Source organism: Polaribacter glomeratus, from assembly GCF_002954665.1.
Classification (GTDB): domain Bacteria; phylum Bacteroidota; class Bacteroidia; order Flavobacteriales; family Flavobacteriaceae; genus Polaribacter; species Polaribacter glomeratus.
In genome coordinates this window covers 402,438-460,108 of sequence record NZ_MSCM01000002.1, presented here as the reverse complement: position 1 = coordinate 460,108, position 57,671 = coordinate 402,438, and the positions used below count along the sequence as shown (strand labels likewise).

The window sequence follows — 57,671 nt, the reverse complement described above, 5'->3', positions numbered from 1 at the left end:
TGGTTTGATGATGGCGGAATTGTAGAAAGATATACTTATGATGCAATTAATCACTTTACAAATATTAATGTAGGCGAAGTAGATTATTATAAAGATGTTGCAAGAAGCGCTTTAGCAATTGATGCATCCGCAGTAACTGATAGAGGTAAATTTGCCAAAGCGAACACAGATTTTAAAGGAAAAAATGACACCTATAATGTTATATTAAAAACGTTGGCAGAGTTTGACGGTGAATGTTCATATCGTTTTTTAGTAAATGATGTTGTGGTTGGTACGTATACAAATCCGTCAGTTAGTCAAGATAAGGACTATCAACATCAAGAGGTTATTTTTGAAGGTGTAAAGATTAATAAAGGTGATATTATTGCCGTTGAATCTAATTCGCACACAAATGGAATAATTTCTGAAGGAACAGGAACAGCTTGGGCACGAGGAAGATGGAAAAGTGTTGCCATGGTACCAACTGTTTACCAAGGAAGAGTTGCAGTTGTTGCAGATGGAAATTATAGAGATTCTGACGATATTGCAGGAACACCAATTTCATTAGCAATTTTAAAAGCGTTGGGTTTAGAAAACCAATTGGTACATTATTCGCATTCTTGTGATTTAGTTCCTGGAGCAAATGATCCTGGAGGTGCTTTTCGTGAAGCAGAAATGCAAACGAGTTGCGACGGAACAGCATTAAGGTTTGGTGGTTTTGATCATATTACTTTTTTCAACTGTCAATTGCAAAAAGCAGCAGCAATAAAGGATTTAAAAGATAAAATTAACGACTCGTCAAAATCAAATCCTCTATGGATTATAGAAGCAGGTGAACCAGATATTATTTGGGAGGCTGTAAATGCTGCAGAAGTATCAAAAAGAGCATTTATATTTGTAATTACACATCATCCTGCAAATGATGTTGGTGATACATATGATTTAAGTGATGTAATGTCGTTGGGAATTCCAACAACAAATTTAAAATCAATTCCGGATCAAAATATTTTATTAAAAAAGCCTTTAAGCGATTGGTATTGGGCAAGAGATCATACAGATTCTAGAATAAATTGGCTTTGGGATAGAGGCTTTGTAGCCCAAACAACAGCAATGAATTACCCAGCAATTGTTGGTAAATTTGATTGTTCTGATGCTGGTATGATCTATTATTGGGCGACTATTAAATCGGGCGGTGATTTTTCTTGTGATGTTCTAAAATTAAAAGAATTGTTTTTAGAATATATTCCTGTAATTCCACCAGATGCAGAGTTTCTTAATCCAAAAAATGAAAAAATTTTTGAAACGGGTTCAACCATAGAAGTAGAAGCAGCGCCAAATATAGATGCATCACAAATACAAAGTATTGAACTTTTTATAGATGATGTTTCTGTAAGTATTTTAAATCAAGCACCTTATACTTGGGGTTTTAATGGTCAATCTAATACACAATTAGAAAATATGGACGAAGGATCCTATGTTTTACTCTTAAAAACTACAAATACTTCCGCAAAAATTTCTACAGCAACAATTATTGTTTATGTAAAAACGCCCGTTGTGCACGAACCTTATGGGGGAGTTATACATAATATTCCTGGTATTATACAGATTGAAGATTATGATGAAGGCGGAGAAGGAGTAGCTTTTCATGATACAACTGACGGGAATTCAGGTGGTGTATATAGAACAAAAGAAGGCGAAAATGTAGATATAGGTACTGGAGGTTCTGGGTTTGTTACTGAATCACTTTCAGGAGGAGAATTTACAAGGTATAGTGTAAATGTTGAAGAGGATGGAGTTTATCAAATACTTGTAAATTACTTTACATATTCGGTAACTTCAAAACCATTAGAAGCATATATATTGCCAATTGATTTGACTAGTTCAACCCAGTTATTTGCAGCACTTGGAGGCTCGTCAACAACAGGAATTAAAAAAATAGTAAATGAAAATGATGAAGTGATTTTTGGAGATTATACTTCATCAAATTTTAATCTAACTAAAGGAAATTGGATTTTAGAGTTTAGAATTCCTAATGGTGGCGCAGGGCCAAGATATGATTATATCACCTTAAATAAAGTAGAAACCCTAGGTTTAAATTACCTAAATAATGAAAAAGAAATATTAAATATATATCCTGTTCCTAGTAATTATGGCATATTTAATTTAAGTACTTCTCAAACTTGGATAGTTTATTCAACTTTAGGAAAACAAATTTTAAAAGGAGAGGGCAATCTTGTTAATATATCAAAATTTTCGAAAGGTGTTTACATTTTAAAAACTAAAAACGGAATTAAGAAAAGATTACTTTATAATTAAATTTCACATCAATATTGAACAGTTATATGTTAAAGTTAAACACTTTACAGCATAGTACAGGATGCTTTTTTTAAGATGTAGCTTTAAATTTGTTAAAAACAATCATTAATTAAATAAAAAACTTTATGAAGACAAAATTACACAAAGCACTATTTATTGGTGCATTAGCACTTTTAGGAGCGCAAACGTCACAAGCACAAGGGGATAATGTCTATTTAGGAGAGCCATTTGGAGGTACCGCTATAAAAATTGGTGCAACAGGCGTTGTTGGATCTGTGACTAGAATGGAATTAGAAAATTTTGATTCTTTACCTGGTTTTCCTGATAGTTTTAATATTGGGGCAAATATGTCTAGTGAAGCTTTTGGTACTTATTGGGATAAATCAGTAGCCGCAGGAGCAGTACCAGGAAACAATTCTGGTAATGATGTTGCAGGTACATATAGGCCAGCTGGAGATGTTGATGTTGCAGAAATAACTTACGAAGATACTAGCACGGGTTATGTAATTACAGGTAATCAAGGAGGCGAATACACATTACAGACGGTAGAGGTTGTAACAGCTGGTACCTATCATTTAAACCTTAACTTTAAAAGCTTTGGTGCTGGTAAAAGGTATGAAATTACTTTGTATTCTCCAGCAACTTTAACACCTGTTAAGCAGTTATTTGTAGCTACTAGTGCTGATGCAATTGATGGAACATTACTTTCAACAAATATTGCAGATGATGGTGGTTATATCTATAGAGACTCACAAAACTCTAAGCCGTTTACGCTAGAAGTAGGAACTTGGATCGTTTATGCTAGAACATTAGATGGTGGACCAACTTTTGATTATATAAAATTTACCTTTGATAGTACCGCAACAGCGAGTGTTGATGATGAGCAAGTTTTAGGAAGTAAATTATCTGCGTATCCAAATCCATCTGCTGGAGGAGTGTTTAATTTAAACAAGGAAAGTAACTGGGAAGTTTATAATGTACTTGGAGTTAAAGTTTTAAGAGGAGAAGGAACTTCGGTTAATCTTTCGCAATTTGCTAAAGGAGTTTATATTTTAAAAACACCACATGCAACTAAAAGGTTGATTACAAATTAAGAGAATAGTATTAGAATAATATTAAATAAGGGCTATCTAATTATTTTTTAGATAGCTTTTTTAGTTATCACTATTTTAAAATAAAATTTGTTAAGATATACAGTATAGTGCAGGATGGTTTTGTATAATCTGTCGGTTAAATTTACATAATAAGAAACAAAATAAATAAATATTAAAATGAAAAAAATCACTTACATATTGTTATTATGTGTTGTAGTATTTTCTTGTAAAAAAGACGTTGAAGACGAGATAATAGGAGGAGGGGTCTCAGGAGAAGGAGACAATTGGTTTGCAGGCCTAGATTTGCCTTTGGCAGATAAAACAGGATATCCTTATGAATCAGCAAAAATGACAACGGCAACACTAAGTATCAATTCATCTAATACAATTGCAGCTAATAACCTTTTACTAGGTGCAAATTTTGGAGGATTTTCAACCAATGACGAAAAAGAAATTGTACGTTTTTTAAAACCCGTTACTGTTCGTTTTCCAAGTGGAGTTTGGGCTAATTGGTACAATTGGGAAAAAGATATGTCTGAATATGATGCTACAGACCCTTATGATATTGGTGAATTTCATAGAGGCGTAATGGATACTTGGGCTAATAATAATACAAAAGCTGGTTTTCCTGGTTTAACAGATTTACATGCAGAAATGGGTTTTAATACTATTTTTACTTATAATGTAAATTATGATAATGCAGCAAAATCTGTAGCACGTTTAAAAGATAGTGAGGCAAAAGGTTTTGATGTAAAATATATAGAATTAGGAAATGAACAATTTTGGTTAGATCAAAGAAGTTCAAAGACATCAACACCAATAAAATATTTCTTTACGGTAAGGCCAATATCAGCAGCTTTAAAAGCAGCAAAACCAGGCTTAAAAATATCCGTGCCAATGGGATGGAGGACAGACCAAGCAGCTTATAATCTTCAAATAGGAATCTTTAGTAAAACGTATTTTGATGCTATTTCTTTGCATAAATATATTGATCCAGAAAGAACAGATCCAAAAATTATAAAAAGTATTGAAACATATAAAACGATTCTTACTCCAAGAATCGAATTAAAAAATTCTACAAAATTTGTTCAAGATTTTGCGCCAGGAAAACCAGTTTGGTTAACAGAATGGGGCGTAAGTTGTGGTTTAAATGCTGCTTCTTTTTTAGGTCAAGCAGACGCTTATATGTATTTATTTGAAAACCAAGACACCTATGAACGTGCAGAATGGTTTGGATTAACAACGGCTTTAAACCCAATGTATAGTTTTGGTGATGAGTTTACAGATAACGGTGGACGCCCAGAAAAATCGTTAAGAAATATGAAAAAAACTGGACATGGTGCAGTTTATGAAATATTACGTGATGTATTCGAAGATAGTCAGATTTATGAAACTTCAATTTCAACAAGAATTTTAGATACAGGAGTAAATGCTGTAGAGGCAAAAGCTGTAACTAAAAATGGAAAAACATTAATTTTTGCAGTAAATAAAACGGTAAGAAGTGTGCCTTTTAGAGTAAAATTAGATGGAACCGTTTTAACAAGTTCTAAAAAACATGAAGCGTTATTTTTCGAAAGCCTTCAAGATAATAAGTATTTAAATCTTGATCAAAGTGCCTTAACTTTAATAGATGAAGGAACATCAGTTATCATATTACCTCCTTTATCAGTAAATAAAATTTCATTGTAATAAGTAGAATTAATTACGATCATAATGCTAATTTAATCTGATTTTGAAACAATCTTATCAGATTAAATTAGCATTTTTTGTTCTATATTAAATTAAAAAATAAATAGATGAAAAGAGTTTTTACCTTAACGTTATTAGTGATAATTACATTACAAAATTACGCACAAAACCCAGTTATTTCCCAAAGATATACTGCAGATCCAACTGGTTTAGAATACAATGGTCGTTTATACCTATGGACTTCACATGATATCGATGAACAAAAAAGATATTGGATGAATGATATTACCTGTATTTCTACAGAGGATATGAAAAACTACACAGATCATGGCGAAGTGTTTAAAGCGCCAGATGATATGCCTTGGGTTACACAAGCTTGGGCTCCATCCGTAGTAGAAAAAAACGGAAAATTTTATTTGTACACAGGTGATGGAAATAGAAGTGTAAATGTTTCTGTCAGCGATAGTCCAACAGGTCCTTTTAAAGGTGTTGGCGGCAAACCATTAATAACTAAAGAAACTCCAAATTCTGATGTAGAATGGCTTTTTGACCCCACTGTTTTTATTGATAATGACGGTCAAGCCTATTGCGTTTTTGGAGGCGGACCAACAAAAATTCAGATGGATGGAAAACGTAAAAAAAATGGAAGAATTATTAAATTAGGAGACGATCTAGTTAGCACAGTTGGGGAAGCTGTTTTAATTGATGCGCCGGGTTTTTACGAGGGTGGTTATATTAGTAAACGCACTGTAAAGGGAATTACAAAATACTATTTTTCATATTTTACTAATATTGGTACAGGTATGAATATAGAGTATATGATGAGTGATAACCCTATGTCTGGTTGGGAATATAAAGGAATTATTTTAAAACAACCAGCAGATAATTATAACAATTCTCATGCAAGTGTTTTTTCATTTAAAGACAAATGGTATTTAGGATATCATACAAGAAAAATTGCTACGGATAGAAAAGTGGAGGAAAACATTGCATTGCGTCAACGTTCTGTTTCTGTGGATGAATTATTTTTTAATACCGATGGTACAATCAAAGAAGTAATTCCAACATCCGAAGGACCAAAACAGGTTAAAAATGTAAATCCGTTTCAAAGAAATGAAGCAGAAACAATGGCAACACAATCATATTTGTTACCGGGAATTGAAACTGCTGCTTGTAATGATATTTTTCAAGGAAGAATGGTTACAGAAATTGAAAGTGGCGATTGGATAAAAGTTGCTGGAGTAGATTTCGAAAACGGCGCAACATCTTTTGAAGCAAGAATAGCAGCACAAAATTTTGGCGGAATTGAAATAAGAATTGGCAGTGAAAAAGGTAGATTAATTGGTACTTGTGAAATTACACCTACTGGAAATTTAACGATATGGAAAACTGTAACTTGTGCTGTGGAGCAAATAAAAGGCACACACGATGTGTACTTTAAATTTACAGGTCAAGGAGCAAATGTTTTCAACTTTAATTGGTGGGAATTTAAAAAGTAGATCTACTATTTTTTGGTTGATTTACAAAAACTTATGTTTAGCAATAAATCATTAAAAAATTAAAAATGAAAAGGTTAGCCATAGTAAGTTTTTTGTGTCTGTTTCTTTTAATTGAAAAGAGCTATTCCCAAAAAGAATCACCCCTTAATTGGGAAAATCAAGCAATTATACAACAAGGTACAGAAGAGCCACATGCGCACTTTTATAGTTTTCCTAGTGTTCAATCTGCAAAAACATTTAATCGATCAGAATCTTCTTGGTTTCAATTATTAAATGGTGATTGGAAATTTAATTTTGTTGAAAAACCTGCGGATAGACCAATCGATTTTTACAAAGAGAATTTTGATGATTCTAATTGGGATACAATTCAAGTTCCTTCTAATTGGGAAATGAAAGGATATAGTTTGCCTTTATATACTAATGTGAAGTATCCTTTTCCTAAAAATCCACCTTTTATTCCTCATGATGATAATCCTGTAGGATCTTACCGTCGTAATTTTGAAATTTCATCAGCATGGAAAAATCATGAAACCTTTATCACTTTTGATGGGGTAAATTCTGCTTTTTTTATATGGATTAATGGTAAAAAAGTTGGCTATAGTCAAGGAAGTAGAACTTCTGTAGAATTCAATATTACAGATAAAGTAAAACTAGGAAAAAATGTAGTTTCTGTAGAGGTATATCGCTGGTGCGATGGTTCTTATCTAGAAGACCAAGATTTCTGGCGACTGTCTGGTATGTATCGAGATGTATATTTGAGTTCTAGAAAACGTGCGCATATTCGAGATTTTACCATTCAAACCGTTTTAGACTCAAATTATGTAAATGCAACTTTAGATATTGATTTAAAATTAGCAAATGTACCTCTTAACTATGCTGTTGAGCTTCAGCTTTTTGATGCAGAAAGAAATTTAGTATTAATAAAAGAAATTGCTGCTAAAGAATCTAAAATTTCTTTAGCCATAAAAAATCCTAGAAAATGGAATTCAGAAGATCCTTATTTATATACAACTTTACTGAACTTAAAGGATGAAAAAGGGACTATTTTAGAAAGCATTCCTCAAAAAGTGGGCTTTCGTAAAGTTGAAATTAAAGGTAATTTGTTTTTAGTAAACGGAGTTCCGGTGAAGATGAAAGGTGTTAATCGCCATGAATTTGATCCTGTAAACGGTCAGGTTGTTTCTAGAGAAACCATGTTACGAGATATTCAATTAATGAAATCTTTTAATATCAATGCCGTTAGAAATAGTCATTATCCAGATGTTCCAGAATGGTATGATCTCTGTGATGAGTTTGGTATTTATTTGATGGATGAAGCCAATTTAGAAACCCATGGTTTTGGAAATCGCGGTTTTAATCAACTGTCTAACGATCCCACTTGGGAGAAACCTTATCTAGATCGTATTACAAGAATGGTAAAGGCAAATAAAAATCATCCTTCAATTATTATGTGGTCTTTAGGAAACGAATGTTCAGACGGCCCTCATTTTATAAAAGCATATAATTGGATTCATGAAAACGACCCAACGAGACCTGTTCATTATCAAGGAGATCAAAATGCAAGTGATGTTATTTCTCGATTTTATCCACCTGTAGATTGGCTTCCAGAAAATGCAAAACCATTAATGACGTGCGAATATAATCATGCAATGGGAAACTCGTCAGGGAATTTAAAAGAATATTGGGATTTGATTTATGCAAATGACCGTCATTTTGGTGGTTTTATTTGGGATTGGATGGATCAAGGATTAAAAACTAAAACACCAGATTCAGCAAAAGACAAAATAGGAACAGGTCCTGTAAAAGAATATTTTTCTGCCTACGGCGGATGGCACAAACAAAAGTATTCTAACGATGGAAGTTACTCTCAAAACGGATTGATTGATGCCAATTGGCAACCACATCCAGGATTATATGCTGTAAAATATGCGTATCGAAATATTCATACAAAACCTGTGGATTTAGAAAACGGAATTGTTGCAATTCATAATTGGTTCGATTTTACAAATATCAAGGAAATAGCAACAGGTATTTGGGAAATTCATGAAAACGGAAAATTAATTGCATCAGGAAGTATTGATTATTTAGATATTTCTGCGAGATCAGAAAAGAAAGTGAACTTAAATTTGCCAATTTTGGCTACATCAGCACAGGAAAGATTTTTAACAGTTCGGTTTTTCTCAAAAAATAAAACAGCATTAGTAGCTGCCGGACATGAAATTTCTTGGGATCAGTTTGTGCTTTCCGGAAGTTATGCTGTAGAAGAAACTAATAATAAAGAGCGCATCAGTTTAACTGAATCTGCAGAAAAAGTAGTAGTTTCTGGTGATACTTTTTCTTTGGAGTTACATAAAATTAGTGGTGATTTTACTTCCTATAAAGTATTGGACAAAGAAATGATATCTGGAAGTAGATTAGATTTTTGGCGTCCTTTTACAGATAATGATAGAGGCGCAATGGGTAAAGGCGAGTTAGGTGGCGCTGTAGGTTCTAATATTTGGAAAAACGCAAATGAATCTCAAAAAGTAACCAAGTTTACTGTTGATAAAAAAGAAAATACAGTTGTTGTTATTCTTGAAATTTCAAACTCAATTACAAAAGCAAAAGTTACAAGCAATTATACTATTTATGGAAATGGAACCATTGACATAGAAGTACTTTATGATAACTCTGCTATAGTTTTAAAGGATAGAAATGCACATAGAATAGGTATGAAATGGCAGGTAAATGCAGATTTTTATAACCTAAATTGGTATGGTCGTGGGCAGCAAGAAACCTATGCAGATCGTAATTATGAAACCATTGGTTTGTATAAAGGTGCTGTGGATGCACAATGGGTAGATTATGCTCGTCCTCAAGAAAATGGCTACAAAACAGCTGTTCGTTGGGTTACTTTAACCGATGAGAATGGGAAAGGTGTACGTTTCGAAACTTTAGGAAAACCTGTTGGAGTTGGAGCACGATATTATTCTGATGAAACGATAGAAAAATCAAAATATGCTTTTGAAATGACTCGTTCTCCTTACATTTTTTTCAATATTGATGCGTTTCAAATGGGTGTTGGCGGTCGTAATAGTTGGGGCGGAGTTCCGTTAGATCAATATCAAGCATTGAACGATTTTTATTCCTATAAATATCGAATATCTCCAATAAACAAACTTTAAAAAGAAGAAGATGAAATTAAAATTAAGTATTGTAGCGATTATATTGATTACCATTAGCGCTTGTAAAATGCAACAAACTAAAGCTGACATGACCGGTTTTGTTTCGTTATTTAATGGAGAAAATTGGGAGGGTTGGTATTTAAAAATCAGGAATAATGATGCTGATTTAGCAAATAAAGTGTTTCAGATTGAAAATGGTATGATCCATGTTTTTAAAGAAGTGCCAGAAGGATCAGAGGTTGCAAATGGTAAAAACCCAACGCATGGTTTGTTTTATACAGACAAAGCCTACAGCAAGTATATTCTGAAATTTGAATACAAATGGGGAAAGAATAAAGCAAATAATTACCCAATGTTTCAATATGATGCTGGGTTGTATTATCATGTTATCGATGATGCTATTTGGCCAAAAGGAATAGAATATCAAGTGCGTTATAACCCGGAAATCGATAAAAATCATACAGGAGATTATTGGGGATTAGCGCCGTATAATTGGACTTCTAATGAAAACAACGAATTTGCTTTTATTGAAGATGGAGGAAAACCACAACCACCAAGAGGTATGGAGCATTTGGCAAGTCCGACTCGAAATTTTAACGGTTTAAATGACAAATGGAATCAATGTGAAGTCATCGTTATGGGAAGTGAATATTCAATTCACAAACTAAATGGAGAGATTGTAAATATGGCAACGAACTTTGTAATGGATGGAGGTAAAATAGGTTTTCAATCTGAAACTGCTGAAATTTACTATCGAAATATTATGATTAAAGAATTGAAGGAATTTGTACCAGCAGAAACATTTTTAAAATAATAATTACATAAAAAATTATGAATATTAAAAGTATCCTTTTATTATTATCTCTCTTTTATTTACCTACAAACGCACAACAACGCACCATTTCTGTTGATGTAAATAAAGTAAAAGGCGAACTATCGCCAAGTTACCTATACTGCATTGGTGCAGGAAGGGCAAACGAAGGTTTAAGAGCCGACTGGCAAGCTCAACTGAAAGAAGTGCAACAAGAAATCGGCTTTAAGTATATTCGTTTCCACGGAATTTTATCTGACGATATGGGCGTTTACTTTGAAGATCAAGCAGGCACCCCAATTTATAATTGGCAATATGTAGATAGGCTTTATGATTTTTTATTAACGCAAAACATTAAGCCAATTGTTGAGTTATCATTTATGCCATCGGCCTTAGCCAGTGACGATAAGACTGTTTTTTGGTGGAAAGGAAATGTTACGCCTCCGAAAGATTATGCTAAATGGAACGGACTTATTACGGCATTTGTAAAACATTTAGAAGAACGCTATGGCAAAGAAGAAGTAAAAACATGGCTATTTGAACTTTGGAACGAGCCAAATCATCCAGCTTTCTTTATCTCAAATAATATTGAGTTTCCAAATAAGTTGGACGCTTACATGAAATTGTATAGTGAAACGGCAAAAGCTGTCAAGTTAGTTTCTACAGATTATAAAGTTGGCGGACCTGCAACTTCAGGTACAGCTTGGATTTCAGATTTCATAGAACTTTGCGTTGCAAATAATTGGTCAGTTGATTTTGTTTCTACCCATGCTTACGGCGTAAAAGGCGATGGCTTAGATGAATTTGGTACTAAAAAGCTTATTTTACGTCCAGATTTGGACGTTTTACCCAGTAGAGTGGCTAACTCGAAACAGGACATACTTAAATCTCCACGCCCAGATCTTCCACTTCATTTTACGGAATGGAACACCTCATATTCGCCCGCAGATTTAATTCACGATACATATTTTAATGCAGCTTATATTCTTAACGTTCTTAAAAAATCGGAAAATGAAGCTACTAGTATGAGTTACTGGACATTTACAGATATTTTTGAAGAAGCAGGCCCGCCTAAAACGCCTTTCCATGGTGGTTTTGGTTTAATTAACCTTCAGGATATTAAAAAGCCTTCCTACTTCGCGTATGAATTTTTGGCAGGCTTAGGTAATAAAGAATTAACGACCGATGATCAAAGTGCCATAGTTTGTAAAGATGACAAAGGGAATGTTCAAGCTTTATTTTGGAATTTAACCAATATTGATTTCAAAGGTTCTTACAATAACGAATATTTTGGGAAAGAAGTACCAGCAAATTCAATTGGAGACGTTACGCTCAAGGTCAACAATTTGCAACCTGGTACATACAACGTTCAGGTTTACCAAACTGGTTATTTAGTCAATGATGCTTATACAAAGTACATCCAAATGGGAAGTCCATCGCAAATAACGAAAGCTCAAGAAAAACAGTTAAAGGAAGCTTCAGAAAACAACCCTGTTGAAGAATTAACTGTAACCATCAAAGACGGAAAATTTGCTAAGACGCTTAAAATTAAAGAAAATGATGTTTTTTTTATGACCATGACTAAAATGTAGTCTTTATTATGAATCTTTTTGTTATCTACTTAAAGTAACATAAAACAGTCAAGCAATAACGATGGATTTACCAGATTATTAAGTGGTTGTTCATAGAGTAAAATTTACTACAAAAAGATGACAAAGTAGTAAAGCGTTTAATAAAAGTTTGTTGCAATTATGAGTTGAATATTGCATCAATTTAAATCAATACATAAATATTTTTAATAAACATGAAAAACAAGTATTTGTATATTTTTATGGGCTTGGCTTTAAGTTCTGTATTATTTATTTCAGGCAAAAAGTACATCAGTTTAGGTGATCAACCATCAAAGAAAGGTATAGCGATTTACAAAAATCCGAATGCTAATATTAACGATAGAGTTAATGACTTGCTTTCTAAAATGACTTTGGAAGAAAAGGCAATGCAATTGAATTCGGCATCTATACGAAAATCCGCAGCTGTAGAAGAAGGAGTAGAGCTTATTGAAAAATCAATTGAAGAACAGCTAAAAAACGGTATCGGTTTTATTGAAAACACTTTTGATCAGCGCATGCCAGAAAAAAGTGTTGAGATGGTAAACAGTCTTCAGAAATACTTAAAAGAAAAAACCCGACTTGGGATTCCTGCAATTATTGGGACAGAATGTTTACATGGACACGCAGGTCGTAATTCTACTGTTTTTCCTACACCGCTTGCCATGGCTTCTAGCTGGAATACAAAACTTGTTAACGAAGTGTTTGATGTAATTGGACGTGAAGCAAGAACTAGAGGAGGACACGAAGCACATACACCAGTGCTAGATATCGGTAGAGATCCGCGTTGGGGTAGAATCGAAGAAACCTATGGAGAAGATACGTATTTAACAACTCAAATGGCTATTTCTATTATTTCTGGATTACAGGGAGGAACCACAGGAAACCCAGGATTAACGCATGTAATTGCGTCGCCTAAACACTTTGCAGGTTATGGTCAAGTAGAAGGTGGTAGAAATTTTGCTGCAACACCTATTGATACCAAAGTTCTTTTTGATGAGATATTGCCTCCGTTTAAAGCGGTTGTTGAACAAACCAACGCATTAGGAATGATGGCGTCACATTGTGAAGTTGACGGTGTGCCTGCACATGGAAATAAATGGCTTTTAACCGATTTGTTAAGAAATACTTGGGGTTTTAAAGGTATTGTGGTTTCTGACTATAATGATATAAAACGTCTTGAAGAATTCCACCATATAGCGGCAACAACTCAAGAAGCAGCAAAACTAGGTCTTATCGCTGGGATGGATATAGATTTGCCTTCTGCTTCTGCTTTTAAATATCTACAAGAAGTTGTAGAAGAAAATCCAGCACTTGTAAAGGAGCTTGATGCAAGTGTAAAAAGGATATTACGTTTAAAGTTTATGTTGGGGTTATTTGAAAATCCGTATACAGAAACAAAAGGAGTGAGTGATTTTATAGGAAATAAAAAACATGTAGCACTTGCTGAGAAAATAGCAACAGAATCAGTCGTTTTATTAAAAAACACCAATAATATTCTACCTTTGAATGTAAAGGAGATTAAAAATATTGCTGTTATTGGGCCAAATGCCAATTCGGATGAGATGGGAACATATTCCATGAAAAATGATGATGTTGTTTCTATTTTAAAGGGAATAAAGAATTACGTAGGAAAATCGGTTAAAGTCAATTATGAAGAAGGATGCAAAATAGCCAAATTTGAAAATAAAAATGGACAAGACCGACTTATAGAATACACAGAATCTGAAGAAAAGGAATCGATGATTAAGGCAATCGATTTAGTTAAAAAATCAGATGTTGCCATTGTTTGTGTGGGTGGAAATGAAAAGACAAGTAGGGAGGCTTTTTACAGACCAGGAGTTGCAGGAGATAGGTCGACAATTGATTTGTTAGGAAATCAGAAAAAACTAGTAATGGATGCAATTGCAACTGGAAAACCCGTAATCGTTGTGCTAATGGGCGGCAGACCTTATGCTATCCCTGAAATTGCGGAAAAAGCAAGTGCCATTGTAAATACCTTTTATTTGGGACAAACAAATGGTGACGCTTTGTCTAAAGTGATTTTTGGCGCAGTAAATCCCTCAGGAAAATTAACAATAAGCTTCTTGCACTCTGCAGGACAGATTCCCTTTTATTATTCTATGAAAGCAAATTCTTTTTATAAAGGATATTGGGAAACACCACCAACGCCAGTGTATGCATTTGGTCATGGTTTATCCTATACGTCTTTTGAGTATTCAGATTTAAATATTGAAAAAGAAGTTTTTGATATGAATGAAGCTGTTACTTTTTCTGTAAAAGTAAAAAATACAGGAAAAATTGATGGTGCTGAAATTGCACAAATATATTTTAGAGATAAAGTGGCTTCTGTAACTCGACCTGCACAATTGTTAGTGCGATTTGAGAAAGTATGGTTAAAAGCAGGTGAGGAAAAAACATTGACGTTTGCGCTAAATCCAGAAAAAGATTTATCATTTACAGGAATAGATTTAAAAAAGGTTGTAGAACCTGGCGAATTCAATTTGATGGTTGGAGGTGCTTCGGATGATATTCGATTAGAGAAAATATTTAGATTAAAATAATACGATTTTTTGGTCAGTTTCAAATATGGGAAAATTGCTAATCATGAGGTCTTTTTTGGCTGATATTTGATGTGATTTCTGTTATATAAAAATGAATTTAAAAACAATCAACTTATGAAAAAACTATTGTATCTATTCATCATTTTCGCTGTAATAATTAGTTGTAAAAATGATCAAACAAAAATAGCAGTTCAAGAGAATAGTATCCAAAAAAATGAAACCGATGTGTTTTATCATTATTCTATTTGGGAAGCTTTTGTAAATAAAATTTACGATGGTACGTTAACTGCCGGCGAATTAAAACAAAAAGGAACTATTGGTTTAGGTTCTTATAATGGTTTAGATGGCGAGCTAATTATGTTAGACTGAATTTTGTACGAAGCACTAGGAAACGGACAAGTAATTGTAGTAAATGACACTACCAAAATTGCCTATGCTAATGCTGCATTTTACACAGAAGACAAAACTTTTGATATCAATAAAGTTGAAAATTATAATCATTTAAGAGCACAAATTAACGAACAAATAGGCTCTAGAAATTATTTCTATGCGTTTCAAATTCATGGTACTTTTAACAAATTAAAATTAGGTGGAGTTCCAAAACAAGAAAAACCGTATACAGAAGGTTTGGATGTTTTAATCCCAAATAGACCTGTTTTTGATAGGGAAAATATCACTGGAACGTTGGTTGGTTTTTACTGTCCAGATTTCATCGGAAAAATAAATGTGGCTGGCTATCATTTTCATTTTGTTTCTGCTGATAAAAAATCTGCAGGTCATGTAATGGAATTTACTGATGCTTCAAATTTATCTGGAGGTTTTAAAAGAATTGCAAAATATCAATTTGATTTACCAGAAACTCCAGCATATGATTCTGTTAATTTAGAGAAAAGTTTTCAATACAATAAAAAATAATTATGATAAAAAGGCTTCTATTTCAATTTATACTAGTGCTAACTTTTTTTGGGTGTCATAGACAAGTTCAAAATCAATTTCAACAATCAGAATTAGAAGCAAATTTTAAAAATCCACCTGCAGACTCAAAAGCAAAAACGTGGATGCACGCTTTAAGTGGCAATATGTCCAAAGAGGGTTTGACCAAAGATTTAGAAGCGATTGAGAAAGTTGGACTTGGTGGTGTGTTGCTTTTTAATGTTTCTGAACATACTCCTGCTGGAAAGATTGCATACAATTCGCCCGAACATCACGAAATGTTAAAACATGCGGCAACTGAATGTGATCGTTTGGGGCTTACTTTTGGGTTTCATAATTGCGATGGATGGTCTTCTAGCGGTGGCCCTTGGATTACGCCAGAAAACAGTATGAAAATGTTGGTCTATTCTGATACAATTTTGAAAGGCGGACAAGTAAACGTAAAACTAAAACAGCCATTTACACGCAAAGATTTCTATAAAGATGTTGCGGTTTTAGCATATCCAACTTTGCCATCGGAAAAAGTAGATTTTAATAACAAACCTAAAATTACTTCATCAGATCCTAATTTTAATAGCGGTTTGGTTGTTGATAAAAATTCAAAAACCGAAGCTACAATTGAAGGTAAAAATTCTTGGGTACAGTTTGATTATGGCAAATCGTATACCATCCAGTCTTTTTTTATGGAAGTCAAAGATAGATGGGCAAGTGCAGAGTTGTTAACTTCTAACGATGGCATAAATTATACAAAAGTAAAAGACCTTTTTAAACACAAAACAGTTCATCAAAGAGTTGATTTTTTTGATCATTTTGAACCTATTACTGCTCGTTATTTTAGAATTAATCTCCATTCGGTTTCGGTTATAAGAGAAATTAATTTGATGGCTACTTTTACTGTCGGGAATCTATTAGCACGAACTGGTCTTCTTCGAATTGACGATAATGAGCTTTCTAATATTGGAAATCCAAAAAAAGAGATGATTATTGATCCAAAAACAATCATCAATTTATCGGCTAAAATGGATGCAAAAGGGAATTTAAAAACCACTTTGCCAAAGGGTGATTATACCATTATTCGTTTTGGATATACTACAAATGGTCAAGAGAATGCACCGTCCTCAGTTTCTGGTCGCGGGTTAGAGTGTGATAAATTCAGTAAAAAAGCAATCAAAACGCATTATGATAATTTTATTACCAAAGCAGTTCAAAATTTAAAAGGGAATAATTCCTTGCAATATATTGAGATTGATAGTTTTGAAAGAGGCTTACAAAACTGGACTGATGAATTAGATACTGTTTTTAAACAAAAGGATGGGTATGATTTGGTGCAATTTCTACCCTTGTTTACAGGTCGATTTGTAGAAAGTGCCAAAGCTTCGGATGCTGTTTTGTCTGATTTTAGAAAACTTACTTGCGATTTAGTTACCGAAAATTATTATGGGTATTTTAGTGAGTTGTGTCATAAAGACGGATTAAAAACTTATTTTGAACCCTACGGCGATGGTATGATAAACGAATTGGATGTTGCGGAAAAAGCCGATATTAATATGGGAGAATTTTGGCCAGATCGTAAAGTAAAAATGATGGGTGCAGCAATTTCTGGAAGTCGTATTTATGGCAAAAATATTGTTTCTGCAGAATCCTTTACTTCTATTCCAAAAACCAATTGGAAAGGACATCCTGGAATGGTAAAAGTTGAAGGAGATTCTGCTTGGGTGCAAGGTATTAATCAGTTTATGTTACATCGTTTTGCGCATCAGGCAAACACACAAGTAAAACCAGGAATGACGTTGGATAAATGGGGTTTTCATTTTGATAGAACCAACACTTGGTGGTACAATGCTGGCGAAGCTTGGTTTAAATATATGCAACGAGGTTCTTATATGTTACGACAAGGTTTGCCAGTTTCTGATGTATTGATTTTTATTGGTGAAGGTTCTCCAAATGCGCCTTTTTACAGAGACGATTTTGAACCAAACATTCCTAATGAAACTAATTTTGACAATGTAAATGCAGATGTTTTAATTAACGGAATTACCATTAAAAAAGGTCAAATAGTTTTGCCAAGTGGTACAAGTTATAAAGTTTTGGTTTTAAAAAATTGTGAAAAATTATCCTTAAAATCGCTAGAGAAAATTCATAAAATAGCATTGGCAGGAATTCCTGTAGTTGGTGTAAAGACTATAGAACCCGCTGGTTATTTGGTATCAGAAAAACTGAAAGAAACGTTTAAAAAGTTGGTTTTAGAAATTAAAAATCAACCTAAAACCTATGCCGATTTTAATTGGAAAAAAATATTTAAAGAAAATAATATTGCTACCGATTTAGATTTTGTGGATAGAGACGATTTGTTGTACACACACCGTAAAGATGAAAATACCGATATTTATTTCTTTTACAATCGTGATAAAAAAGCGGCTGTATTTGAATGTGATTTTAATATTGATGGTAAAATTCCTGAATTATGGAATCCTATTGACGGAAGCACTAAAAAATTAGGTCAGTTTATTCACAAAAAAGGTCAAACAAAAGCTTGGATACATTTAGAAGGTGAGGAAGCTGTTTTTGTAGTTTTTAGAGAGTCATCAAGAGGAATTCATACAGTAAGTTTAGAAAATCAACCTAATAATATACAAACAGAATATATTCTTAATAGCAAGAATCAATTGCAATTAATGGTAAAAGAAAACGGAATATTTATAGCAAATTTAGATTCAGGAGAAAAGAGACGTATCGAAATTAAAAATATAGAAAAGCCGATTGACATCAGTAAAAATTGGAATGTAGAATTTTTAAAAGAAAATGACTTTGAAGCAAAGATTCCTTTTAAAGAATTAACAGATTGGAAAGATCATAAAAATGAAAATATCAACTATTATTCTGGAACTGCCGTTTATCGTAAAAGTTTTAGTTTTGATGATAAGAAATCAGAAAAAACAGCACGTTATATATTAGATTTAGGCAAAGTAAGTATTGCCGCTGAGGTAATTTTGAATGGGAAAAATTTAGGGGTTTTATGGATGTCTCCTTTTAAATTAGATATTACAAAACAATTACAAAAAGGCGAAAATACATTAGAAATAAAAGTAACCAATCAATGGACAAACCGCTTAATTGGTGATGAGAGATTTCCTGCTACAGATGGTTTCGATAAAGAGGGTGCAAGTATGCCAGATTGGTATGTAAACAATCAACCAATGCCTAAAAGTAAACGAACTACTTTTACAACTGCTAACTTTTACTATGAAAATAGTAGTTTAATATCCGCAGGATTATTAGGACCGGTTCAAATAAAAAATGAGAGGTTAATTTTTATTGAAAGCAAAAAATAGTATTTTCATTCATTAGTTCCTGATTAAAAATAATTTTATTTTAAGTTACGGCTTTTTTCAGCTAATTAGAATCAAGTCTTGGTTCTTGCTTCTAAAAGCGAATCTGTCTTTAGTGCTTTATTGTGCAACAATTATTTTTATAACAATGAAGCATACTTACAGCACAGAACAGGATGCTAAATAAAAAATATATAAATAGTTTCGTTTTTAGTTTATTTTTTAAAAGTCAAAAGAGTTTAATAATTTATTTTACACTAGAAAAACACATGAAATTAATTCATAAAACGATAGTTTTCAATTTACTTTTGATGTTCGTTTGCGGTTCATCCTCATTATTAGCACAAAAGTTACAAGCTCATAAATTAGTTGTAGAATATCATATAAACCCTATTGGAATTGATGTTCAAAAACCAAGATTAAGTTGGCAAATGCTTTCTTCGGATGAAAATAGTGCGCAAACTGCTTATGAAATTCGTGTTGCTAATTCGGCATCAGAATTAAGCAAAAAAAGCAGTTTAGTTTGGACTTCAGGAAAAGTAAAGAGCGATACCGCTGTAAATATTGAATATGAAGGAGAAGCGCTAAAATCGATGCAACGTTTGTATTGGCAAGTAAAAATTTGGGACAACAAAAACAAGGCTTCTAAATGGAGTGCTGTTGCTTTTTGGGAAATGGGTATCTTAAAAACTACTGATTGGGAAGCATCTTGGATTACCATGAAAGATGAAAAAAAATCAGCAACTTCATTACCAAGTCAGTATTTTAGAAAAGAATTTTCAGCTTCAAAAACAATCAAATCAGCAAGAGCATATGCAACTTCATTAGGATTATATCAACTATTTATCAATGGAGAAAAAGTTGGAGATCAACAATTTACGCCAGGTTTTACAAGCTACAAAAAGCGTATTCAATATCAAACTTTTGATGTTACTTCAATGCTGCAAAAAGCAAATACAATTGGCGCTATTGTTGGCGATGGTTGGTACAGAGGTTATTTAGGTTGGGATGGATTGCGTAGTTATTATGGAGATACCTTAGCTCTTTTTGTACAGTTAAAAATAGAATATACAGACGGAACAAATGAAATTATTGTTACTAATGATTCTTGGAAATCTAGTTACGGACCAATTTTAAAATCAGATATTTATAATGGCGAAACCTATGATGCAAATCTAGAAATGAAAGGTTGGGCTACTAATAATTTTAATGCATCAACTTGGAAAGCAACAAGTATTTTAAATCACTCTAAAGAAATTTTAGTTGCTTCAAACGGATTGCCAGTAAGAATTACACAAGAAATAAAACCAATTAAAACGATAAAAACACCAACAGGAGAATTGGTTTTCGATTTAGGTCAGAATATTGTGGGTTGGGCAAAAATTAAAGTAAAAGGGAAAAAAGGAGATACCATTACGTTAAAATTTGCAGAAGTTTTAGACAAAGAAGGTAACTTTTTTACAAAGAATTTAAGAGCTGCAGAAGCAACAGATCGTTTTGTGTTGTCAGGAAATGGTGTAGAAACATTTCAACCACATTTTACATTTCATGGTTTTCGTTTTATAAAAGTTGAAGGTGCAACTCCAATTGCAGACGATATTACAGGAATGGTAATTCATTCTGATATGCAAGAAACAGGAACTTTTGAAACGTCAAATCCATTAATTAATCAATTACAAAGTAATATTCAATGGGGTCAAAGAGATAATTTTTTAGACATTCCTACAGATTGCCCACAACGAGACGAACGTGTTGGTTGGACAGGTGACGCTCAGGTTTTTAGTATGACTGCTGGTTTTAATTTTGACGTTGCTTCTTTTTACACAAAATGGTTAAAAGATTTAGCTTTAGATCAGCAACCAAATGGCGAAGTGCCAAATGTTATACCGGATATGTGGAATAATAAACTGGGTGGAACAACTGGTTGGGCAGATGCTGCGGTGATTATTCCTTGGTCTGTATATCAAACCTATGGCGATGTGCGTGTTTTAGAACAACAGTATGCAAGTATGACGGCATGGATTGAATATATGAGAAAACACGCAGGAAACAATTTTTTATGGGATCAAAATAGATGGCACTGGGGAGATTGGTTAGCTTTTAATTCTGATGCGCCAGATTATGCTGGTTCTGTAACCGAAAAAGATCTAATTGCAACGGCATATTTTAAATATTCAACGTCATTAGTAAGCAAAATTGCAACTATTCTTGGAAAAAAGGAAGATGCAGCCAATTATAAAACGTTAGCAGAGAACGTAAAAAAAGCATTTATTCAAGAATATATTACGCCAAATGGACGCTTAATGTCTCATACACAAACGGCATATGCACTAGCTTTATCTTTTGATTTAGTTCCGGAAAATTTAATTCAGAAATCGGCTAATTATTTTGCTGCGGATGTTAAAAAGTTTGGTCATTTAACAACTGGATTTTTAGGAACTCCGTTATTATGTAGCACATTATCAAAAATTGGTAGAGACGATTTAGCGTTTATGTTGTTAAATAGAAAAGAATTTCCAGGTTGGTTATATCCTGTAACGCAGGGCGCAACCACTATTTGGGAACGCTGGGACACTCAAAAACCAGATGGATCAATTATTGACGGAATGAACAGTTTTAACCATTATGCGTATGGTGCAATTGGTGAATGGTTGTACAATTATGTGGCAGGTTTAAGTATAGATCCTAAAAATCCTGGGTACAAACATATTTTATTCAATCCGCATGTTGGTGGCGGTTTAACGCATGCAAAAGTAACATTTCAATCTTTGTATGGCGAGGTAAAATCTGGCTGGAAAATTGAGAATGACAACTTTGTGTATGCTATTACAATTCCGGCAAATACAACAGGAACTATCACTTTAAATAATGCAAAAATTGAATCTTTATTGATAAATTCAAAAGCAGTAAATGCTGATGTGAAGCAAAAAATAAAGGCTACTGATAAAGCTTTAGAATTGACTTTAGGTGCAGGAACGTATCAATTTGAATATCCTTTAAAAAAATAAAATAGTAACCCAAACAGGGTTTAATATCCTGTTTGGTTTAAAATATTTAACGAATTCAGATGAAATAATTTTTAAACGATAGTTTCATCGTTCTTCTAAGCATTAGCATATCTCAACATGAAATTAAGTTTAAAAATAGGTGTTTATTTTGCGCTATTATTTTATGGCGTAATACTAAACGCACAACCAAGTGACGCATATATTAAAAAAATAAGGGGCGACGTGAACTCTAATTGGTTTCTAGAGAAAGGGAATGAGGTAAAATCCATCTCTTTAGATTGGCAATTTCAAACCGCTGTAGGTTTTAATAAGGTTTCTAAAAAAGCTAGAAAAACGGCTGTTTTAAATAATAGTTGGCATTTTTATCCTATTAAAAATGGAAAACCTGTTTTAGAAGCAGAGAAAATTAAATTACCTCACAATTTTAGTGCTAAAGAAAGAGATTTCGTTGCTGGTTGGTATATTTCAAATTATAAAATTGAGAAAAATCAGAAAAAACGATACCTTTTAAAACTTGATAGAATCCAACTATTTTCTGAAATTTATATCAATGGTAACCTTGTAGGACATCATTTTGGAGGATTTACTCCTTTTGATTTTGATATCTACGAGTTTTTAAAATCAGGAGAAAATAGTATCGCCATTTTTGTAAGAGATCAAAGTGCGTCGTTAGATAATGGTAAAATTTACAATCAAGTTGGTACAACAAGATTAGGAAATTACAATCCAGAAAGTAACAAGAAGTTAAAAGGCGGTATTGAAAGTAAAATTGTTATTGAAGAGTTAGAAGAGGTTCATCTAAAATCCGTTTTTATAAAAACATCAACAAGACAAAAAAACGTAGAAATTGACTATGAAGTTACTTCTAATTTCGATAAAAAAGCAACTATAACTTTTGAAATATTTCATTGACCAAATGGAGAAAAAGTAGTTTTAGAGCTTCCAAAAGTTCAATTAACTAAAGACGAAAATGGAAAAAACACTTATAAAGTAGCTTGGGAAAATCCAAAATTATGGAGTCCGAATCATCCAAATTTATATGTGTTAAGGACCACTTTAAAACATGGAAATAAAACAGATGTTCTTGATACTCGATTTGGTTTTAGAGAATTTTGGATAGAAGGAAAACAATTTGTTTTAAACGGTGTGCCAACACAATTACGTGGTCAATCTCACTATAGAAGCAGTCGAGAAGATGTTGATTATCATCGAGAAATCTTTTTAATGCATAAAAAAGTATTCGATGTAAATGCCTGTAGAATTCATGCAACGATGCCGCCAAATGAGATTATGTATGCAGCAGATGAAGCCGGAATTTTACTTATTAATCAATCTGCAATTTGGTCTGTAAATAAATCTTTTTATTCAAACGGAGGAGAATGGTTTGCAAAAAACATAGAAAAAGAATTTGAAGAATGGGTTAAAAGAGATCGAAATAATCCTTCTGTAGTTATTTGGGATGTTGAAAATGAAATGTTGCGTTTTAATTTTGACACCTATCAATGGATTCAATATTTTCCCAATTATATTAGAAAATTTGATACTACAAGACCCATTAATTATTCGGGCGCAGGTTGGTTTGATGACAGTCAGGAGATGGTTTCTTTGCACATGCAAGAACATTATACCCGAATTATGAAAGATTGGAAATCTAAAGATTCACGCCCTTTAATTATGGGTGAATTTTGGGTTGGAGGAAGATCTGAACAACGTTTATCTAATGCTGCAGAATTTAAATCGGTACAAGAACGATATTTAGAAGAGGCTAAAATCTATGAAGAAAAGTTTCTAGAAATGCGAAATATGGGTGTTGCAGGAATCATGCCTTTTAGAACAGAATTATTATCTTTTGATAATAGACCAATAGAAAATGGTGGTTTTTTTGAATTTTATGACGGATCAAAAATATACTCACAACCAGAAGTTATACTTCAAAAAATGCGACATGGTTTACAACCTGTAACAACATTTTTTTGGCCAAGAGAAAGTTATGTAGAAAAAAGGGATACTTTAAAAAAAGAGTTAGTTGTTTGCAATGATAGCGAAACAGAAAACACGTTTATGGTAAACTGGAAATGGCTTCAAAAAGAATATTCGAAATCTGTTTTTTTAAAGCCAGGAACTCAAGAACGTATTTCTTTAAACTTAAAAAGCCCTGAATTTAATGAAAACCTAATTGCTTCTGTTTCTGTAAACTCAAAACTAATTTCTTCGGATACACTTTTTATCAAACCTTTTGAAAAATCGATTTTAAATCAGACAAAAAAGATTCAGGTTTATGATGATGAAAAATTGGTTTCTAAACTAAAAAGTGCTGGTTTTAATGCTTTTTCATCCAAAGAAATACCAGCAATTAAAGACCAAGTCATTTGGGTTTTTCCAGAACATGCAAATAATAGAGTCTTAACCAATTTAAAAAAAGACATTGAATTGTATTTAAAAAATGGTGGTGCCGTTTTAAGTTTAAAGCAAGATCAAGCGCCAACTTGGTTTCCTGTAAAGTTTCAGTTTAGTTCTGCAAATCAATCTAATTTACATAATTATGCTAAAATGGGTTGGGAAGGTTTGAATAAAGATTTATTCTTTTCTACTGAAGCACCTATTTATCAAAAGTCACATCCTATTTTTAAAAACCTAAATACTAGTAATTTACAAGGTTGGGATTTGTATGATGGCCGAATAGCAGACGACTTGTTTTCGAGACCATCAAGCAATGATAAATATGAACAAGGAAATTGGACAACCTTATCTGGCGGAACTCGAAGAGAGCAAATAAGTGTTGCTGAAATTTTTTATGGAAACGGAATTTTATTGGCTTGTCAATTAAATATTATTGATAATATAGAAAACGCACAAGCAAACGGATTGTTGGTGAATATGATTAATTATTTGTCTAATCGAAAGCCAAAAATAGCAAATGCTAAAGTTAAAATAGCAGGAGATAAAAACGCAAAAGATGTTGCTAATTTTGTAAACATAGAAGCATCGGTTTTTGAAAGAGCCAACCCAGAAAAAGGAGATTATCTATTTGCTTTTGATGGAACTTCCTTACATGAAATAAAAGAATGGCAGGCAAAAGGCGGAAAAGTTTTGGTAATATCGCCAGCTGTAGCAAGTACTTTTGACGGTGTTGAAATTGGAAAAGAAAAAACCGGATTATTAGCTACAAAAATTAATGAGCATCTAGTATTAAACGGAGTTTCATCTGCAAATTTTATGTCAACTGAAAAAAGTTTAGCACATTCATATTTTAAAGAAATACCAAAAAAAGCAGAAATTATATTGCAAGGATTTACGTCTAGTTCCACTTTTTGGAAAGTAGAAAAAGCACATCCTATTTTAATTTCTATTCCTTTTGAAGGTTCAGATATACTGCTTTCTACTATTGAATTTAGTAAAGAACCAATTGCAAGTCAACAAGAATTTTTAGCACAAATCTTAACCAATTTAGGTGTTGCAATTCCTTTTTTAGAAACACCAAAACTATCAGAAATAGCGATTAAAAAAACAGTTCCTATTAAAGTGGATGGAAATTTAGAAGAATGGTTAGAAGATATGGAAGATCGTTTAGTGTCGCCATATATTCATGCGCAACCTATTTATTTAACATCAGAAAGCACTGTTGAAGGACCTCAAATTTTCGATTTAAATTTATCCGCCATCAATTATATGATGTGGAATGCGGATGCTTTGCTTATTTCTGGAGTTGTTTTTATGGAGAAAATGTTTTTTGGAGGTGAGAAATTTCCAGGACCAAAAAATTACAAACAAGAGATAAGATTGAACGACGATAGTATTAAAATAGAAGTTTTAAATGCTAAATTTTTGGTTTCGATAAATGGTAAAATTAATGACGAAATATCAGCAAAAACAGCAATTATAAATGCCAAAGAAATGACGGATGCTACCAAATTGCAATTCAATTTTATTCATGCAAGTGGTAAAATTAATACTTGGGATAAAATGGTTGGTAATACTTTTGAGCTAAAAATTCCATGGAAATTAATCTCAACAAAACCCGAAGAAAAAAAAGGAAAAGCTTTGTTTATATTACAAAATGAAACTAATAAAATTCAAATGCCTTTAAAAGCAGACGTTAACAATAAAGAAAATTGGCTAGAAATTGAAATTAAAAATTAACATAGAGAATCTGTTTTTTAGTATTTCAAATTTTTAAATAATAAAGAAAATAAGTAATCAGTACAATTAAAAAAACATATAATATGAAGGTATTACAAATGGTTTCTATTGCAATAATCATTTTATATACTTTAAATAAGTATTCAATTAATTTAAACTTAAAATAAATTTAGAGATGAAACAACATTTAATGAATACCTTATTAATCTGCTGTTTTATAAGCTTTTTAAGTTGTATAAAACCATCTGAATTATACAGTTTTGATAAAATTGAGTATCCAGAGGATTTAAAAAAATTACATGAAAATGTACTAAATTATCATTTAAATTTAGAAATAGACCATCAAGAATTAAAAAAAGATCTGGAAAATTTACTAGAAAATGGTTCTTTTTCATCGATAGATTACACAAATAAAATCCGTGGAAATTGGCCAGTGAAGTTTCATTTGCAAAAAGTTCAAAATTTTGCAATAGTCTATAAAAATAAAAATTCAGCGTTTTATCAGAATAAAAACCTTTCCATAAAAATTCATCAATCATTAAATTATTGGCTTGATAATGATTTTTTAAGCACAAATTGGTGGGATCAACACATCGGAGTTCCAGAATTATTGTTGCCAACACTTTTTTTAATGGAAGATGAATTGAGCAAAAATCAAAAGGAAAAAGCATTGGTTTTATTGTACAGAGCCAAAATTAAAATGTCTGGGCAAAACAAAGTGTGGCTTTCTACAAATGTGATGTTGCGTTCATTATTCTTACGAAAAGTAGATTCTGTTGCCATTGCAAGTAAATCTATTCAAAACGAATTACAAATCTCAAAAGGAGTTGGTGTAAAAGCAGATTGGTCGTATCATGAACATGGCGCGCAACTTCAATTTGGTAATTATGGTTTGTCTTTTTTAGAAGATATGTTAAAGTGTTATTCGTTTGTAAATGATACGCCTTTTCAATTTAAAGAGGATAAAATAGAGGTTTTACGAAATTATATTTTAGAAGGTCAACAATGGATAATTTGGAATAAAAATTACGACATAAATGCTTCTGGAAGACAGTTATTCCCAAATGAACAGTCTAATAAATATGAGAGGTTAAAAAAATGTATTGATAAAATGAAAAGTTTGGATACTGATTTTTCATTGGCTTATGAACATGCAAAAGATTCTAAAATTTTAAGTGGAAATAAGCATTTTTGGGAATCTGATTTTAATGTTCATCGCAGAAAAGACTTTTACTTTTCAGTAAAAATGAGTTCAAAACGAGTAATTGGCACAGAGTCTGTAAATCAAGAAAATATTCAAGGGTATTATTTAGGTGATGGTGTTTCTTTACTATATTCAAATGGTGATGAATATAAGGATATTTTTCCTTTTTGGGATTGGAAACAGTTGCCAGGAACAACCATTATTCAGGATGAAAAACCATTACCAATTATTAAATTTTCAGATTTTAAAACCGATAGCGAATTTGTTGGAGGAGTTAGTAATAATGAAAACGGAATTGCAGTTTTAGACTATAACAGAGATGGCTTAAAAGCAAAGAAATCTTGGTTTCTATTTGATGAAAAAATTGTTTGTCTTGGCGCCGATATTGAAGCTAATACTGATTTTAAAGTAGCAACAACAGTAAATCAAGTATTTTTGAAAGGAGATATTATGGTTAGTGAAAACAATAAAATAATAGAAAAATTTAATAGTTCAGAACTAAAGAAGTTGGATTGGATTTTACATGACGACACTGGTTATTTATTTTTAAATGAAGACAACGTAAAAGTTCAAACTCGTTTTTTAGAAGGAAGTTGGTACAACGTTGCCAAGCGTTTTAGACCTGTAATTTTAACAGAAAGCACTTTTAAAATTTGGTTTGATCACGGCAAAAACCCGAAGGATAAACGGTATGAATATATTTTGGTTCCGAATGCAAATAAGCAAAAAATGGAAGAACTAAAAATTAAAAAACCATTTCAAATTGTAAATACAAAAACGCAGCAATCTGTAATTTCTTCGGATGAAAAAATAGGAGGTATTGTTTTTTATGAAGCAGGAACATCAAACATTTATGGAGGTATTTCTGTTGATAAACCTTGCATTGTTTTACTACAAAAAAAAGAATTCGGAATTGAAGTTTCTATAAGTGATCCGTCACAAAAATTAGAAGCGGTTACAGTTCTTTTTAAAAAGTATGTAATTGAAAATAAAAAGGATTCTTTAAATGAGAAAAATAGTTTGAAAGTAGATTTACCTTCTGGCAATGAGTCTGGTAAGACTGTGAAATTTTACCTTAAAAAATAAATTATTTTCACAGTATAGTACAGGACAGTATTTAATTCTTCTACCTTTAAATTAGCAATGCTTTTATTTAAGAGCAAATTTATTTAGTACATTATTTAAATTATCACTGTGTCATGAAAAAAATAATAGTAGTTTTATTTTTAATGGTTATTTCAGTATCAACGTATTCTCAAAAAAGATTTGAAACGGAGGCAAAAGCAACAGTAGAAACAATGAAAACTGTAATTTCTATAACGTCAGAAGAAGAAGTTGCTATTTATAATTTAGAACTAAAAAGCAATCTAAAAAGAGGTGAAATACGAAAAAATAATGCAGGAAATCAATCACAAATAAGAACAGAAATGAAAGTTCTTGATAAAGAAAAACGTCAAGATATGATGAAAATTCTGGGTAAATCAAAAATGGCTGAGTGGTCAAATTATTTGAAAGAGCAAAGAAAAAAAAAGGAATAAAAAGCATAGAATTATTTGCTTATAAAAAAGGAATCTGAAAGGATTCCTTTTTTATAATTTAAAAAAAGTAGTATTTATTTTACTGGGATAAGTTCTGATAAAAACATCAAAATAAAATTATTAATAAAACATTTATGACACAATATAAAAAAGCATTTTTTCTATTTGCGTTTGCAGGTTTTCTTTTTACTTCTTGCGGAATAAAAACTCAAGATAAAACAGAAACGGCAATTTCATCAGAAGGAAATAGAACCAAGTACAACTTTAATCCAGACTGGAAATTTATTAAAGAAAATCCAGAAAACGCGCAAGATTTAAATTTTGATGATGCTTCTTGGAGCACTATTAGCTGTCCCCATACATTTAATGATATCGATACTTTTGACGATTTAAGTCTTGGTCATCATGACGGAGAGAAAAACCAATGGAGAGGAACTGTTTGGTATCGTAAACACTTTAAATTAGAAAAAGAAGACGCAGCGAAAAAAACATATATTGAGTTTGAATCGGTTCGTCAAATTGCAGATGTATATGTAAACGGGAATTATGTTGGGCAAAATCAAACAGGTTTTATTCCTTTTGGGTTTGATATCACTCCGTATTTAAAATTCGGATCAGAAGAAAATGTAATCGCTGTAAAAGTAAATAACGACAGAAATAGTGATAATTTTAGAGACAATGATCCATTAGTTTGGAATCACGAACATTGGCACCCAACTCATGGTGGAATTTACAGAAATGTGTTTTTACACACCATGAATCCAGTTCACATTACATTACCACTTTATGACAATTTAAAAACTGTTGGAACCTATATTTTTGCGGAAAATATTACTGCAGAAAATGCAGATGTAACGATAAATGCAGAAGTTCAGAACGAACATAAAATTGCAAAACAAATAACTTTTGAAGCTCAAATTATTGATAGGGAAGGTAAAGTTGTAGCAGTTTCTTCTGCAACTAAAAAAATAGAAGCTGGAGAGAAACACACCTTTACAACAAGTTCGAGTGTTCAAAACCCGAATCGTTGGTACACAAGAAATCCTTATATGTACAAGGTTTTAACGATTCTTAAAGATGTAAATAAAGTTTTAGATAGTTATGAAACTCCATTAGGAATTAGAAGTTTCGATTTTAATGTAGATTCAGGTTTTCATAACAATGGCGAATATGCAAAATTACATGGCTGGGGGCAAAAACCAACAAATGCTTGGGCAGGTTTAGGAGCTGCACTGCCAGATTGGTTAAGAGATTACACCTATCAACTAATGGATGAAGCTGGAGGAAACTTTATAAGATGGGGACATTCTGCAGGTTCTCCTGCAGAAATTGCTATGGGCGATAAATACGGTTTTGTAACCTTAATGCCAGGCGTTAGTGGTGAATCTCAAGATGATGGCGAAACTTGGAGAATTCGAATTGCAGCTTTTAGAGACATGATTGTGTATTATAGAAATCATCCTTCTATTTTTATTTGGGAAGGTGGTAATTGGGCAGAAACTGCAGCGCATTACAAAGAGATTTTAGAAGTTATAAATACCTACGATCCTAATGGAAAACGCTTAATGGGTAACAGACGCGCAGATGTAAAAAACGATTCTGAAGGCTATGTATCTATAGAAATTGGTACAGAAGGTTGGGAACGTGAATATCCAGATTTACCAATTGTTGAAAGCGAATATATGAGAGATGAAGCGCCAAGACGTATTTGGGATAAATTTTCTCCGGATGATAATTTTTGGAGTCATAAAAATTTAGATAAAAACACCTATACAATAGGTTCAGAAGAATTTGCGGTAAGACAAGCCGATCAATGGTGGAATAAAATGGGTAAAAAACCATATCATTCTGGAGGTGCAAATTGGATTTTTTCTGATGGAACACACGGTGGAAGAAATCCTACAGAAGTTACAAGAGCAAGTGGCGAAGTAGATGCAGTTCGTCTTCCAAAAGAAGCATTTTTTGCACTAAAAGCAATGTGGAGGCCAGAAGCTCAAATTCATGTTATTGGTCATTGGAATTATAAAGAAGGCACAAAAAAAGACATGTATGTAATTTCTAATACCGCAAAAGTAAAACTGTATGTAAATGGAAAGTTATTAGGTACAGATGCAGAACCAGAAAATGGTTATGTATATAAGTTTAAGAATGTTGAATGGAAATCAGGCGAAATAAAAGTAGAAGGTTTTATTGATGATATACTAGTGGTTTCGCAAACTAAAAAGACAGTTGGCGTTCCAGTTTCAATAAAATCAACATCAATTACAGGTTCAAAAGGATGGCTTGCAGATGGTTCTGATATCGCTTTAATAGACTTTGAAGTAGTAGATAAAGAGGGTAATAGATGTCCGTTGGATGCTGCAAGAGTAGATTTTACCATTTCTGGCCCTGCAATTTGGCGTGGAGGTTATAATAGTGGAAAACCAAATACTACTAATAATTTGTATTTAGATACAGAAGTAGGTATCAATAGAGTGGCAATCCGTTCTCTTTTAAAAGCAGGAAATGTAACAATTACTGCATCAAGAAAAGGGTTAACATCAGCAAGTATTACTTTAACTTCTTTACCATTTGCCCTTAAAAACGGATTAACAACGCAACTTCCTCAGGTTTATATTGATGGTTTTGTTGCAGAGGAACCAATGCCAATTTATACGCCAATAATGCCACCTTACGAAGTAGGAATTAAAAATAGAAGCGAGTTGTTTACCAAGTTTAGTTATACTGGTAACGGAAAAGCAATGTTGAGAACAAATATGCATTGGGGTAAAAAAGCACATACAGATTTAGAATATAATTACACGGTAATTCCGAGGTATTTAAATGAAGCTGAATATGTAAGAACGCCAAATTCTGATAATAGATATTGGGCAAGAGATCAACTGCAATTTATTGCTGGTGTAGATATGGATATCTATATTTTACATGATGACACTGTAAAAAGACCAGAGTTTTTATTAGAAAAATACAAAGATACTGGTGATAATATAGACGTTGGCGGCGTAACTATGTCAATTTTTAATAGAGTAGCCAAAGCTGGTGAAAGTATTATTATGGCTGGAAATAGTGATGGAGATGCGCCTAAAGACTGCAGAATGTATACGGTAATGGCTAAAAAAAGATAATCAAAAATTATAATAAAATTGAATTTTAAATCCAATATAAAAAAGAGCAACATAATTACATATATTCTATGTTTTATAGTTTGTTCTTTTAGTTTTTCTCAAAATAATTGGGATAAAGCGGATGAAATAATCAATCAATTAAATCCTGTAAATTCATTTTTAAATACGTCATATCTAATTACAGATTTTGGTGCAAAAGGCGATGGAAAAACACCTTGTAAACTAGCTTTTGATAATGCAATTACAACCTGTAGCGACAATGGTGGAGGAACTATAATTGTTACAAAAGGAGATTATTTTATGAATGGACCACTTGTTTTAAAAAGCAACGTTCATATTGAGTTAAAAGCAGGAGCAATTTTAAATTTTAGTACAAATGAAAACGATTATCTTCCTGCTGTTATTACAAGATGGGAAGGAACTGAACTTTATAATTTTTCTCCATTAATTTATGCATATCAAGTTAAAAATATTGCCATAACAGGCAAAGGAACTATCAACGGAAATGGTTCTAAAAATTTTGCTTCTTGGAAAAACTTACAAGCTGCTGATAAAAAAACTCTCCGTAAAATGGGGAAAGAAAATGTGCCCGTTTACAAAAGAGTTTTTGGAGAAGGACATAAATTACGTCCGGGTTTTTTTGAGCCTTTTGGCTGTACAAATGTTCGTATAGAGGGCATTACAATTTTAGATTCTCCTTTTTGGGTACTTCATCCAATTTATTGTAATAATGTTATTATAAGAGATGTAACTGTTATTAGTAATAATCCAAATAACGATGGTTGTGATCCAGAATCGTCTACAAATGTATTGATTGAAGATTGTAATTTTATCACTGGTGATGATGCAATTGCTATAAAATCTGGTCGTGATAATGATGCCTGGAGAGTTGGGCAACCATCAGAAAATATTGTTATCAGAAATTGCGTTTTTAGTTCAAAAATAAACGGAGTTTGTATTGGAAGTGAAATTTCTGGCGGTGTTAGAAATGTATTTATAGAGAATATAAAGATTCCAAAATCATCAAATGCTATTTACTTTAAATCCAATTTAGATAGAGGAGGATACATCGAAAATATTTATGTTAGAAACATCACAGCAGGTTCTGTTGCATCTAGCTTAATTCGTTTTGAACCAAATTATAAAGGAGAACACTCTGCATTTCATCCCACGAAATTTAAGAATTTTATGATTGAAAATATCACTTGTAAAGAATCAAATCAAACTGGTTTTTATTTAGCAGGATTTGAAGAATTGCCAATAGAAAATATTTTACTAAAAGATATTTTTATTGAAAAATCAGTATCTGATTACAGTTTAAAAAAGGGTAAAAATATTGTTTTTGATAATGTTTCTATCAACGGAAAAAGTTAGAAAAAAACCCAAAGGAAGTCGATTTAATAAAGCTAAAAAAACATTAATATATGAAGATTGATGAAAATGTTTGTTGGGGAATTATTGGTTGTGGAGATGTTACAGAACTCAAAAGCGGACCTGCTTTTCAAAAAGTAGAAGACTCATCCTTAGTTGCTGTGATGCGCAGAAATGAAGAAAAAGTAAAAGATTTTGCAGAAAGACATCACGTTAAAAAGTGGACTACAAATGCGTCAGAAATAATTAATGATAAAAGTATAAATGCTATTTATATTGCAACGCCACCTTCAACACATTTACAATATGCATTACAAGTTTTAAAAGCTAATAAAAATGTGTATTTAGAAAAACCGATGGTGTTAAATTCGATAGAAGCAAAAATACTTTCTGATGCGCTTAAACAATCAAGAAGTAAGTTAACAATTGCTCACTATCGTAGGGTTTTACCAGTATTTTTAACTGTAAAAGAATTGTTAGAAAGTAATGTAATAGGGCATGTTTCCCTAGCAGAAATTACGATACATCAATCAAAAAGTGCAAATTTAATTGCAAAAATAGCAGATAATTGGAGAACAAATCCCACAATTTCTGGAGGTGGATATTTTCATGATATTGGGCCACATCAAATAGATTTAATGGTTCATTATTTTGGTGAAGTTGACACAATTATAGCAGTTGATTTAGAAAAGAACACAGTTTCAAATGATGTTGTAAAAGGGTTTGTTCAGTTTAAAAATGGCATACAATTTAAAGGAAATTGGGATTTTAATGCAGAAGAAGACAAAGACAATTGTACTATTTATGGTATGAAAGGTACTATTTCATTTTCTTTTTATGGGGATGAAATAATTATTTTTTTAAAAGGAAAACAAGAAAGATATCAGTTCAAAAACCCTATGCACGTGCAACAACCAATGATCGAAAAAACAGTTGGATACTTTTTAGGAAAAAATGTAAATCCGTGTTCAATTCATGAAGCAGCAGTTGTTACCCAAATTATGGATGTTTTTTGCGGAATAAATTAAAATGAACAAATCAACAATGAATTTAACTAGCAGCATTTTAAAATCAAGTTTTGTGTTAGGAATATTGATATCGAATTCAGTGTTTTCACAAAATCCGATTGTGCCAAATAAAGGTCTAAATGACCCGCATATTCACATTTTCAACGATACAGCCTATGTGTATGCATCGCACGATACATCCATAGAAAACAAGAAATTTGTGATGGAAGATTGGTGGATTTGGTCTTCGCCAGATTTGGTAAATTGGAAACAAGAAAGCGTTTTAAAACCAGAAGAAACTTATATTGGAAAGCCTTTTGAAAGTTGTTGGGCAACAGATGTGGCATATAAAAGCGGAAAATATTTTTGGTATTTTTCTGAAGGAAATCAGCAAACAGGAGTTGTGGTTGGTGACTCGCCAATTGGACCTTGGAAAGATGTTTTGGGGAAACCTTTGTTAACATCAGATTTAACGCCTACGGATGAATATGACATGGCCATTTTAGAAGATAATGGCGATCATTATATCATTTTCGGTGTTTGGGATTATTATATCGCAAAGTTAAATGATGATATGATGAGCCTTGCAGAAAAACCAAGAAAGTTAGAAATCACAAATCCGAAGGGGCCTTATAATTTAGATGGAAAAAACACAGAAAAACCAACAGATGACAAACCTTTTATGCATAAAATGAATGGAAAGTATTATTTGTCTTGGGGCGTTTTTTATGGAGTTTCAAATAGTCCATATGGACCTTTTGATTGCAAAGGATCTATTTTAAATTTAGACAGTTTTGCTGATGGATATGACAAACCAACTTGGCCTTCTGGATTTCAACAAGGTAGACATGGTTCGTTTTTTGAGTGGCACAATCAAACCTATTTTGCGTATTGTGATATCAGCCAAACAGGAAATCGCTATTTCAGAGATACTTTTATAAGCTACGTTCATTATAAAGAAAATGGCGAAATGGCAATAATTAGAGTTGATGCAATTGGCGTTGGAAATTACGACGCAAATCAAGGAAAAATTGAAGCGGAAGATTATTTTATATCCGAAGGGATTTCAAAAAAAGAAAATAAAGATGGTGGATTTGTGCTGCATGACATCAGTAATAATGATTTTTTAGTGTATCAAAATATAAAAGGATTATCAGATAAAAAGAAGATTTCATTTTCTGTTACTGTGCATCAAAAAACGGAAATTGAAATCAGAGAAAATTCACCAAAAGGAAAATTACTACAAACAGTTTGTTTATCAGTTTCTGATAAGAAAAACCAAGAATTCAAATTAAAAAAACTATCCAATATAAAAACTCTTTGTTTTGTTTTTAAAGTCAAAAAACAAGATTTAGTAACCTTTGATAGTTTTCAATTTTTAAAGTAAAATTATGAACAAAGCATACATTTTAATATTAACAGTACTCACTTTTATCTTTCAAACTAGCGGACAAACAAAAGCTAGTTCTAAAGATTATAAAAATGCAAATTTATCAATCGATGAAAGAGTAGAAGCATTATTACCGTTATTATCCTTAGAAGAAAAAGTAGCTCAAATGCGAATTTTTCATGCAAATATTGGCGTTGAAGCAGATGAAAAAGGCAATTTAAAATTATCTGAAAAAGTAATTGAAAAGCTAAAAATAGGAATTGCCGGAATTAAAAATCCTGGAGAACATTTGAGTCCTGTTGATGCGGCAAAGTTAAATAACGAATTGCAAAAATATATTATTTCCCATAATAGATGGGGAATTCCGGCTTTATTTGTTACAGAATCTTACAATGGAGTGGATGCAGCTGGGTCTACAAAATTTGGAAGACCAATGACTTCTGCAGCCTCTTTTAATCCGAGTTTAGTAAACAGAATTTGGGATGTGGTTGGTAAAGAAGCACGTTTGCGAGGGATGCACATGTGCCATTCGCCAGAAGCAGATGTTGTGCGTGATCCGCGTTTTGGTAGAATGAGTGAAGCCTTTGGAGAAGACACTTTTTTAACTACTGAAATGGTTAAAAACGCCATTATTGGTGTGCAAGGAAATTATGAAGGTTTAGGAAAAGGAACACATATTGGCGCAGTTGCAAAACATTTTGCTGGTTATGGTCAAGTGTTGGGTGGTTCTAATTTTGCTGCGATTGAAATATCAGAAAGAACATTAATTGATGAAATTTATCCGCCTTTTGAAACTGCCATTAAGGAAGCAAGAACTTTGGGAATTATGGCTTCTCATGGAGATTTAAACGGAATTGCAAGTCATGGAAACGCAGCATTATTAACAGGTGTTTTGCGTGATGAATGGGGTTTTGATGGATATGTAGTTTCCGATTCTAATGATATTGCACGATTGTATTATTTTATGAAAGTAGCAGAATCACCAGAAGCAGCAGCTCAAATGGGTTTAGAAGCTGGAATTGATATTGATTTATATGCAGAAGATTCGTACGCATATTTACCGGAAATGGTGAAGAAAAATCCGGCTTTAGAAAAATTAATAGACAGGTCTGTAAAACGTGTTTTAAGAACAAAATTCATTTTAGGTTTGTTTGATAATCCATATATAAATATGGAAGAAGTGCAAAAAGGAGTTCGTGCAGAATCATCTTTAGAATTGGCAAAAGAAGCGGATTTAGAATCTATCATTTTATTAAAAAATGAAAAAAACACGCTTCCTTTAACTAAGAATAAATCAATAAAAATAGCACTTTTAGGTCCGCTTTTAAAAGAAAATACAAAAGCAATGTTTGAAACAGTTGCTGGTAAAAATGTAAGTTTTATTTCAGAAAAAGGCTTTCAACTTACTGATGAAAAAGGTGGTGCTCCAAAATTATTAGAAAGAGATCCAAAAGCAATTGCTAATTTGGTAAACATTGCGCAAAATGCAGATGTTACAATTCTGTTTTTAGGTGGAGATGAGTTTACATCCAAAGAAGCCTATTTTAGTAACAGCACTTTAGGCGACAGAGCAACTATTGATCCTGTTGGCGCTCAAGACGAATTGGTAGAAAAAATTAAAGCCTTAGGAAAACCTGTAATTGTGGTGTTAAAACATAGAAGAACCTTATCAATTAATATGATTGCAGAAAAAGCAGACGCAATTTTAGATACTTGGGATTTGAGTGAATTTGGAGATGAATCTACTGCGAAAATTATTTTTGGTGATGTATCACCTTCAGGAAAATTACCAGTTACTGTTCCAAGATCAATTGGTCAAATGCCGTTTCATTATAGTATGAAAGAAATCAACTTTAAAAAAGGATATCTATTTTTAGAAGACGGACCTCTTTATCCATTCGGATTTGGTTTAAGTTATGCAACTTTTGAATATCCTGATATCAAATTATCGAGTTCAGAAATTACACCAAACTCAGAAATTACAGCAAGTGTAACCGTAAAAAATACAGGAACTGTAAAAGCAAAAGAAGTAGTTCAAATGTATCTAAAAGATGAAATTGGCTCAGTTACCAGACCAGATAAAGAGTTAAAAGGATTTGAAAAAATTGAGTTAAATCCTGGAGAAAGTAAAACCGTAACATTTACAATCACCCCAAAAATGTTAGAATTTACGGGCATCAAAATGGAGAAAATTTTTGAAGCAGGAGATTATAGAGTAATGATAGGAACATCATCTAAAAACTATTTAGAATCAAACTTTAAATTAAAAAATTAAAAATGAAGAAATCAATTTTAACACTAGTAACTGTTTTTACACTTTTTAACTGTTCAGTTGCTCAAGAAATTTTTGATACATCAAAGATTGAACAAGCAATGGTGGAAGCTTTAGAATGGCAAGAAGCACATCCTATTTATGCAGTTGATCCTACAGATTGGACAAATGGAGCGTATTATACTGGTGTAGCTAGAGCGCATCAAGAAACGTCTAATCAGACTTTTATAGCAGCCTTGAAAACAATGGGACATAGAAATGCGTGGAAACCTTTTAATAGATTTTTTCATGCAGATGATATTGCAATTTCATATGCATATATCTACATCAATTCTACTAGAAAAGATTTAGTAAACCTAGAACCAACAGATACCTTTATTCAACAGCATTTATTTGATCCGCATCCTTGGAGAGAAGGAATTAAAGGTAAAGATATGCAAACGCTGTGGTGGTGGTGTGATGCTTTATTTATGGCGCCTCCGGTTTTAGCGAGTTATGCAAAATTAAAAAATGATGAAAAATATTTGGATGAAATGCACAAATATTACAAACAAACGTATGATTTATTATACGACAAAGAAGAGCAGTTATTTGCTAGAGATGTTCGTTTTTTATGGGAAGGAAAACCATCTGATAAAAAAGGAGAAAACGGCAAAAAAATATTCTGGTCAAGAGGTAATGGTTGGGTAATTGGTGGTTTGGCTTTAGTGTTAGATGATATGCCAAAAGACTACAAACATCGTGCTTTTTACGAAAATTTGTACAAAGAAATGGCGGCTAAAATACTAGCATTACAACCAGAAGATGGCTTGTGGCGCACAAGTTTATTATCGCCAGAATCTTTTAATCATGGTGAAGTTAGCGGAAGTGGTTTTTTCACATTTGCTTTGGCTTGGGGAGTTAATAACGGCATGTTAGACAAAGATACATACTTGCCATCGGTAAAAAAAGGATGGATTGCTTTGGCTAAATGTCAGCATGAAAACGGAATGATTGGTTGGGTACAAAATATTGGTTTTGATCCAAGACCAGCCGACGCAAATAGTTGGCAAAATTACGGAACAGGAGCTTTTTTGTTAGCAGGAAGTGAGGTTTTAAAACTAAAAAATTAATATTTAGGAGGTTAAACCAAAAAAAAATCTACCAGAATCATTGAAATCACTGGGAACAAACAAATAATGGTTTAAATTAAAACAGTTTAGAAAAATGAAAAATAGAATAGCTTTTAAAATGAAATTGAAAGAAGGTCAAAAAGACACCTATTTTAAAAGACACAATGCTATTTGGCCGGAATTAAAAGTATTGTTAAAACAGGCAGGTGTAAGCGAATATTCTATTTTTTTTGATGAAGAAACGAATACGCTTTTTGCCTTTCAAAAAGTGGAATGGGGTTTTAGTTCTCAAGATTTATCAGAAAGTCCTGTTGTAAAAAAATGGTGGGATTATATGAAAGATATTATGGAAGTGAATAAAGATAATTCACCGGTCTCAAAACCACTTAAAGAGGTGTTTTATTTAGAGTAGTATAGCTCTTTTTTGATTTTTTTTTAAAAGATGTAATCACAAAATATACCTCAAAAACTAAAAAATAATAATCACAGATGAAAAAGATACTAATTTTTACATTTTTTTTACTACTAACAAACTGTTTTTTTTCAGTTGCTCAATCCAAAGAAATTACACACAAAAATAATTTTAAAAACCCATTAAGTCAGTTTATGCCAATGCCTTTTTGGCACATGAATGGAGATTTAGAAGATGCGGAAATTCAGAGACAAATGCAAGAAGCTAAACGGATGAATTTTAGCGGAATTGCTGTTTTACCGATGCATAATATGACGCCAGAGTTTTTAAGCGAAGTGTATTTTGAAAAATACAAACTTATTTTAGAGAAGGCTAAAAATATGGATTTGAATATTATCTTATATGATGATGTTGGTTTCCCGAGCGGAACTGCTGGCGGAAAAATTGAAAGAGATTATCCGCAGCATGTGCGTAAAAGTTTAGAAAAAATTGAATTTAAAATTATTAGAGGAGCTGTTTTTAAAAGTTTTGTTCCTCAAGGTAAATTAATGGCGGCGGTAGGAATGGATATGGATACAAAAGAGCGTATTGATTTAGCTCCTTTTATTGAAAATAAATTATTGACTTGGAATTTTCCTAGAAAAGGAAATTGGACGGTTCAATTTTATATGTGTACGCCAGCAACTTTTTGGAAAAGTTATATGCCAGTTGATGCGATGGATCCAGCTGCTGTAGATCAGTTTATAAATTTAACGTATGATGAATATGCAAAACGTTTTAGCTCGTATTTTAAAAATACCATTCAATTAACATTTTTTGATGATGTTGGTTTTTTAAGAAGAGAACGAACTTGGACAGGTAAATTTAACGAAAAATTTAAAGAAGTAAACGGGTTTTCGCCAACTTTATATTATCCTGCTTTGTGGTATGATATTGGGCTAGAAACGGAAGCTGCACGCGTTGCTTTTTTTAATACACGATCAGAGTTATTGGCAGAAGGATATCCAAAACAAGTAAAAAACTGGACAGAAAAATATGGTTTAAAAAATACAGGTCATCCGCCAGGAAATTACGCCATTCAACCAGTTGACATGCATGGAGATATTTTTAAGTTTTTTAGATATACAGATCTTCCTTTAACCGATGCAATTATCAATTATGGTCATGGACGAGATGGTTATAAAATGATAAGCTCAGCTGCCGATTATTATGATAAACCTATAGTTTCTGCAGAGGTTTATGGCGCGTTTAAAGAGGATACTGTTGATGAAAAGATGCTGTACAGAGCTGCAATGGAACTATTGGTAAGAGGTGTTAATTTTATGGTGCCTCATGGCATGTGGTACAATCCAGAGAAAATAGGAATTCCGCCGTTAATTTCTGCAGAAAGTGAAAAGTTAGCACCAGTTTTACCTGCGTATAATAATTATTTTGGTCGCTCTTGTTATATGCTTCAAGGTGGAAGAAAAGTTTCTGAAATCGCTATTTTATATCCTATAGAAAGTTTACAAGCAGGTTTTTATTTTGACGCTCCAGAGAATATAAGAGCAGGAACTTGGGCATATCCAGAAGCCGATTATCAACAAATAGGAAGTATTTTAACAAATGAAATTCGACAAGATTTTACGTTTGTACATCCAGAATTTTTAATTACTGATACATATGTACTTGAAAATAAATCTATAATATTAAATAATAAAGTAAATCATCAAGACTATAAAGTGATAATTATTCCTGGTGGTAAAGTGATTTCTGTAAAAGCACTTCAAAAGATAAAACAATTTTATGATGCAGGAGGAAAAGTAATTGCAACTACTTTATTGCCATCAAAATCATCAGAAATAGGAAAAGATGAACAAGTTGTTGCGCTAATCAATGATTTATTTGGTAAAGAAGCGTCTAAAAACGGACAAGTTCAGACGAATAAAAAAGGTGGAAAAGCAGTTTTTCTTGCAAATCCATCCAAAGAAATACTAGAAAAAACGATTGAAAATTTTCATCCAAATCCTTCTGTTTATTTTGAAAATAACCCAATAATTAAAAGTGAATTAGGATTATTTTCTTATTTGCACAAAGTAAAAGAAGGTAAAAACAACTATTATTTTGCAAATTCTAGTGATCAAGAAATTAATACAACTGTATTTTTAAGAGGTAAAGTTCAGTTAGAAAATTGGAACCCTAAAAACGGAGAAGTTTCTAATCTTAGAAAAGGAATTTATCAAAAAATAAAGGGTGAAATGTACACAAAATATCAATTAAATTTATCGCCTGTAAGTAGCACATTTTGGGTAGAGAAATAATTTATACTTATGATAGAAAAATCAAAAAAATTTAACGTTTCTAGACGAGATTTTATTAGAAATACTTCTTTAGCTTTTGCTGCAATTACCATTGTGCCAAGACATGTTTTAGGAAGAGGTTATACGCCACCGAGTGATAAAATTAATTTAGGTTTTATTGGTTTAGGAAAACAAGGTTGCATACTCGCTAATAAATTTTTATGGAATACTAAGGATGCTCAGATTGTTGCAGGAAGTGATGTTTGGGATACAAAAAGAGCCAATTTTCAAAGCCATGTAGAAGGGTTGTATTCCAAACACAAAAATATAGATTCCTATAAAAGCCTAATTACTTATTTAGACTATCAAGAACTCTTAGAAAGAAAAGATATTGATGCCGTTTTAGTAGCAACTCCAGATCATTGGCACGCTATTCAAGCTATTGATGCAATGAAATCTGGGAAAGATGTTTATTGTGAAAAACCCTTAACAAACTCAATTGCAGACGGAAGAGCCCTTGTAGACACTGCACAAAAAACAAAAGCAGTTTTTCAAACAGGAAGTATGCAACGCTCTTGGGAACGTTTTCAAAAAGCAAGTGATATTGTAAACTCTGGAAGAATTGGAGACGTTAAAAAAGTATTGGTAAATGTTGGTGATCCTGCTAGAAATTACGATTTACCAGAAGAGGTTTTACCAAATGGAATTGATTGGAATAAATGGTGTGGACCAGCGCCACTTTTAACTTATAATAATAGAATTGCACCAAGTAAAGTGAGTTTTTATCCAGATTGGAGAGATTTTAAAGAAACTGGAGGAGGAATTTTATCAGATTGGGGAGCACACATGTTTGATGTGGCGCAATGGGTTTTAGGAATGGACGCTACAGGACCTGTAAAATATAGCCCACCTAAAGATCCAAATGCAAAAAGAGGTTTGCGAATGTTTTATGAAAACGGTATTGAAATGGTTCATGAAGATTTTGGAAGAGAATGGGGTGTTCGTTTTATAGGTTCTAATGGAACGTTAGATGTAAGTAGAAAATATTTAGAGATTGATGCAGGAACAAATCAGCAAGAAACTCCTAGTTTTATAAATACAAAACCATCAGAAGGAAATCATTATCAAGATTGGTTAACTGCTATAAAAAATAGATCAGAAACTATTTCTGGTGCAGAAATTGGTCACAGAACTGCAAGTGTTTGCAATATCGCGAACATAGCTTATGAATTGGGTGAAACTTTAGATTGGAATCCTAAAAAAGAGAAATTCATCAATAATAAACAAGCGAATAAAATGCGTAAAAGAATACCTAGAAAATTTTAAAATTACACAATATCTAATGAAATTAAAACTAATACTCTTAAGCTTTATCATAGCCTTTACAGCCAATTCAAATACATTTCTGGCACAAACTAAAAATCAAGATCGTCAATTTTATGTAGACGCCATGTTAAAAATTGCACACCCAGTTTTAGATGCGTTGAGTAAAAATGAACTCAAAAAAATAATGCCGGTAGAAATCTCTTCGGATGCTGTAAATGATAGATCAAAATTTACACATTTAGAAGCTTTTGGTAGAACTTTATCCGGAATTGCACCTTGGTTAGAGTTAGGTTTAGATGCTTCTGATGAAGGAAAATTAAGAAAAAAATACATTCTGATGACGTTGCAATGTTTAAAAAATGCAACCAATCCAACATCAGCAGATTATTTAAATTTTAGTGATGGTAGTCAAGCTTTAGTTGATGCTGCTTTTTTAGCGCAAGGTTTATTAAGAGCGCCAACCCAATTATGGGAAAGATTAGATATTAATACTCAAAAAAACATTTTAATCGCTTTAAAGAAAACAAGAAGATTATCTCCAGGTTATAACAATTGGTTATTATTTACAGCGATGATTGAAGCGGCAATTCTAAAATTTGAAGGAGAAGCAGATATGGTTAGAATTCAGTATGCTTTAAACAAACATAAAGAATGGTATTTAGGTGACGGCATTTATGGCGATGGTCCTAACTTTCATTGGGATTATTACAATAGTTTTGTCATTCATCCAATGTTATTGGATATTTGGAATGTGTTAATTTCTAAAAAAGGAAACCTTGCTAATTGGCGTTATGAAAATGCACAATCAGCATATGATGAAGTTTTAAACCGCGCAAAACAATACGCTATCATTCAAGAAAAATTAATTTCTCCAGAAGGAACGTATCCGCCAATTGGGCGTTCATTAACTTATAGATTTGGCGCATTTCAAGCACTTTCACAAATTGCGTTGTTTGAAAAATTACCAACACAGATTACACCAAGTCAAGTTCGATCAGCATTTAAAGCAGTTATTAAAAAACATTTAGAAGCCAAAGATATGTTTGATGAGAATGGTTGGTTAACCATTGGTTTTTATGGACATCAACCAGAAATGGCAGAACGTTATATTTCTACAGGAAGTTTATATATCTGTACAGAAATTTTTTTAGTGTTAGGTTTGGCTTCAGACAATCTTTTTTGGACAGATAATTCAAAAGATTGGAGCCAAAAGAAAATTTGGGCAAAAAATAAATGAGTCAGCACAGTACAGGACATGTATTGAAATTTGAAGCTGTACCCTTGCTTAACCAAAAATAGTATTTAAATGAATTTAAAGAAAATCGTAATTATTTTTTTAGCTTTATTTACAGTTAATTGTGAATTTGCACAACAAAAGGAACCTACCATTTTTGTGTTTTCAAAAACAGGTGCTTTTAGGCATAAATCAATTCCTGCCGGAGTCGAGTTTTTCAATAGTCTAAAAAAAGAAACCAATTGGAAAATCGATTTTTCTGAAAATGGAAATGATTTTACAACCGAAAATTTAAAGAAATATAATGTACTTGTTTTCTTAAATACATCAGGAGATATTTTTGATGAATATCAGAAAAAAGCATTTCAAAAATATATTGCAAACGGAAATGGTTTTGTTGGAATTCATGCTGCATCAGACACCGAAAAAGAATGGCCTTGGCTTGCAGAAATGATTGGCGCAACTTTTAAAGACCATCCAAAAGTGCAAAATGCAACGGTATATTTTGATAAATCTACAGAACATCCTGCAATTAATCATTTAAAGAAGAAAGAGGTTTTTAAAGATGAGTGGTATAATTTTTTAAAACCTGTTGCAAAACACGTAAATATTTTGGCAACTGTTGATGAGAGTTCTTATAAAGGAAATCAGATGAACACCAAAAATCATCCAATTACTTGGTTTCATCATTTTGATGGTGGTAGAATTTTTTACACTGGTTTAGGTCATACAGAAGAATCGTATGCTGATGTTCGTTTTCAAAAAATGATCAAAGGCGCTATTCTTTGGGCAGCAGATTTAGCACAAATTAAAAAGCCATCCACAAAAAAATGGACGAACCTTTTTGAGGGTGATCCTTCTAAAAATTGGGATGTTTTTATTGGCGCGCCGCATGCAACTGTAAAAGGTTTAGAAAATGTAGATCCAAAAAGTGATGGTAAAAACGCAGCTCCTTTAGGTTTAAATAAGGATCCTAAAAAGGTGTTCATTTTTGAAAAAGAAAACGGAGAAAACATCTTGCATATTTCTGGTGAAATTTATGGGGCTTTAACGACGAAACAAGAATATGAAAACTATCATTTAAAACTACAATTTAAGTGGGGAGAACAAATTTGGGAACCTCGTTTAAAAAGAAAAAGAGACAGCGGAATTCTATATCACTGTTATGGAGCAAAAGATGCTTTTTGGAATGTTTGGATGTCATCGCAAGAATTTCAAGTTCAAGAAGGAGATTTAGGCGATTATTATGGTTTAAGCGGAACATTAATTGATATTCCATCAGAAATAAAAGAAGGAGAAAAAGAGTTTAAGTATATAAAAAATGGAGATTTGAATCCGTTTTCGAGTTTACAACGTTTGCCTCCAAATCACTGTAATAAAGGTTTTGATAACGAAAATCCACATGGACAATGGAATACTTTGGAATTAATTTCTTTTGAAGGAACAAGCTATCATGTTGTAAACGGAAAAGTGGTGTTGGCTTTGTATAATTCAAGATATAAAAACAGTGATGACGAAATTGTACCGTTAACAAAAGGACGTATTCAAATTCAGTCTGAAGCAGCAGAGGTTTTTTATAAAAATGTTCAGATAAAATCAATTAGAAAGTTGCCTATAAAATTTGAAAAACAAACTAATTGAATTAAAAAAAATAGAGTAAATATCTCATTAACATTTATTTAAAGGAATTTATGAAACTTTATCTTTTAAAGATTTTAAAATAAATACTAAAAGAATAATGGTTAAAACAACAAATTAAATTTTATTACTATATTTAGAAAACAGAACAGAATGGTCTTATGAAATTAAATTTTAACATCAAAATTAATAGCGGAGTGCCTAAATATCAGCAGTTGGTAAATGCTATAAATAATGAGCTTTCAAATAATCTTTTGTCAGAAGGCGATGCATTGCCTTCCGTAAATAAAATGTGCGGTTTGTATAAACTTTCTAGAGATACTGTTTTTAAAGCATATACTATTTTAAAGAATCAAGGTGTTATAAAATCAGTGCCAAGTAAAGGCTATTATATTGCGAATGAAACTCGAAAAGTTTTGTTGGTTTTAGATACGTTTAAAGCCTATAAAGAAGTTCTTTATCACTCTTTTATAAATAATTTACCAGATAATATTATTACAGATGTTCAATTTCATCATTATAATATAGATAATTTTAAAACGATTTTAAACAACAGTAAAGGTAAGTATTATAAATATGTAGTTATGACTTTTGATAACGATGAGGTGTCTTCTGTAATCTCAAATATTGATAACGATAAATTATTATTGATCGATTGGAATATCCATTCTAACAAAAATAATAATTATGTGTTTCAAGATTTTGGAAAAGCTTTTTTCGATGCTTTAAAAGACGCTGTTCAAGTTTTTAGAAAATATGAAAAATTAGTTTTTTTATATCCAACTTTTACATTTCATCCAAAAGAATCTATTCTTAATTTTAAAAAATATGTTGAGTTATTCAATTTTGAACATGAAATAATAACAGAGCCAAAATTATTTAAAGTAGAAAAAAACGTTGCCTACATTAGCACAAGCGACAGAATGTTAGGCAAGTTTTTAGAACAATGCAAAACCCAAAATTTTGAACCAGGAGTAGATGTAGGGTTTCTATCGTACAACGAAACACCTATGAAAAAATTTATTTATAAAGGCATTTCTGTCATTTCAACAGACTTTGAAGAATTAGGAACCAAGGCTGCAGAATTTGTTACTCAAAATAAACCTGTTCAGCATTATGTACCAACCAAATTAATAGTAAGAGAATCATTATAATATGTATTATTTAGGATTAGATATTGGAAGTTCTTCCATAAAAGCTGCATTAGTAGAAATTTCAACGGGAAAAAGTGTTGGAGTTGTTCAAGAGCCCAAAGAAGAAATGAGCATGTTCGCTCAAAAAAATGGTTGGGCAGAACAAAAGCCAAACGATTGGTGGCTGCATATTTGTAATGCTATTACAAGTTTAAAAAAGCAATATAACGTTAGCAGAACACAAATAAAAGGTATTGGTATTTCATATCAAATGCATGGTTTGGTGTTGGTTGATAAGAAAGGAAATCCGTTACGTAAATCTATTATTTGGTGCGATTCTAGAGCTGTAGAAATTGGTAACAATGCTTTTGCAGAAATTGGCGAAGAAAAATGTGCTTCACATTTATTAAACTCACCAGCAAATTTTACAGCATCAAAATTAAAATGGGTAAAAGAAAATGAACCAGACATTTATAAGCAGATTTATAAGTTTATGTTGCCTGGAGATTATATCGCCTATAAATTTTCAGATAAAATAAACACTACTATTTCAGGATTATCCGAAGGGATTTTCTGGGATTTTAAAAACGATTCAGTTGCCGATTTTCTTTTAGAATATTACGGAATTGACCAATCTTTAGTGCCAGATATTGTAGATACTTTTGGTATTCAATCTTTAGTAGATGAAAAAGGAGAAAAAGAAAGTGGCATTGCTGCAGGAACTCCAATTTATTACAGAGCAGGCGATCAGCCAAACAATGCACTTTCTTTAAACGTATTTAATCCCGGAGAAGTTGCTGCAACTGGAGGAACATCAGGAGTTGTGTATGCAGTTACAGATAGTTTATCAGGAAAAGAAAGTACGAGAGTGAACAATTTTGCACACGTAAATTATTCAAAAAATAGCAAAAGAATAGGGAAGTTATTAAACATCAATGGTGCAGGTATTCAATACAGATGGCTGCTAAATAACTTGGCAGTAAGTTCTTATGAAGAGATGAATACATTGGCTTCAGAAATTCCTGTTGGTTCAGACGGTGTTTGTTTAATTCCTTTTGGTAACGGCGCAGAACGCATGTTAAACAACAAAGAAATTGGCACTAGAATCGTAAATATGAACCTGAACAATCATCATAAAGGTCATATGTGCAGAGCCGCTTTAGAAGGTATTGCGTTCTCTTTTTATTACGGAATGGAAATCTTAAAATCAGACGGAATTAATCCAACCGTTATCAGAGCAGGAAATGATAATTTATTTCGTTCAGAAATTTTTGCCAATACGGTAGCAACTTTAATTCAGCAAGAAATTGAAATTTACAACACAACCGGCGCAATTGGTGCCGCAAGAGCAGCGAACCTTCATACGGGAAATTTTGAAGCATTTAGCAAATCGATTATGGACAACGATCACGTAATGACATTTATGCCCTTTAAAGACAAAAAACCATATTTAGAAGCTTATAACAATTGGAAAAAAGAATTAGAATTGGTTTTAAATAAACAATAAAAACAGAGTGTTTTGGGCGTTACCAAAAAAGGTCGGGCTTTCCAATACAATCTTTTTGCTTGTTCTCGATACAAAATTTCTGAAAAAGAAATTTCACTCGAACTGACAGCAAAAAGGATTTCCATTGCAATCCCTAACGCAAATCCAGTACATAAAACAACAATTACACAAATAAACAATTAAACATTTATCAAAATGGCAAACAAAGAATATTTTAAAGGAATCAATAAAATTCAATTCGAAGGCAAAGAATCAGACAATCCTTTAGCATTTAAATATTACAATCCAGAGCAAGTTGTTGCAGGGAAAACAATGAGAGAATGGTTTAAGTTTTCAATTGCATATTGGCATACTTTCTGTGGTCAAGGAGGAGATCCTTTTGGTCCAGGAACACAAAGTTTTGAGTGGGACAAATCATCAGATGCAATACAAGCAGCAAAAGACAAAGCAGATGCAGCATTCGAATTTATCAACAAAATGGGCTTCGATTACTACTGTTTCCATGATTATGATTTAATTCAAGAAGGAGCAACTTTTGCAGAATCAGAAAAAAGATTAGATACCATTACAGATTACATCAAAGGAAAACAAGCAGAAAGTGGCGTTAAATTATTATGGGGAACAGCAAACTGTTTTTCTAATCCTCGTTACATGAATGGTGCTGCTACAAATCCTGATTTTAATGTAGTTGCAAGAGCTGGTGGTCAAGTAAAATTAGCTTTAGATGCAACCATTAAGTTAGGTGGAGAAAATTACGTTTTTTGGGGAGGTAGAGAAGGTTATATGTCTTTGTTAAATACAGATATGGGACGTGAACTTGATCACATGGCACAGTTTTTAACCATGGCAAGAGATTATGCAAGAGCACAAGGTTTTAAAGGAACTTTCTTCATAGAACCAAAACCAATGGAACCGATGAAACATCAATATGATTTTGATTCTGCAACTGCAATAGGCTTCTTAAAAGAATACGGTTTAGACAAAGATTTTAAAATGAATATTGAGGTAAACCACGCAACTTTAGCACAACATACAATGCAACACGAATTAGCGGTTGCTGCCAAAGCAGGAATGTTAGGAAGTATAGATGCAAACAGAGGAGATTACCAAAATGGTTGGGATACAGATCAGTTTCCAAACAACATTCAAGAAACTACAGAAGCAATGTTAGTGTTTTTACAAGCTGGAGGTTTACAAGGTGGAGGAGTTAATTTTGATGCAAAGATTAGAAGAAACTCAACAGATATGGAAGATGTTTTTCATGCACATGTTGGCGGAGCAGATACATTTGCAAGAGCCTTAATTACTGCTGATAAAATTATGCAATCATCATCTTACAATTCTTTGAGAGAAAAGAGATATTCTTCTTTTGATTCAGGAAAAGGTAAAGACTTTGAAGCTGGGAAATTAGAATTGTCAGATTTGTATAAAATTGCTCAAGAAAATGGTGAGTTAACTTTACAAAGCGGAAAGCAAGAATTGTTTGAGAATATAATTAATCAATATATATAAATGTATCTTAAAGCTCAAAAGTTAGAATAACCTTTGAGCTTTTTTAATAATCAATCAACAACCTAAAATAAATTTATGGCACAAACAACAAATTCAGGATATCTTATTAAACTTACTTTAGTTGCAACTTTAGGAGGTTTATTGTTTGGATATGACACAGGTGTAATATCAGGAACAGTTGGTTCTTTAGATAGTTTTTTTGTGCTTCCAAAAGCATTATCAGAAACAGCAGCAAGTGCCTTTAAAGGTTTTTTAGTGTCTAGTGCATTAATAGGCTGTGTAATTGGTGGAATTTTTGGAGGTTTAGTTAGTAAAAAACTAGGTCGAAAAAAAGGATTAATTCTAGCAGCTGTTCTATTTTTAATATCGGCTCTAGGTTCTGCAATGCCAGAAATGTTTTTAGCACCAATTGGTGAGTTAGATCATACTTTTTCTACAATTTTTATTGTGTATAGAGTTATTGGTGGTATTGGAGTTGGTTTAGCATCAATGTTATCACCTTTATACATTGCAGAAATTGCACCCGCAAAAAGTAGAGGAAAGTTAGTTTCTTTTAATCAGCTTGCAATTGTTGGTGGTTTTATGGTTGTATATTTTGTAAACTATATTATTTCAAGAAGTGGTGGTTCAGATGAATGGTTAAATACTATTGGTTGGAGATGGATGTTTGCATCAGAAGTAATTCCTGCAAGTTTGTTTTTAGGACTATTATTTTTTGTGCCAGATACACCTCGTTCTTTGGTATTGAGAAATAAACCAGAAGAAGCTTTGGTTGTTTTAGTAAAAGTAAATGGTGAAGTAGAAGGAAATAGAATTTTGGCAGAAATACAAGCGTCTATGGACGAAAAAACTTCAGCTAAACTTTTATCTTTTGGTTGGCTAGTTATTATTATAGGGATTTTAATCTCTGTATTCCAGCAATTTGTGGGAATTAATGTAGTTTTATATTATGCTCCAGAAATCTTTAAAACAATTTCATCAGGTACAGATAGTGCGTTGTTGATGACGATTATTGTTGGTGTTGTTAACTTCTTATTTACCATTGTTGCAGTAAAAACAGTAGATAAATATGGTAGAAAACCATTAATGGTCATTGGTGCATTTGGTATGGCTGTTGCCATGTTGTCTTTAGGTTTTGTATTTTATTCTGGCGCAACTGGTTATTTAGCATTGTTTTGTATGATGTTATATGTTGCAAGTTTCGCAATGAGTTGGGGACCTGTTGCTTGGGTTTTACTAGCAGAAATATTCCCGAATAAAATTAGAGGAAAAGCTCTAGCAATTGCAGTTGCAGCACAATGGATCTCTAACTATTTAGTGTCTTTAACTTTCCCAATGATGAATGATAATTCGTATTTAACAGAAAAATTTAATAACGGTTTTGCTTATTGGATCTACGGAATTATGAGCATTTTAGCCATGTTATTTATTCTAAAATTTGTTCCAGAAACAAAAGGGAAAACACTAGAAGAGATGGAAGAACTTTGGCAAAAGAAGTAATTATAAAAGCAATTTAAAATAATAATTAATCCAGTTGACTATTTTCTTTTCAACTGGATTAATTTATAAATATAAATAAAATAATGAATAAGAAAATAGACCAACAGTCAGCAGATAATATTAGAGCATTGGCTGTTGCAATGGTAGAAAAAGCAAATTCTGGTCACCCAGGAGGACCAATGGGAGGTGCAGATTTTATGCACATTCTATATTCAGAGTTCTTTAACTTCGATCCTTCAGATATGACTTGGGCATTTAGAGATCGTTTTTTTATGGATGCTGGTCATTTATCAACATTAATGTATGCGCAATATTATTTATTGGGTAATTATGAAAAAGAGGATGTTGCTAATTTTAGACAATGGGGTTCTATAACTCCTGGTCATCCAGAAGTGGATGTAAAAAGAGGAATTGAAAATACATCTGGACCTTTAGGACAGGGACATACAATGGGTGTTGGTGCAGCAATTGCAGCAAACTTTTTGAAAGCTCGTTTTGGAGATTGGATGAATCATAAAGTATATGGTTTTATTTCTGATGGAGGAGTTCAAGAAGAAATTTCTCAAGGAGCAGGTAGAATTGCAGGTCATTTAGGTTTGAGTAATTTTATTATGTTTTATGATTCTAATGATATTCAATTATCAACACCAACAGACGAGGTAACTTCTGAAGATACCGAAATGAAATACAAAGCTTGGGGTTGGAATGTGGTTACCATTGATGGACATAATCACGATGAAATTAGAAAAGCATTAAAAGATGCAAATAACGAAACTGAAAAACCAACCTTAATTATTGGTAAAACAATTATGGGGAAAGGTTGTGTTACTGCAGATGATAAAACCTTTGAAGGCGAATGTGAATTACACGGTCAACCAATTGGTCATACAGGAGCAGATTACGCAAAAACACTTTCAAATTTAGGAGCAAATCCAGAAAGTCCTTTTGATATTTATAAAGATGTAAGCGCATTTTATCAGAATTTATTAAAAGAAAAAACAGCAAAAGCATCAGAAAAGAAAGCAGAAATTGCAACTTGGAGAAATTCAAACACTGAATTAGCAACAAAATTAGATTTCTTTTTATCAGGAGAATTACCAGCATTAGATTTTGAATCGATTGCACATAAAGACGGATTGGCAACAAGAGCGGCGTCATCAAGTATTTTAGGGTATTTAGCTGAAAATGTAGAAAACATGATTGTTTCTTCTGCAGATTTATCAAATTCTGATAAAACGGATGGATTCTTAAAGAAAACACACGCACTGAAAAAAGGTGATTTTTCGGGATCGTTTTTACAAGCCGGAGTGGCAGAATTAACGATGTCTTGTATTGCAAACGGACTAGCTTTACACGGCGGAATTATTCCTGTAGTTGCAACATTTTTTGTGTTTTCAGATTATATGAAACCAGCGATTCGTTTAAGCGGAATTCAAGAATTAGGTGTAAAATATGTATGGACACATGATGCTTTTAGAGTTGGAGAAGACGGACCAACACATCAACCCTTAGAACAAGAAGCACAAATTCGTTTGTTAGAAAAATTAAAAAATCATAGTGGAAATCCGAGTTTCTTAGCATTACGTCCTGCGGATTCTGCAGAAACAAGTGTTGCTTGGAAAATGGCTTTAGAAAATAAAAATACACCAACAGGTTTAATTTTATCAAGACAGGGCATTAAAGATTTACCAGCAACAAAATCATCAAGATATCAAGAAGCATTAGCGGCAGAAAAAGGGGGTTATTTGGTAAAAGAAGTAGCAAATCCGGATGTTGTTTTAATTGCAAATGGTTCTGAAGTTGCAACATTAGTGGCAGCAGCCGAAATTTTAGAAAAAGAAAACGGCCTAAAAGTAAATATCGCTTCGGTAATTTCTGAAGGATTATTTAGATTACAATCTAAAGAATATCAGCAAAGTATCATCCCAAAAAACAAACCTTTATTTGGTTTAACAGCAGGTTTGCCAGTTAATTTAGAAGGCTTAGTTGGTGACGCAGGAAAAGTATTTGGATTGGATCATTTTGGGTATTCTGCACCTGCAAATGTGTTGGATGAAAAGTTTGGTTTTACAGGAGAAAAAGTAAGTCAACAAGTATTAGCATATTTAAAAACAGTTTAAAAATAAACGTATGAAATTTTTTATTGATACAGCAAATTTGAATGATATTGCAGAAGCAGAAGCTTTAGGGGTTTTAGATGGCGTAACTACAAATCCGTCTTTAATGGCAAAAGAAGGAATTACAGGAGCAGCAAATATTTTAAATCATTATAAAAAAATATGTGATTTAGTAGCAGGAGATGTTTCTGCAGAAGTAATTGCAACAGATTATGCTGGAATGATTCAGCAAGGAGAAGAATTAGCCGCTTTACACTCTCAAATTGTGATAAAATTACCAATGATTGCAGATGGTGTAAAAGCGTGTAAATATTTTTCTGATAAAGGAATTAAAACAAATATGACGCTTATTTTTTCTGCAGGACAAGCATTGTTAGCAGCAAAAGCAGGAGCAACTTACGTATCTCCTTTTTTAGGAAGATTAGATGATATTTCTACAGATGGGTTAAATTTAATTTCAGAAATGAGATTGATTTATGATAATTACGGATTTAAATCACAAATTTTAGCAGCATCAGTGCGTAATACAATGCATGTTATTAACTGTGCTAAATTAGGATCTGATGTAATGACTGGACCTTTATCATCTATTACAGGGTTATTAAAACATCCTTTAACAGATAGTGGTTTGGCACAATTTTTAGAGGATTATAAGAAGGGTAATTAGCACTTAAATTAGTTAAAAAAACAGGTTTCATTATTTCTAACTCACTAGAAATAATGAAACTTTTTTGTACTACAAATAGCAATTTTAAGATGTATACCTTTTGTGTAATTTTTGCTATTTTTTTTATTAATAAATATTCAAGTTAGATTATACTGGTTGTTTAGGACTTTTTACATTTTAAGGATTATTGATTGCTTTATTTTGGACTGTATAGTAGTTTTATAAACATATATTTGTAGCTGGAATTCTAGTTAGAAACATTATTTTTAACGCTTTAAAAATACTTAAAATTTTACACAAATTAAATTACAGGAAAATTAAATTAAAAAAGTTTTTATTCTTCTAATTTGTAACCTTGGATTCTTTTTTCATAAAAAATAATAAATCTATAATTTTAGTATTGAAACACCTTTTTTTTTTAAAATCTTCCTAAATAATGATTATTATCTAAAAAACAGTACAGTGCAGGATGCAGTTTGTTAGTCAAAATTATTTATTTGTGTATATATCAGAATTTAGATGAAACACTAATATCTTTTCTAAACTTAAATTAATATTTAAATAAATGCTTTTAAACATGAAAAAATTAATTAAAACACGTTCAAATAGGTTAACTAAAAATAGCCTTTTTTTAGCGTTTCTGTTTTTAATGGTATGCAGTCTCTCCACAAAGGCTCAAACAATTACTGTTAAAGGGGTGGTTATCTCAAATAACGGAGTTCCCTTGCCAGGAGTAAGTGTGCTTCAAAAAGGTACAAGTAATGGTACTTCAACAGATTTTGATGGAAATTACACAATAAAATTATTAATTAATAAATCTAAGACTTTAGTTTTTGCTTCTTTAGGTTTTGAAGATAAAGAAGTTGCTGCTGGTAACAAAACGGTAGTTAATGTTACTTTATCAGAAAGTAGCCAGCAACTAGAAGAAATAGTAGTTATTGGTTACGGTACAGCTAATAGACGAGATGTTTTAGGTTCATTAGCGTCTGTTAAGTCAGAAGATTTAAATGCGAATGTTCCTGTAGATGCTTTAGCTGGTTTACAAGGGCGAATTGCAGGTGTACAAATTTTAACAAACGGAGCTCCTGGAAGTTCTTCAGAAATTTTAATTAGAGGTATTTCTACACTTAATTCAGGCACAGGTCCATTATTTGTAGTAGATGGCCAACAAGTAGACAATATTGATAATATTAACCCAAATGACATTGAGTCGATAGAGGTTTTAAAAGACGGTGCCTCTGCCGCAATTTATGGGTCTAGATCTGCAAATGGCGTTGTTTTAGTATCAACTAAAAAAGGTAAGGCGGGGTTACCCAAAATTAATGTTAGTGTTCAAAATTCTGTAAGCTATTTGAGAAATAAAGTTCCTGTTTCAAATACTATTCAGCGTAATAAATTTGAATCATTAAGAAGTACTGGTTCTACAAATGCTTCTGGAGAAACATTAGATTCTTTAGGTATTCGTACACAATTAGTTGTAGATGTTCAAGATTTAATTAAACAAGTAGCTCAAAAAACACAAGTAAACGTTGCGTTTAGTGGTGGTAGTGAAACAGCTAAATTTTATTGGAATACTGGTTTTTTAGACGAAGAAGGGATTATTGTTGGTAGTAATTTTAGAAGAATTAACACAAACCTAAATCTTAGTTTTGATATCAGTAAAAAACTATCTGCGGGTACTCGTTTAACTGCTACATATCAGTATCAAGACGGAATTCCAGAAGGAACTGTTTTTAGAGAATTATCTTACAGACAGCCAGATGTTTTAATTTATGATTTTGATGGTTCATTTATTAGAGAGCGTTTTGCAAGAAATAATCCTGTAGCAAGAGCTATTTTAGGGATACAAGATAATAGACAATATAGAGCTTCTTCTTTTAACTATTTGAATTATCAATTTACGCCAGAACTTTCTTTTAGAACGACCATCGGTATTAATTTTAATCAGCAAAAACTTAATGAGCTAAGACCATCTCAAACAGTTGATGTGCTAAGTGGTAGAATTACAGGTAGAGAAAGACAACGTACATCTTATGATATACAAAGTGAAAATTATTTTTCTTATGATAAAAAGTTTAAAGGAGGGCACAGCTTTACAGGCTTACTAGGTTATTCTGTTCAAAAGTGGCACCAAGAAAACTCTACTCTTACAGCAAATGCTTTTAATAACGATTATATTCAAACGTTTAATAACGTTGCAGAATTTGATGTTTCAAACACAGGAACTGAGAGCTTTGAAAACTCTTTAGTTTCTTACTATGCCAGAGTAACGTATGATTATGCAAGAAAATATTTATTTGGTGCTACTTTTCGTAGAGATGCATCCTCTAGATTTGGTCCTAATAATAAATGGGGAGATTTTCCTTCTGCTTCTGTGGGTTGGAGAGTTTCTAATGAAAAATTTTTAAAAAATTTAAATTTAGGCTTTCTTTCAGAGTTTAAATTAAGAGCAAGTTATGCAATTACAGGAAATGAAAGAATTGATGATTATTTAACACAAGCATTGTATGGTTCTAATAATTATTATAACAGTATAAATGGTTTTGCACCTTTTCAATTAGGAAATCCAGATTTAAAATGGGAAGAAACTGCACAACAAAATTATGGTGTAGATATTAATCTTTTTGGACGAAGAATGCAGATTGCTGTAGATCATTACATTAAAACAACTACAGATTTGTTGTATGAAAGACCCATACCTCAAGAAACAGGATTTTCTACAATTTTTGCAAATATTGGATCTATTGAAAATAGAGGTTTTGATGTTGAAGTAAAAGGCTCACCTTTAAGGACTAAAGATTTTGAATGGTTTTCAAGTTTTAATATTTCGTATAATAAAAATAAAGTATTAGCATTGGCAGACGAAGACGGTTTTGAAACAGGAGGTTATTTAATTCAAGCAGGAGAATCTCTTGGTAATATGTACGGGTTTAAAAATCAAGGTATTTATAGATATAATGAATCTAATGCTTACACAGAATCTGGGGTTAGATTAACAGCAAATTTTGATGAAAATGATAACTTTAAAGACTATACACTAAACGGCCAATTATATACAGGAGTTATAAAACAACAAACTTTTGGAGGAGGAGCTGATGGTGTCGTTTTAAAAGGTGGAGATATTATTTGGGAAGATCAAAATGGAGATTTTGTAATTGATGCTACTAATGATAGAACAATTATTGGTAACGGAC

At 32.2% G+C, this 57,671-nt stretch carries 32 protein-coding genes and 2 pseudogenes (2 of these 34 cut by a window edge); all 34 read left to right on the top strand.

Features of this window, described 5'->3' with window-relative positions:
* Positions 1-2,295, top strand: partial view of an Ig-like domain-containing protein gene (locus BTO16_RS11995; protein WP_105021921.1) — the 3' portion only. 663 nt of this gene lie to the left of the window's left edge; the window shows 2,295 of its 2,958 coding nt (coding positions 664-2,958); its start codon lies off the left edge, out of view; the stop codon is at positions 2,293-2,295.
* A gap of 125 nt (positions 2,296-2,420) precedes the next feature.
* Complete coding sequence (locus BTO16_RS11990) at positions 2,421-3,389, top strand: T9SS type A sorting domain-containing protein (RefSeq protein WP_105021920.1); 969 nt, start codon at positions 2,421-2,423, stop codon at positions 3,387-3,389.
* A 177-nt stretch (positions 3,390-3,566) separates the two neighbouring features.
* Positions 3,567-5,078, top strand: a complete 1,512-nt coding sequence (locus BTO16_RS11985) for a glycoside hydrolase family protein (RefSeq protein ID WP_105021919.1) — start codon at positions 3,567-3,569, stop codon at positions 5,076-5,078.
* 107 nt (positions 5,079-5,185) lie between these two features.
* On the top strand, positions 5,186-6,577 hold the full coding sequence (locus tag BTO16_RS11980; protein ID WP_105021918.1) for a glycoside hydrolase family 43 protein: 1,392 nt from the start codon (positions 5,186-5,188) through the stop codon (positions 6,575-6,577).
* Positions 6,578-6,642: 65 nt separating this feature from the next.
* Complete coding sequence (locus BTO16_RS11975) at positions 6,643-9,741, top strand: glycoside hydrolase family 2 TIM barrel-domain containing protein (protein ID WP_105021917.1); 3,099 nt, start codon at positions 6,643-6,645, stop codon at positions 9,739-9,741.
* A 10-nt stretch (positions 9,742-9,751) separates the two neighbouring features.
* Positions 9,752-10,555 (top strand): 3-keto-disaccharide hydrolase, encoded by an 804-nt coding sequence (locus tag BTO16_RS11970; RefSeq protein ID WP_105021916.1) that lies wholly within the window; start codon positions 9,752-9,754, stop codon positions 10,553-10,555.
* Between the two features lie 17 nt (positions 10,556-10,572).
* Positions 10,573-12,144: a GH39 family glycosyl hydrolase gene (locus BTO16_RS11965; RefSeq protein WP_105021915.1), complete on the top strand. Its 1,572-nt coding sequence runs from the start codon at positions 10,573-10,575 to the stop codon at positions 12,142-12,144.
* 212 nt (positions 12,145-12,356) lie between these two features.
* Entirely contained in the window at positions 12,357-14,723 is a 2,367-nt protein-coding gene (locus BTO16_RS11960; RefSeq protein ID WP_105021914.1) for a glycoside hydrolase family 3 N-terminal domain-containing protein, read from the top strand.
* A 114-nt stretch (positions 14,724-14,837) separates the two neighbouring features.
* Positions 14,838-15,638, top strand: a pseudogene (gene budA / locus BTO16_RS11950) (acetolactate decarboxylase).
* Positions 15,639-15,640: 2 nt separating this feature from the next.
* Positions 15,641-18,988, top strand: a complete 3,348-nt coding sequence (locus tag BTO16_RS11945; RefSeq protein ID WP_105021911.1) for a glycosyl hydrolase — start codon at positions 15,641-15,643, stop codon at positions 18,986-18,988.
* Between the two features lie 266 nt (positions 18,989-19,254).
* Positions 19,255-21,993 carry an alpha-L-rhamnosidase gene (locus tag BTO16_RS11940; RefSeq protein WP_211298233.1) on the top strand — a complete coding sequence of 913 codons (2,739 nt, stop codon included), beginning with the start codon at positions 19,255-19,257 and terminating at the stop codon, positions 21,991-21,993.
* A 117-nt stretch (positions 21,994-22,110) separates the two neighbouring features.
* Positions 22,111-22,905, top strand: a complete 795-nt coding sequence (locus tag BTO16_RS11935; protein WP_105021910.1) for a sugar-binding domain-containing protein — start codon at positions 22,111-22,113, stop codon at positions 22,903-22,905.
* 54 nt (positions 22,906-22,959) lie between these two features.
* A pseudogene (locus BTO16_RS17980) lies at positions 22,960-23,088 on the top strand (hypothetical protein); the annotation flags it as partial.
* A 21-nt stretch (positions 23,089-23,109) separates the two neighbouring features.
* Entirely contained in the window at positions 23,110-26,133 is a 3,024-nt protein-coding gene (locus tag BTO16_RS11930; protein ID WP_262503077.1) for a glycoside hydrolase family 2 TIM barrel-domain containing protein, read from the top strand.
* Positions 26,134-26,308: 175 nt separating this feature from the next.
* Entirely contained in the window at positions 26,309-28,423 is a 2,115-nt protein-coding gene (locus BTO16_RS11925) for a polysaccharide lyase 8 family protein (protein ID WP_105021908.1), read from the top strand.
* Between the two features lie 113 nt (positions 28,424-28,536).
* A complete protein-coding gene (locus BTO16_RS11920; RefSeq protein WP_105021907.1) occupies positions 28,537-28,875 on the top strand; it encodes a hypothetical protein in 339 nt (112 codons plus the stop codon).
* A gap of 134 nt (positions 28,876-29,009) precedes the next feature.
* Positions 29,010-32,000 carry a glycoside hydrolase family 2 protein gene (locus BTO16_RS11915; RefSeq protein WP_105021906.1) on the top strand — a complete coding sequence of 997 codons (2,991 nt, stop codon included), beginning with the start codon at positions 29,010-29,012 and terminating at the stop codon, positions 31,998-32,000.
* Between the two features lie 18 nt (positions 32,001-32,018).
* The gene (locus BTO16_RS11910; RefSeq protein ID WP_211298232.1) at positions 32,019-33,374 is read left to right on the top strand and encodes a glycoside hydrolase family 28 protein; all 1,356 of its coding nucleotides are present in this window, start codon (positions 32,019-32,021) and stop codon (positions 33,372-33,374) included.
* A 50-nt stretch (positions 33,375-33,424) separates the two neighbouring features.
* Positions 33,425-34,399 carry a Gfo/Idh/MocA family protein gene (locus BTO16_RS11905; RefSeq protein WP_105021904.1) on the top strand — a complete coding sequence of 325 codons (975 nt, stop codon included), beginning with the start codon at positions 33,425-33,427 and terminating at the stop codon, positions 34,397-34,399.
* A 16-nt stretch (positions 34,400-34,415) separates the two neighbouring features.
* Positions 34,416-35,765: a family 43 glycosylhydrolase gene (locus BTO16_RS11900; RefSeq protein ID WP_105022896.1), complete on the top strand. Its 1,350-nt coding sequence runs from the start codon at positions 34,416-34,418 to the stop codon at positions 35,763-35,765.
* A gap of 4 nt (positions 35,766-35,769) precedes the next feature.
* Positions 35,770-38,043 (top strand): glycoside hydrolase family 3 N-terminal domain-containing protein, encoded by a 2,274-nt coding sequence (locus BTO16_RS11895; protein WP_105021903.1) that lies wholly within the window; start codon positions 35,770-35,772, stop codon positions 38,041-38,043.
* 2 nt (positions 38,044-38,045) lie between these two features.
* Positions 38,046-39,152 carry a glycoside hydrolase family 88/105 protein gene (locus tag BTO16_RS11890; protein WP_105021902.1) on the top strand — a complete coding sequence of 369 codons (1,107 nt, stop codon included), beginning with the start codon at positions 38,046-38,048 and terminating at the stop codon, positions 39,150-39,152.
* Positions 39,153-39,246: 94 nt separating this feature from the next.
* On the top strand, positions 39,247-39,564 hold the full coding sequence (gene rhaM / locus BTO16_RS11885) for an L-rhamnose mutarotase (RefSeq protein WP_105021901.1): 318 nt from the start codon (positions 39,247-39,249) through the stop codon (positions 39,562-39,564).
* Positions 39,565-39,641: 77 nt separating this feature from the next.
* On the top strand, positions 39,642-41,864 hold the full coding sequence (locus BTO16_RS11880; RefSeq protein WP_105021900.1) for a glycosyl hydrolase: 2,223 nt from the start codon (positions 39,642-39,644) through the stop codon (positions 41,862-41,864).
* Positions 41,865-41,873: 9 nt separating this feature from the next.
* Entirely contained in the window at positions 41,874-43,169 is a 1,296-nt protein-coding gene (locus tag BTO16_RS11875; RefSeq protein ID WP_105021899.1) for a Gfo/Idh/MocA family protein, read from the top strand.
* 16 nt (positions 43,170-43,185) lie between these two features.
* Complete coding sequence (locus tag BTO16_RS11870) at positions 43,186-44,406, top strand: DUF2264 domain-containing protein (RefSeq protein ID WP_105021898.1); 1,221 nt, start codon at positions 43,186-43,188, stop codon at positions 44,404-44,406.
* A gap of 69 nt (positions 44,407-44,475) precedes the next feature.
* Entirely contained in the window at positions 44,476-46,044 is a 1,569-nt protein-coding gene (locus BTO16_RS11865) for a ThuA domain-containing protein (RefSeq protein ID WP_105021897.1), read from the top strand.
* Positions 46,045-46,202: 158 nt separating this feature from the next.
* Complete coding sequence (locus tag BTO16_RS11860; RefSeq protein ID WP_105021896.1) at positions 46,203-47,195, top strand: GntR family transcriptional regulator; 993 nt, start codon at positions 46,203-46,205, stop codon at positions 47,193-47,195.
* 1 nt (position 47,196) lies between these two features.
* Positions 47,197-48,681, top strand: a complete 1,485-nt coding sequence (locus BTO16_RS11855) for a xylulokinase (protein ID WP_105021895.1) — start codon at positions 47,197-47,199, stop codon at positions 48,679-48,681.
* A gap of 195 nt (positions 48,682-48,876) precedes the next feature.
* Complete coding sequence (gene xylA / locus BTO16_RS11845; protein WP_105021893.1) at positions 48,877-50,193, top strand: xylose isomerase; 1,317 nt, start codon at positions 48,877-48,879, stop codon at positions 50,191-50,193.
* 75 nt (positions 50,194-50,268) lie between these two features.
* Positions 50,269-51,693, top strand: coding sequence for a D-xylose transporter XylE (xylE, locus tag BTO16_RS11840; RefSeq protein WP_105021892.1), 1,425 nt, complete (start codon positions 50,269-50,271; stop codon positions 51,691-51,693).
* Positions 51,694-51,776: 83 nt separating this feature from the next.
* A complete protein-coding gene (locus BTO16_RS11835; protein WP_105021891.1) occupies positions 51,777-53,813 on the top strand; it encodes a transketolase family protein in 2,037 nt (678 codons plus the stop codon).
* A gap of 10 nt (positions 53,814-53,823) precedes the next feature.
* Positions 53,824-54,477 (top strand): fructose-6-phosphate aldolase, encoded by a 654-nt coding sequence (gene fsa, locus BTO16_RS11830; protein ID WP_105021890.1) that lies wholly within the window; start codon positions 53,824-53,826, stop codon positions 54,475-54,477.
* A 577-nt stretch (positions 54,478-55,054) separates the two neighbouring features.
* Positions 55,055-57,671, top strand: the 5' portion of a protein-coding gene (locus BTO16_RS11825) for a SusC/RagA family TonB-linked outer membrane protein (RefSeq protein WP_170064463.1). It continues 509 nt past the right edge of the window; the window shows 2,617 of its 3,126 coding nt (coding positions 1-2,617); the start codon lies at positions 55,055-55,057; its stop codon lies beyond the right edge, outside the window.

What these genes read in the sequence shown, in the direction of transcription:
- BTO16_RS11990 (WP_105021920.1), top strand. Translation starts at nt 2,421, where the DNA reads ATGAAGACAAAATTACACAAAGCACTATTTATTGGTGCATTAGCACTT.
- BTO16_RS11985 (WP_105021919.1), top strand. Translation starts at nt 3,567, where the DNA reads ATGAAAAAAATCACTTACATATTGTTATTATGTGTTGTAGTATTTTCT.
- BTO16_RS11980 (WP_105021918.1), top strand. Translation starts at nt 5,186, where the DNA reads ATGAAAAGAGTTTTTACCTTAACGTTATTAGTGATAATTACATTACAA.
- BTO16_RS11975 (WP_105021917.1), top strand. Translation starts at nt 6,643, where the DNA reads ATGAAAAGGTTAGCCATAGTAAGTTTTTTGTGTCTGTTTCTTTTAATT.
- BTO16_RS11970 (WP_105021916.1), top strand. Translation starts at nt 9,752, where the DNA reads ATGAAATTAAAATTAAGTATTGTAGCGATTATATTGATTACCATTAGC.
- BTO16_RS11965 (WP_105021915.1), top strand. Translation starts at nt 10,573, where the DNA reads ATGAATATTAAAAGTATCCTTTTATTATTATCTCTCTTTTATTTACCT.
- BTO16_RS11960 (WP_105021914.1), top strand. Translation starts at nt 12,357, where the DNA reads ATGAAAAACAAGTATTTGTATATTTTTATGGGCTTGGCTTTAAGTTCT.
- BTO16_RS11945 (WP_105021911.1), top strand. Translation starts at nt 15,641, where the DNA reads ATGATAAAAAGGCTTCTATTTCAATTTATACTAGTGCTAACTTTTTTT.
- BTO16_RS11940 (WP_211298233.1), top strand. Translation starts at nt 19,255, where the DNA reads ATGAAATTAATTCATAAAACGATAGTTTTCAATTTACTTTTGATGTTC.
- BTO16_RS11935 (WP_105021910.1), top strand. Translation starts at nt 22,111, where the DNA reads ATGAAATTAAGTTTAAAAATAGGTGTTTATTTTGCGCTATTATTTTAT.
- BTO16_RS11925 (WP_105021908.1), top strand. Translation starts at nt 26,309, where the DNA reads ATGAAACAACATTTAATGAATACCTTATTAATCTGCTGTTTTATAAGC.
- BTO16_RS11920 (WP_105021907.1), top strand. Translation starts at nt 28,537, where the DNA reads ATGAAAAAAATAATAGTAGTTTTATTTTTAATGGTTATTTCAGTATCA.
- BTO16_RS11915 (WP_105021906.1), top strand. Translation starts at nt 29,010, where the DNA reads ATGACACAATATAAAAAAGCATTTTTTCTATTTGCGTTTGCAGGTTTT.
- BTO16_RS11905 (WP_105021904.1), top strand. Translation starts at nt 33,425, where the DNA reads ATGAAGATTGATGAAAATGTTTGTTGGGGAATTATTGGTTGTGGAGAT.
- BTO16_RS11900 (WP_105022896.1), top strand. Translation starts at nt 34,416, where the DNA reads ATGAATTTAACTAGCAGCATTTTAAAATCAAGTTTTGTGTTAGGAATA.
- BTO16_RS11895 (WP_105021903.1), top strand. Translation starts at nt 35,770, where the DNA reads ATGAACAAAGCATACATTTTAATATTAACAGTACTCACTTTTATCTTT.
- BTO16_RS11890 (WP_105021902.1), top strand. Translation starts at nt 38,046, where the DNA reads ATGAAGAAATCAATTTTAACACTAGTAACTGTTTTTACACTTTTTAAC.
- rhaM (WP_105021901.1), top strand. Translation starts at nt 39,247, where the DNA reads ATGAAAAATAGAATAGCTTTTAAAATGAAATTGAAAGAAGGTCAAAAA.
- BTO16_RS11880 (WP_105021900.1), top strand. Translation starts at nt 39,642, where the DNA reads ATGAAAAAGATACTAATTTTTACATTTTTTTTACTACTAACAAACTGT.
- BTO16_RS11875 (WP_105021899.1), top strand. Translation starts at nt 41,874, where the DNA reads ATGATAGAAAAATCAAAAAAATTTAACGTTTCTAGACGAGATTTTATT.
- BTO16_RS11870 (WP_105021898.1), top strand. Translation starts at nt 43,186, where the DNA reads ATGAAATTAAAACTAATACTCTTAAGCTTTATCATAGCCTTTACAGCC.
- BTO16_RS11865 (WP_105021897.1), top strand. Translation starts at nt 44,476, where the DNA reads ATGAATTTAAAGAAAATCGTAATTATTTTTTTAGCTTTATTTACAGTT.
- BTO16_RS11860 (WP_105021896.1), top strand. Translation starts at nt 46,203, where the DNA reads ATGAAATTAAATTTTAACATCAAAATTAATAGCGGAGTGCCTAAATAT.
- BTO16_RS11855 (WP_105021895.1), top strand. Translation starts at nt 47,197, where the DNA reads ATGTATTATTTAGGATTAGATATTGGAAGTTCTTCCATAAAAGCTGCA.
- xylA (WP_105021893.1), top strand. Translation starts at nt 48,877, where the DNA reads ATGGCAAACAAAGAATATTTTAAAGGAATCAATAAAATTCAATTCGAA.
- xylE (WP_105021892.1), top strand. Translation starts at nt 50,269, where the DNA reads ATGGCACAAACAACAAATTCAGGATATCTTATTAAACTTACTTTAGTT.
- BTO16_RS11835 (WP_105021891.1), top strand. Translation starts at nt 51,777, where the DNA reads ATGAATAAGAAAATAGACCAACAGTCAGCAGATAATATTAGAGCATTG.
- fsa (WP_105021890.1), top strand. Translation starts at nt 53,824, where the DNA reads ATGAAATTTTTTATTGATACAGCAAATTTGAATGATATTGCAGAAGCA.